Source organism: Streptomyces sp. NPDC087901 (genome assembly GCF_044742205.1).
In the GTDB taxonomy this organism is placed as follows: Bacteria; Actinomycetota; Actinomycetes; order Streptomycetales; family Streptomycetaceae; genus Streptomyces.
This window is the reverse complement of the sequence record NZ_JBIUUC010000003.1, coordinates 619433-673547: the sequence shown is the minus strand read 5'-3', so window position 1 is coordinate 673547 and position 54115 is coordinate 619433. Positions and strand designations below refer to the sequence as shown.

At 71.9% G+C, this 54115-nt stretch carries 59 protein-coding genes and 1 pseudogene (2 of these 60 cut by a window edge); 37 read left to right on the top strand and 23 right to left on the bottom strand.

Annotated elements, in window-relative coordinates; translation table 11 throughout:
- The 13 genes from ACIOEW_RS12745 to ACIOEW_RS12685 all read left to right on the top strand — a co-directional run.
- On the top strand, nucleotides 1–662 hold the 3' end of the coding sequence (locus ACIOEW_RS12745) for a phage tail sheath family protein (RefSeq protein ID WP_362544120.1). The gene continues 865 nt to the left of window position 1, outside the view; the window shows 662 of its 1527 coding nt (coding positions 866–1527); its start codon lies off the left edge, out of view; its stop codon occupies nucleotides 660–662.
- A gap of 93 nt (nucleotides 663–755) precedes the next feature.
- The gene (locus ACIOEW_RS12740; RefSeq protein ID WP_124720830.1) at nucleotides 756–1196 is read left to right on the top strand and encodes a phage tail protein; all 441 of its coding nucleotides are present in this window, start codon (nucleotides 756–758) and stop codon (nucleotides 1194–1196) included.
- Entirely contained in the window at nucleotides 1193–1687 is a 495-nt protein-coding gene (locus ACIOEW_RS12735; protein WP_362544122.1) for a hypothetical protein, read from the top strand. The genes ACIOEW_RS12740 and ACIOEW_RS12735 overlap by 4 nt, the downstream gene beginning before the upstream one ends.
- On the top strand, nucleotides 1684–1842 hold the full coding sequence (locus ACIOEW_RS12730; RefSeq protein WP_326737969.1) for a DUF6760 family protein: 159 nt from the start codon (nucleotides 1684–1686) through the stop codon (nucleotides 1840–1842). Before ACIOEW_RS12735 ends, ACIOEW_RS12730 begins: the two co-directional genes overlap by 4 nt.
- A gap of 4 nt (nucleotides 1843–1846) precedes the next feature.
- Complete coding sequence (locus tag ACIOEW_RS12725; RefSeq protein WP_401963591.1) at nucleotides 1847–4861, top strand: hypothetical protein; 3015 nt, start codon at nucleotides 1847–1849, stop codon at nucleotides 4859–4861.
- Nucleotides 4862–5009: 148 nt separating this feature from the next.
- Complete coding sequence (locus ACIOEW_RS12720) at nucleotides 5010–5435, top strand: phage tail protein (RefSeq protein WP_326737971.1); 426 nt, start codon at nucleotides 5010–5012, stop codon at nucleotides 5433–5435.
- A gap of 109 nt (nucleotides 5436–5544) precedes the next feature.
- Entirely contained in the window at nucleotides 5545–6219 is a 675-nt protein-coding gene (locus ACIOEW_RS12715) for a LysM peptidoglycan-binding domain-containing protein (RefSeq protein WP_401963877.1), read from the top strand.
- Entirely contained in the window at nucleotides 6216–7994 is a 1779-nt protein-coding gene (locus tag ACIOEW_RS12710; RefSeq protein ID WP_362544128.1) for a VgrG-related protein, read from the top strand. Before ACIOEW_RS12715 ends, ACIOEW_RS12710 begins: the two co-directional genes overlap by 4 nt.
- Nucleotides 7995–8063: 69 nt before the next feature.
- Entirely contained in the window at nucleotides 8064–8381 is a 318-nt protein-coding gene (locus tag ACIOEW_RS12705) for a PAAR domain-containing protein (protein WP_401963589.1), read from the top strand.
- The gene (locus ACIOEW_RS12700; RefSeq protein WP_362544134.1) at nucleotides 8378–8803 is read left to right on the top strand and encodes a GPW/gp25 family protein; all 426 of its coding nucleotides are present in this window, start codon (nucleotides 8378–8380) and stop codon (nucleotides 8801–8803) included. The genes ACIOEW_RS12705 and ACIOEW_RS12700 overlap by 4 nt, the downstream gene beginning before the upstream one ends.
- Complete coding sequence (locus ACIOEW_RS12695) at nucleotides 8803–10764, top strand: putative baseplate assembly protein (protein ID WP_362544137.1); 1962 nt, start codon at nucleotides 8803–8805, stop codon at nucleotides 10762–10764. Before ACIOEW_RS12700 ends, ACIOEW_RS12695 begins: the two co-directional genes overlap by 1 nt.
- Nucleotides 10761–11327 (top strand): phage tail protein, encoded by a 567-nt coding sequence (locus tag ACIOEW_RS12690; protein ID WP_401963586.1) that lies wholly within the window; start codon nucleotides 10761–10763, stop codon nucleotides 11325–11327. Before ACIOEW_RS12695 ends, ACIOEW_RS12690 begins: the two co-directional genes overlap by 4 nt.
- 538 nt (nucleotides 11328–11865) lie before the next feature.
- Entirely contained in the window at nucleotides 11866–12618 is a 753-nt protein-coding gene (locus tag ACIOEW_RS12685; protein WP_401963584.1) for an NADase-type glycan-binding domain-containing protein, read from the top strand.
- A gap of 118 nt (nucleotides 12619–12736) precedes the next feature.
- On the opposite strand, the gene ACIOEW_RS12680 is transcribed toward ACIOEW_RS12685, so the two are convergent.
- Nucleotides 12737–13486 carry an SDR family oxidoreductase gene (locus ACIOEW_RS12680; RefSeq protein ID WP_401963582.1) on the bottom strand — a complete coding sequence of 250 codons (750 nt, stop codon included), beginning with the start codon at nucleotides 13484–13486 and terminating at the stop codon, nucleotides 12737–12739.
- Between the two features lie 94 nt (nucleotides 13487–13580).
- Here ACIOEW_RS12680 and ACIOEW_RS12675 point away from each other — a divergent pair, with 94 nt between their 5' ends.
- Nucleotides 13581–14189: a TetR/AcrR family transcriptional regulator gene (locus tag ACIOEW_RS12675; protein ID WP_401963580.1), complete on the top strand. Its 609-nt coding sequence runs from the start codon at nucleotides 13581–13583 to the stop codon at nucleotides 14187–14189.
- 21 nt (nucleotides 14190–14210) lie between these two features.
- Here ACIOEW_RS12675 and ACIOEW_RS12670 read toward each other — a convergent pair whose 3' ends face one another.
- Nucleotides 14211–14615: a hypothetical protein gene (locus ACIOEW_RS12670; protein WP_401963578.1), complete on the bottom strand. Its 405-nt coding sequence runs from the start codon at nucleotides 14613–14615 to the stop codon at nucleotides 14211–14213.
- 78 nt (nucleotides 14616–14693) lie between these two features.
- Between ACIOEW_RS12670 and ACIOEW_RS12665 the strand changes: the two genes are divergently transcribed.
- Both ACIOEW_RS12665 and ACIOEW_RS12660 read left to right on the top strand, forming a co-directional pair.
- Nucleotides 14694–15515, top strand: a complete 822-nt coding sequence (locus ACIOEW_RS12665) for a Scr1 family TA system antitoxin-like transcriptional regulator (RefSeq protein ID WP_401963576.1) — start codon at nucleotides 14694–14696, stop codon at nucleotides 15513–15515.
- Nucleotides 15512–15760, top strand: a complete 249-nt coding sequence (locus ACIOEW_RS12660; protein ID WP_401963574.1) for a DUF397 domain-containing protein — start codon at nucleotides 15512–15514, stop codon at nucleotides 15758–15760. The genes ACIOEW_RS12665 and ACIOEW_RS12660 overlap by 4 nt, the downstream gene beginning before the upstream one ends.
- A 34-nt stretch (nucleotides 15761–15794) precedes the next feature.
- Here the strand turns inward: ACIOEW_RS12660 and ACIOEW_RS12655 are convergent, their stop codons facing one another.
- A complete protein-coding gene (locus ACIOEW_RS12655; protein ID WP_362544161.1) occupies nucleotides 15795–16730 on the bottom strand; it encodes a LysR family transcriptional regulator in 936 nt (311 codons plus the stop codon).
- A 127-nt stretch (nucleotides 16731–16857) separates the two neighbouring features.
- Between ACIOEW_RS12655 and ACIOEW_RS12650 the strand changes: the two genes are divergently transcribed.
- The 3 genes from ACIOEW_RS12650 to ACIOEW_RS12640 all read left to right on the top strand — a co-directional run bounded on the left by ACIOEW_RS12650 (nucleotide 16858) and on the right by ACIOEW_RS12640 (nucleotide 20296).
- Nucleotides 16858–18102 carry an MFS transporter gene (locus tag ACIOEW_RS12650; RefSeq protein ID WP_401963572.1) on the top strand — a complete coding sequence of 415 codons (1245 nt, stop codon included), beginning with the start codon at nucleotides 16858–16860 and terminating at the stop codon, nucleotides 18100–18102.
- 102 nt (nucleotides 18103–18204) lie between these two features.
- Complete coding sequence (locus ACIOEW_RS12645; RefSeq protein WP_401963570.1) at nucleotides 18205–19251, top strand: Gfo/Idh/MocA family protein; 1047 nt, start codon at nucleotides 18205–18207, stop codon at nucleotides 19249–19251.
- A gap of 1 nt (nucleotide 19252) precedes the next feature.
- Nucleotides 19253–20296, top strand: coding sequence for a Gfo/Idh/MocA family oxidoreductase (locus ACIOEW_RS12640; protein WP_401963568.1), 1044 nt, complete (start codon nucleotides 19253–19255; stop codon nucleotides 20294–20296).
- A 27-nt stretch (nucleotides 20297–20323) separates the two neighbouring features.
- Here ACIOEW_RS12640 and ACIOEW_RS12635 read toward each other — a convergent pair whose 3' ends face one another.
- Nucleotides 20324–20908 carry a hypothetical protein gene (locus ACIOEW_RS12635; protein ID WP_401963566.1) on the bottom strand — a complete coding sequence of 195 codons (585 nt, stop codon included), beginning with the start codon at nucleotides 20906–20908 and terminating at the stop codon, nucleotides 20324–20326.
- A 9-nt stretch (nucleotides 20909–20917) separates the two neighbouring features.
- A complete protein-coding gene (htpX, locus tag ACIOEW_RS12630) occupies nucleotides 20918–21829 on the bottom strand; it encodes a zinc metalloprotease HtpX (protein WP_362544176.1) in 912 nt (303 codons plus the stop codon).
- A 170-nt stretch (nucleotides 21830–21999) separates the two neighbouring features.
- Here htpX and ACIOEW_RS12625 point away from each other — a divergent pair, with 170 nt between their 5' ends.
- Together ACIOEW_RS12625 and ACIOEW_RS12620 are read left to right on the top strand one after the other, a co-directional pair.
- On the top strand, nucleotides 22000–23199 hold the full coding sequence (locus ACIOEW_RS12625) for a cytochrome P450 (RefSeq protein WP_401963564.1): 1200 nt from the start codon (nucleotides 22000–22002) through the stop codon (nucleotides 23197–23199).
- Between the two features lie 28 nt (nucleotides 23200–23227).
- Nucleotides 23228–23407, top strand: a complete 180-nt coding sequence (locus ACIOEW_RS12620) for a ferredoxin (protein ID WP_401963563.1) — start codon at nucleotides 23228–23230, stop codon at nucleotides 23405–23407.
- A gap of 8 nt (nucleotides 23408–23415) precedes the next feature.
- Here the strand turns inward: ACIOEW_RS12620 and ACIOEW_RS12615 are convergent, their stop codons facing one another.
- Both ACIOEW_RS12615 and ACIOEW_RS12610 read right to left on the bottom strand, forming a co-directional pair.
- A complete protein-coding gene (locus tag ACIOEW_RS12615) occupies nucleotides 23416–24132 on the bottom strand; it encodes a pyridoxal 5'-phosphate synthase (protein WP_401963562.1) in 717 nt (238 codons plus the stop codon).
- Between the two features lie 55 nt (nucleotides 24133–24187).
- Nucleotides 24188–24289 (bottom strand): annotated as a pseudogene (locus tag ACIOEW_RS12610) (CGNR zinc finger domain-containing protein); the annotation flags it as partial.
- Between the two features lie 52 nt (nucleotides 24290–24341).
- Between ACIOEW_RS12610 and ACIOEW_RS12605 the strand changes: the two are divergent.
- Together ACIOEW_RS12605 and ACIOEW_RS12600 are read left to right on the top strand one after the other, a co-directional pair.
- On the top strand, nucleotides 24342–24620 hold the full coding sequence (locus ACIOEW_RS12605; RefSeq protein WP_362544187.1) for a type II toxin-antitoxin system prevent-host-death family antitoxin: 279 nt from the start codon (nucleotides 24342–24344) through the stop codon (nucleotides 24618–24620).
- Nucleotides 24621–24636: 16 nt separating this feature from the next.
- The gene (locus tag ACIOEW_RS12600) at nucleotides 24637–25017 is read left to right on the top strand and encodes a type II toxin-antitoxin system VapC family toxin (protein WP_401963561.1); all 381 of its coding nucleotides are present in this window, start codon (nucleotides 24637–24639) and stop codon (nucleotides 25015–25017) included.
- Nucleotides 25018–25053: 36 nt separating this feature from the next.
- Here ACIOEW_RS12600 and ACIOEW_RS12595 read toward each other — a convergent pair whose 3' ends face one another.
- Nucleotides 25054–26235 (bottom strand): thiolase C-terminal domain-containing protein, encoded by a 1182-nt coding sequence (locus ACIOEW_RS12595; protein ID WP_401963560.1) that lies wholly within the window; start codon nucleotides 26233–26235, stop codon nucleotides 25054–25056.
- A gap of 165 nt (nucleotides 26236–26400) precedes the next feature.
- Between ACIOEW_RS12595 and ACIOEW_RS12590 the strand changes: the two genes are divergently transcribed.
- Both ACIOEW_RS12590 and ACIOEW_RS12585 read left to right on the top strand, forming a co-directional pair.
- Nucleotides 26401–27621 carry an acyl-CoA dehydrogenase family protein gene (locus tag ACIOEW_RS12590; RefSeq protein WP_401963559.1) on the top strand — a complete coding sequence of 407 codons (1221 nt, stop codon included), beginning with the start codon at nucleotides 26401–26403 and terminating at the stop codon, nucleotides 27619–27621.
- Nucleotides 27621–28109: a nitroreductase/quinone reductase family protein gene (locus ACIOEW_RS12585; protein WP_362544199.1), complete on the top strand. Its 489-nt coding sequence runs from the start codon at nucleotides 27621–27623 to the stop codon at nucleotides 28107–28109. Before ACIOEW_RS12590 ends, ACIOEW_RS12585 begins: the two co-directional genes overlap by 1 nt.
- Before the next feature lie 243 nt (nucleotides 28110–28352).
- Here ACIOEW_RS12585 and ACIOEW_RS12580 read toward each other — a convergent pair whose 3' ends face one another.
- Nucleotides 28353–29000: a TetR family transcriptional regulator gene (locus ACIOEW_RS12580; protein WP_362544202.1), complete on the bottom strand. Its 648-nt coding sequence runs from the start codon at nucleotides 28998–29000 to the stop codon at nucleotides 28353–28355.
- A gap of 338 nt (nucleotides 29001–29338) precedes the next feature.
- Between ACIOEW_RS12580 and ACIOEW_RS12575 the strand changes: the two genes are divergently transcribed.
- Entirely contained in the window at nucleotides 29339–30139 is an 801-nt protein-coding gene (locus ACIOEW_RS12575) for a VOC family protein (RefSeq protein ID WP_401963557.1), read from the top strand.
- Nucleotides 30140–30318: 179 nt separating this feature from the next.
- A complete protein-coding gene (locus ACIOEW_RS12570; protein WP_401963875.1) occupies nucleotides 30319–32709 on the top strand; it encodes a PQQ-binding-like beta-propeller repeat protein in 2391 nt (796 codons plus the stop codon).
- 149 nt (nucleotides 32710–32858) lie between these two features.
- Here ACIOEW_RS12570 and ACIOEW_RS12565 read toward each other — a convergent pair whose 3' ends face one another.
- On the bottom strand, nucleotides 32859–33521 hold the full coding sequence (locus tag ACIOEW_RS12565) for a hypothetical protein (RefSeq protein WP_401963556.1): 663 nt from the start codon (nucleotides 33519–33521) through the stop codon (nucleotides 32859–32861).
- Between the two features lie 253 nt (nucleotides 33522–33774).
- On the opposite strand from ACIOEW_RS12565, the gene ACIOEW_RS12560 reads away from it, so the two are divergent.
- Nucleotides 33775–34320 carry a hypothetical protein gene (locus ACIOEW_RS12560; RefSeq protein ID WP_401963554.1) on the top strand — a complete coding sequence of 182 codons (546 nt, stop codon included), beginning with the start codon at nucleotides 33775–33777 and terminating at the stop codon, nucleotides 34318–34320.
- Nucleotides 34321–34389: 69 nt separating this feature from the next.
- Here the strand turns inward: ACIOEW_RS12560 and ACIOEW_RS12555 are convergent, their stop codons facing one another.
- Genes ACIOEW_RS12555 through ACIOEW_RS12545 form a run of 3 tightly spaced genes read right to left on the bottom strand, consistent with a single transcriptional unit; the run spans nucleotide 34390 to nucleotide 36778 of the window.
- Nucleotides 34390–35166, bottom strand: coding sequence for an enoyl-CoA hydratase/isomerase family protein (locus tag ACIOEW_RS12555; protein WP_401963553.1), 777 nt, complete (start codon nucleotides 35164–35166; stop codon nucleotides 34390–34392).
- A gap of 6 nt (nucleotides 35167–35172) precedes the next feature.
- Complete coding sequence (locus ACIOEW_RS12550; RefSeq protein WP_401963552.1) at nucleotides 35173–35616, bottom strand: Zn-ribbon domain-containing OB-fold protein; 444 nt, start codon at nucleotides 35614–35616, stop codon at nucleotides 35173–35175.
- A gap of 13 nt (nucleotides 35617–35629) precedes the next feature.
- Nucleotides 35630–36778, bottom strand: coding sequence for a lipid-transfer protein (locus ACIOEW_RS12545; RefSeq protein WP_362544220.1), 1149 nt, complete (start codon nucleotides 36776–36778; stop codon nucleotides 35630–35632).
- 116 nt (nucleotides 36779–36894) lie between these two features.
- Between ACIOEW_RS12545 and ACIOEW_RS12540 the strand changes: the two genes are divergently transcribed.
- Nucleotides 36895–38448: a FadD3 family acyl-CoA ligase gene (locus ACIOEW_RS12540; protein ID WP_401963550.1), complete on the top strand. Its 1554-nt coding sequence runs from the start codon at nucleotides 36895–36897 to the stop codon at nucleotides 38446–38448.
- A 12-nt stretch (nucleotides 38449–38460) separates the two neighbouring features.
- Here ACIOEW_RS12540 and ACIOEW_RS12535 read toward each other — a convergent pair whose 3' ends face one another.
- Together ACIOEW_RS12535 and ACIOEW_RS12530 are read right to left on the bottom strand one after the other, a co-directional pair.
- On the bottom strand, nucleotides 38461–38874 hold the full coding sequence (locus tag ACIOEW_RS12535) for a type II toxin-antitoxin system VapC family toxin (RefSeq protein ID WP_362544226.1): 414 nt from the start codon (nucleotides 38872–38874) through the stop codon (nucleotides 38461–38463).
- Complete coding sequence (locus ACIOEW_RS12530) at nucleotides 38874–39209, bottom strand: type II toxin-antitoxin system prevent-host-death family antitoxin (RefSeq protein ID WP_362544229.1); 336 nt, start codon at nucleotides 39207–39209, stop codon at nucleotides 38874–38876. Before ACIOEW_RS12530 ends, ACIOEW_RS12535 begins: the two co-directional genes overlap by 1 nt.
- 123 nt (nucleotides 39210–39332) lie before the next feature.
- Between ACIOEW_RS12530 and ACIOEW_RS12525 the strand changes: the two genes are divergently transcribed.
- Entirely contained in the window at nucleotides 39333–39608 is a 276-nt protein-coding gene (locus ACIOEW_RS12525; protein ID WP_401963549.1) for a hypothetical protein, read from the top strand.
- Nucleotides 39608–40003 (top strand): hypothetical protein, encoded by a 396-nt coding sequence (locus tag ACIOEW_RS12520; protein WP_362544235.1) that lies wholly within the window; start codon nucleotides 39608–39610, stop codon nucleotides 40001–40003. Before ACIOEW_RS12525 ends, ACIOEW_RS12520 begins: the two co-directional genes overlap by 1 nt.
- A 63-nt stretch (nucleotides 40004–40066) precedes the next feature.
- On the opposite strand, the gene ACIOEW_RS12515 is transcribed toward ACIOEW_RS12520, so the two are convergent.
- From ACIOEW_RS12515 to ACIOEW_RS12505, 3 genes are all read right to left on the bottom strand, one after another.
- Nucleotides 40067–40246, bottom strand: a complete 180-nt coding sequence (locus ACIOEW_RS12515) for a hypothetical protein (RefSeq protein WP_362544238.1) — start codon at nucleotides 40244–40246, stop codon at nucleotides 40067–40069.
- 186 nt (nucleotides 40247–40432) lie between these two features.
- Nucleotides 40433–40645, bottom strand: coding sequence for a hypothetical protein (locus ACIOEW_RS12510; protein WP_362544241.1), 213 nt, complete (start codon nucleotides 40643–40645; stop codon nucleotides 40433–40435).
- 212 nt (nucleotides 40646–40857) lie between these two features.
- A complete protein-coding gene (locus ACIOEW_RS12505; protein ID WP_401963548.1) occupies nucleotides 40858–43878 on the bottom strand; it encodes a BTAD domain-containing putative transcriptional regulator in 3021 nt (1006 codons plus the stop codon).
- A gap of 234 nt (nucleotides 43879–44112) precedes the next feature.
- Between ACIOEW_RS12505 and ACIOEW_RS12500 the strand changes: the two genes are divergently transcribed.
- The gene (locus tag ACIOEW_RS12500; protein WP_401963546.1) at nucleotides 44113–45345 is read left to right on the top strand and encodes an amidohydrolase family protein; all 1233 of its coding nucleotides are present in this window, start codon (nucleotides 44113–44115) and stop codon (nucleotides 45343–45345) included.
- 102 nt (nucleotides 45346–45447) lie between these two features.
- Here ACIOEW_RS12500 and ACIOEW_RS12495 read toward each other — a convergent pair whose 3' ends face one another.
- Nucleotides 45448–46275, bottom strand: a complete 828-nt coding sequence (locus tag ACIOEW_RS12495; RefSeq protein WP_362550113.1) for a MerR family transcriptional regulator — start codon at nucleotides 46273–46275, stop codon at nucleotides 45448–45450.
- A 57-nt stretch (nucleotides 46276–46332) separates the two neighbouring features.
- Here ACIOEW_RS12495 and ACIOEW_RS12490 point away from each other — a divergent pair, with 57 nt between their 5' ends.
- Nucleotides 46333–46503: a hypothetical protein gene (locus ACIOEW_RS12490; protein WP_362550110.1), complete on the top strand. Its 171-nt coding sequence runs from the start codon at nucleotides 46333–46335 to the stop codon at nucleotides 46501–46503.
- 150 nt (nucleotides 46504–46653) lie between these two features.
- On the opposite strand, the gene ACIOEW_RS12485 is transcribed toward ACIOEW_RS12490, so the two are convergent.
- Nucleotides 46654–46857: a cold-shock protein gene (locus ACIOEW_RS12485; protein WP_003967102.1), complete on the bottom strand. Its 204-nt coding sequence runs from the start codon at nucleotides 46855–46857 to the stop codon at nucleotides 46654–46656.
- Nucleotides 46858–47209: 352 nt separating this feature from the next.
- Here ACIOEW_RS12485 and ACIOEW_RS12480 point away from each other — a divergent pair, with 352 nt between their 5' ends.
- From ACIOEW_RS12480 to ACIOEW_RS12465, 4 genes are all read left to right on the top strand, one after another.
- Complete coding sequence (locus ACIOEW_RS12480; protein ID WP_362550107.1) at nucleotides 47210–48088, top strand: menaquinone biosynthesis protein; 879 nt, start codon at nucleotides 47210–47212, stop codon at nucleotides 48086–48088.
- 394 nt (nucleotides 48089–48482) lie between these two features.
- Nucleotides 48483–50213, top strand: coding sequence for a serine/threonine-protein kinase (locus tag ACIOEW_RS12475; RefSeq protein ID WP_401963544.1), 1731 nt, complete (start codon nucleotides 48483–48485; stop codon nucleotides 50211–50213).
- 123 nt (nucleotides 50214–50336) lie between these two features.
- Complete coding sequence (mqnC, locus tag ACIOEW_RS12470) at nucleotides 50337–51536, top strand: cyclic dehypoxanthinyl futalosine synthase (RefSeq protein ID WP_362550102.1); 1200 nt, start codon at nucleotides 50337–50339, stop codon at nucleotides 51534–51536.
- A gap of 11 nt (nucleotides 51537–51547) precedes the next feature.
- Nucleotides 51548–52192 (top strand): hypothetical protein, encoded by a 645-nt coding sequence (locus tag ACIOEW_RS12465; protein ID WP_401963543.1) that lies wholly within the window; start codon nucleotides 51548–51550, stop codon nucleotides 52190–52192.
- A gap of 18 nt (nucleotides 52193–52210) precedes the next feature.
- Here ACIOEW_RS12465 and ACIOEW_RS12460 read toward each other — a convergent pair whose 3' ends face one another.
- The 3 genes from ACIOEW_RS12460 to ACIOEW_RS12450 all read right to left on the bottom strand — a co-directional run.
- Nucleotides 52211–52906: a DUF3152 domain-containing protein gene (locus tag ACIOEW_RS12460; RefSeq protein ID WP_401963541.1), complete on the bottom strand. Its 696-nt coding sequence runs from the start codon at nucleotides 52904–52906 to the stop codon at nucleotides 52211–52213.
- 117 nt (nucleotides 52907–53023) lie between these two features.
- The gene (locus tag ACIOEW_RS12455; protein ID WP_401963873.1) at nucleotides 53024–53821 is read right to left on the bottom strand and encodes a DUF3152 domain-containing protein; all 798 of its coding nucleotides are present in this window, start codon (nucleotides 53819–53821) and stop codon (nucleotides 53024–53026) included.
- Between the two features lie 85 nt (nucleotides 53822–53906).
- Nucleotides 53907–54115: the 3' end of a hypothetical protein gene (locus ACIOEW_RS12450; RefSeq protein WP_401963872.1), read on the bottom strand. Its footprint extends 688 nt past the window's final position; the window shows 209 of its 897 coding nt (coding positions 689–897); the start codon falls outside the window, past its right edge; its stop codon occupies nucleotides 53907–53909.

Genomic DNA, 54115 nt, shown 5'->3' with positions numbered 1-54115 from the left:
GCAACGACGACGCCGGATACGACTCGCGCTACGCCACCGTGTACTACCCGTGGCTCAAGGTCCTCGACCCGGCGACCGGTCAGCAGACCCTGATTCCGCCGAGCGGCCACGTCGCCGGCGTCTGGGCGCGCAGCGACGCCGAGCGCGGGGTGCACAAGGCGCCCGCCAACGAGGTGATCCGCGGCGCACTGGACCTGGAACTCCGCCTGAGCAAGGGCGAGCAGGACCTGCTCAACCCGATCGGCGTCAACTGCGTCCGCGCCTTCCCCGGCCGCGGCATCCGCATCTGGGGCGCACGGACGCTCGCGTCCGACCCCGCCTGGCGCTACCTCAACGTACGCCGCCTCTTCAACTACCTGGAGGAGTCCATCCTCCTGGGCACCCAGTGGGTGGTCTTCGAGCCGAACGACGACCGCCTCTGGTCGAGCATCCGGCGCAACGTCACCGCCTTCCTCACCGAGGAATGGCGCAGGGGCGCGCTCTTCGGGCGGACGGCGGAAGAGGCCTTCTACGTCAAGTGCGACCGTGACAACAACCCGCAGGAGTCCATCGACCTCGGTCAGGTGGTGTGCGAGATCGGCGTCTCCCCGGTGAAGCCCGCGGAGTTCGTGATCTTCCGCCTCTCGCAGTTCTCCGACAGCACCAGCCTCGTCGACGAGTGACCCGTCCTCGACGAGTGAACGTCCTCGTCGAGTGAACGTCCTCGTCGAGGACTGACCCCAGCAGGCTACGAACAGAACAGGTGACACACAGTCATGGCAGAGGGCGATGCTCTTTCCACCCACGTCTTCGGCGTGCAGCTCGGCGGCTATCTCGTGGAGTCGATCCAGGAGATCAGCGGTCTGACCGTCGAGGAAGAAGTCGTCGAGGTCCGCCAGGTGACCGCCGAGGGCAAGCAGATCATCCGCAAGCAGCCCGGTGCGCGACAGGCCGGCGAGGTGACGATCACCCGCGGGCTCGACAAGAGCAGCGAGTTCACCAAGTGGATCAAGGAGACGCTGAACAACGGCGCCGTCGACACCGCACGCCAGAACCTCACCATCGAGATCAAGGACTCGAAGGGTGAGACCGTCCGCCGCATCCAGCTGATGCAGGGATGGGCCAGCAAGTGGGAGGGCCCCTCGCTGAAGGCCGGCGAGTCCAGCGCGGCGACGGAGACGGTCACCATCACCTTTGAGGAGATCGTGGTCGAATGAGGCGCAGGACCGTTTCCGGCGGCGGCCTCGACGAGGTCCTCGACACCCTCGCCGCCGCCGCGCCCGCCCCGCGGGAGGAGGCCCCGACGCCTCCTCCGGCCCGGGAGCGGGACCGTCAGGACCTGCGCACGGAGTTCGAGTTCGAGCTCCCGCGCGGCTACGTCGACGACGAGGGCCAGGTACACCGGAGCGGGTCGATGCGGCTCGCCACGGCACGGGACGAGCTGCGTCCGCAGATCGATCTGCGGGTCAAGGAGAACCCGGCGTACCTGAGCGTGGTGCTGCTCAGCCAGGTGATCACCCGGCTCGGCTCCATCACGGATGTGCACGCCGGGGTGGTCGAGCGGATGTACGCCACGGACGTGGCGTTCCTCCAGGACTTCTACCGCCGCATCAACAGCGAGGGTCACACCCACGCCGCGGTGACGTGCCCGCTGTGCCACGGGTCGTTCGAGGTGGACCTCTCGGGTGAACGCCTGGGGGAATCGTGACGTACGCGCCTGCCCGGCTGCGGGAGGAGCTCGCGTACATCGCCTACCACTTCCACTGGCAGCGTGAGGACATTCTCGACCTCACCCATGGTGAGCGGCAGGAGTGGGTGAAGGAGATAGCGCGGATCAACACCCGCGTCAACGAGAGCGGGTGAGGGCGTGGAGTTCAGGGACTGGCTCGGCAGAGGGAGCCGGCGGCAGGCCGCCGGCACGCCCGGCCCGCGGCCCGCGGAGGACGGCACCGGCGACGGTACGGAGCCCGCGGCCGCGCCGGAGGCCGTCCGGCCCGCGCGCCGGGACGCGGACTGGGACGGCGGCTGGCGGCGGGTCGCCCCGCCCGTCGTGACCGTCGCCCGGTCCTCGATCGGGGTGAGCGACGGACTCCGCTTCAGGTCCCGCCTCGCCTCGTGGCAGAACGTCGCGTACGGAGGCGAGCTCGGCCACGCCGTCCTGCCCTCCGCACCGGTGGGCCTCATCCACGGTGTGGCGCGGCCGGGTGTCGCCCGCCCCGCGGACTCCGGAGCGCCGCCCCTTCTCCTGCGCGCCGCATCCGGCGGACAGGAGGAGCCGGTCCAGGCCCCGCCGTCCACCGCCCCGGGGCGTACGCCCGTCGGGCCACGAACCCCCGCCGTCGTCCAGCGGTCGGGCGGTACCCAGGCCCGGAGGGCTGCCGGAAGTGAACCGTCGGGCCGGCAGCCCGGCTTCGACGAGGCGGCCGCCAAGGTAGCGGCCGCCCCCGTGGCCCGCGCGTCCGCGGACACCACACCCGCCGCCGCGCCGCCGCAGACCCGGCCCGCCCCGGTCCGCCCCCGGCGCACCGCGCCGTCCCTGATCGTCGCCCGCCGGCCGGTGACGGCCCTGCGGAACCTCGCCGCCGTCGTGCCGGCCGGAACCTCCGCACCGGCCACCCGGGCCGAGCCGACGGCCGGGCCTGGCCGTGCGGACACCGGGCGTGCGCAGCCCGGGGCGAGCCTGCCCGGGGCCCGGCCGGAGGGTTCCCCGGCCCGGCCCGCCGCACCTCCCGTACGTCCCGCCCTGGGCAAGCCGCTGCGTCAACTGCCGCCAGGCGCTGCCCCCTTCGGCTCGCTCGGCGGGAGCGGTGGCGCATCCCCCGGTTCAGCCGCGCCGCAGGATCCGGCCCTGCCCGTGGTCCAGCGGCAGACGCCGGAGGCGGCCGCTTCCCCCGCTCCGGCGACCTCCTTCCCGGGACCGGGGAGGCCGCAGGTGCAGCGGCAGCAGGAACAGGGCACGGCGGGGCGTCAGCAGAGCCGGCCGCAGACGGAGCGGCGTCCTTCGGCCCCTGGTAGCGCCCCGGCATCCGGGCCCGCCGCCACGCGGGCCGGCACACCTGGTCCTTCGCCGGTCGTGCAGCCCGCACCCGCGACCTCCACCCGCCGCACGGGTGCGTCCGCACCGGACGACGGCTCCGCCCCCGCGCCCCGCGGCCCGGGGTCGCAGGCCCGCACCAGGGGAGGGCTCGGCGCACCGCTCCCCTCCCTTCCGCCGACCGCCGGCACCGCGCACGACGCCCCGCTGCTCGGGGACCCCCGTCGCGCGCGGCCCGGAACCTCGGGCCCGCTGCCGGGCGGCCCGCAGGCGGGGGAGCCGCCGACGTCCGCGCCCTCCGCGCAGGCGCCCACCGGAATGCCCCTGCGCGCTCCGGCCCACCCCGGCGCCGGGTCCGGATCGGCCTCCGGGCAGCCGGCGGCCGTCCAACGCGCCGCGGAAACCGCCCACACGTCCGCGACCACCATCAGACCGTCATCTCCCACGGCCCCGGCTGCGGGTCAGGCTCCGGCCCCGGCCACGCCGCCCTCTCCGGTACGCATCCGGCGGATCGCCCCGCGAGGGCCTCAGGGACAGGCGCCGGGGTCTGCTGCGGGCGGAGGTTCCGCGCCGGTGGCCGTCCAGCGGTCGCGCGCCCTGCTCACCGCACGGACGCTGACCGTGAGTACCGGCGCGGCGGAGGGCTTCTCGGCGCCGGCTTCGGCCGCCACCACGCGGCCGGTCGTGGCGGCGACCTGGCGGCGCGACGTCCGGCGGCCGGACTCCGATGGTCCGCCCCCGGCCGGTGGCGGCGCGCGGACGGAGGAGCGGCAGGACACCCGGACCGCCCCGGGCCCCCGCGCCGCCGTCCAACAGGGCGCCCGCACCGGCGCACCCACTCAGACCCTCCGGGCCCCGGCCGCCGTCACGCCCGCAGGACCGGAGCGGCGGACCCCCGGCGCCACGGTCCAGCGGTCTGTGACAGGAGGCTCGTCGACAGGACACCCGTCGACAGGACACCCGTCGGCAGGAAGCCCGTACGCCGGCAGCCCGTCGGCCGGCGCCCCGAGTCCGGGTGCCCGGGCGCAGGTCGCCCCGCCCTCCTCAGGATCACGCCGTACCGTGCCGCGAGGAGACGCACCGGGCGGAGGCGGGAAGGCCGGGAGCACCGACAGCCCCGCCACGGCCAGGTCCGTCAGGCCCTCCGTGCGCTCCCTCGTACGCATGGTCCAGCGCTCGACGCGTGGCGCCGCCCCTTCCGTGCCGCCCTCGTCCGGCGACCGTTCGCCCGGACGGGAACCATCCGGGCACCCCACGACCACCCGCCGACCCGAACCGCCGTCCCCCGCACCGCGGTCCGCTCCGCCCGCACCGTCCGTGGCACCGCCCGTCCCTGTGGTTCGCCCGCATCCGCCCGGATCCGCCCGGCCCGGGGGCGCCGCCGTGCCGGTGCAGCGCCTCCAGATGCCGGTGGCACCCGAATCCGGCGTACCCGCCACCGGACCTGCGCCGCCGAGCGACGACCCGGCCGGCGCACCGCAGCAGCTCGCCGTACGCGCCTCACGCCCCGCCCCGCCCAGGCCCGGCGGAGCCCCGGGAAGCCCCGTGCCCCGGAGCCCTGCCCCCGGCAGCCGCGCCCCGGACTCCCGGGCTCAGGCGCTCCAGCGCGCGGTGGACGAGGCGGGTCTCGCCGGAGTACCCGTACGGGTGGTCCAGCCCAAGCCCGCCCGTACCCCCGCCGCAGGCGCGCCGGACACCGCCGGAACGCCGCGATCGAACGAGGCCACCGGCGGCGTGGACATCGAGGAACTCGCCCGCCGGCTGCTCGACCCGGTCAGCAGGCTGATCCGGGCGGACCTGCGCAGAGGACGGGAACGCTCCGGACGGCTGCACGACGGCCGCCGCTGAGGCCGGCACCGGCGGAACCCCGCCCGCCCCGCCACCTCACGGACAGCAGTGAAATCCCGCACCTCACGGACAGCAGAGAAGCCGCTCCACCCCACGGACAGCAGCGAAGTCGCTCCCCTCAACGGACAGCAGAGAAGAAGAGAAGCACATGACGGACAACATCTTCGCGACGAGCGTGTTCTTCAAGCTCGCCATCGGGGGAAGCGACCTCGGGGCCTTCCACACCTGTTCGGGCCTGGGCGCCGAGGTGGAGCTGGAGCAGTACGCCGAGGGTGGCAACAACGGCTTCACCTGGCAGCTGCCGGGGCGGATCACCTGGACCAACATCACGCTGACCCGCCCCGTCACCGCCGACACACTGAAGATCGCGCGATGGCTGAACGAGACGACCCAGCGGGTGGAGCGCAAGGACGGCGAGATCGTCGCGCTCCGTCCGGACCTCAGCCGCATCATCAGCTGGCAGGTCCAGGGCATCGTGCCGGTGCGCTGGCAGGGGCCCTCCTTCGACCCGTCCAGTTCCGAGGCCGCGATCGAGACCCTGGAGATCGCGCACGAGGGCCTGGTGCCGTCCTGATGCGCCGTTCGTTCCGCTGTGCCCGAGCCGATGACGCAGACGAGCAGGAAGGAGGGACTCCGTGGCAGCGACTGCCCGCACAAGCCGTGCCCGTGCCCAGCTGACCATCATGGAACCGCCGGCGGACGTGGGCGCCAAACCGGCCGGCACCCTCGCACGGCTCACGCTGCAGTTCAATCCGGCGACGCTCTCCCTGACCAAGAGCACCGAGTGGCGGCGTACCCCTTCCCGGACGGCCGGCGAGTCCGCGCTGCCGGAATTCGTGGGCAGCGGGCCCCGGTCGCTGTCCCTGGACGTGTTCCTGGACGCCACCGCCACCCACGACAACTCGGTGGAGAAGGCGGTGGAGCAGCTGATGACGGCCTGTGTGCCCACCCCGAGCAGCCTCGGCCGCAAGAAGCCGTCGAGCCCTTGGGTGCGCTTCGACTGGGGAACGTCGAAGACGACGTCGTTCGACGGGGTCCTGTCGAGCCTGTCCGTCTCGTACACGCTGTTCGACGTCGACGGGAAGCCGCTGCGCGCCACCTGCTCCCTGTCGATCGAGGAGGCGAGCGTCGACCCGGCCGGTCAGAACCCGACGTCCGGATCACGGGAGGCACGCCGTACCCACCGGGTCGTCGCCGGTGACAGCCTGCCGCTGCTCGCCTGGCGCGAATACGGTGACGCCACCGCGTGGCGCACCATCGCCGAGGCCAACGACATCGACGACCCCATGCAACTGGCTCCGGGCACCGAACTCCTCGTGCCCGGAATGGAAGACCACGCCCCGGAGGGCACCCGGTGACCGCACCTGCCCGTTCCTTCGCCGCCGACCCGATCGTCGAGGCGCCCGCCGAGCTCCCCCAGGCCTGGGCCTCCCAGCTGGTGAGCTGCGCGGTCGACGAGAACGTCGGACTTCCGGACACCGCCGTACTGACGTACCGGGACCCCTACCACACGCTGCTCACCGCCACCGGGATCACGATCGGCACACCGCTGAAGATCTCGGTGGTCACGGTCCAGGAGCAGGCGCGCGAGCGGCTGTTCACCGGTGAGGTCACCGCGCTCGAACTCGACAGCGACACCACCGGCTCCTTCACCGTCGTCCGCGCCTTCTCCAAGGCCCACCGGCTCCAGCGCGGGCGGAAGGTGGTGGCCTTCCGCAACATGAAGGCCGCCGACATCGTCCGCAAGGTCGCCGCCGGTGCCGGACTCACCTGCGGGAAGGTCGAGGCGGCACCCGTCATGTACAAGCAGCTCACGCAGCCCAACGTCTCGGACTGGGACTTCCTCCAGTACCTCGCGGGCGAGAGCGGCGCGCACGTACGGGTGGACGAGAAGGGCCTGTTGCAGTTCGTGAAGCCGAAGCCCGCGGCCTCGGCGCCCTCCCCCTCCACCTCCGCCACCCGGCATCCGATGGTGCTGGAGTACGGGCGCAATCTGCTGGCCCTGCGAGCGGTGCTGACCGGCGCGGACGGGGCGGACAGCGTCGAGGTGCGCGGCTGGGACGTGGAGACCAAGACGCGGCTCGTGGCACGCGAGCCGTCCGTCCGCAGCACCACGGTGGTTCCCGGGATGAGCCCGTCCGTCGCGGCCGGGGCGTTCGGTCCGAAGGCCCGGGTGACGGTCGCCGACACCCCGTACCGGACCCAGGCCGAGGCGGGCGCGGTCGCCGGAGCGGTGGCCGCACGGGTCAGCTCCGGTTTCGGGGAGATCGAGGCGGTCGCCGAAGGCAACCCCCGGCTGCGGGCCGGTGAACCCGTCACCCTCGGCAACGTCGGACCCGCGTTCGCCGGCCGCTACACGGCGACGGCGGCCCACCACGTCCTCGACCCGCACGGCGGCTACCGCACGACCGTACTGGTCAGCGCCGCACCCGACCGCTCCCTGACCGGGCTCACCGGCGGTGGCGAAGCGCCCCCGCGCGGCCCCCGCATACCGGGCCTCGCGATCGGGGTGGTCACCGACATCCGTGAGGGAAAGGGCAAGGGACAGGGCGAACGCGGCTCGGTCCGGCTGAAGTTCCCCTGGCTCGACGACACCTATGTGTCCGACTGGGTCCGTACGGTGCAGTGGGGCGGCCAGGGCGGCGGCGGGGTGTTCAGCCCCGAGGTCAACGACGAGGTGCTGGTCGGCTTCGAACAGGGCCTGCTGGACAGCCCCTATGTGCTGGGCGGCCTCTACAACGGCGTCGACAAGCCGTCGCCCCACGACGTGCCGCTCGTCGACCCGACCAGCGGCAAGGTCAACCGCCGCTCCCTGGTATCCCGTTCGGGCAACCGGATCGAACTGCTCGACGCCCCGCGCGGCCCGTCCGGAGTCCGGCTGGCCACCGGCGACAAGCAGTTGGAGGTCACCCTGGACGAGCGGAAGGGAGAGATCGCGCTGAAGGTGTTCGCCCGCGGCACCTCCCGGGTGCTGAGCTCCCTCTCCCTCGGCCGGTCGGGGATCACGCTCGACGCCGGTACGGGGGCCGTGAACGTGAAGGGGGCCTCGGTGACCATCAACGGCAAGACCGGGGTCACCGTGGACGGCGGTCTGCTCGCCGTCCTCAAGGCCAGGCTCATCCGGATCAACTGACCCCCCGAACCGTCCCCCCGAACCGTCCAGCCGACCCGCGTCCCTCGCCCAGCAAGGAGAACAGCAGCCATGCCCCCCGCAGCCCGCACGGGCGACCCCACCGTCCACGGAGGCGTCATCGGCACCCCGCCACCGGGTGCGGTGGCCGTCGCCACCGTGCTGATCGGCGGCCGGCCGGCCGCGGTCACCGGCAGCCTGCACGTGTGCGCCATCCCCCCGCACGCCCTGCTCGGACCGGGCAACGTCGTCATGCCGAACCCGGCCGCCGCTGTCGGCGGCATGGTCATGATCGGCGGACTGCCGGCCGCTCGCATGGGGGACACCACCAGCTGCGGCGCCAAGATCATCATGGGTGCGCCGAACGTCCTGATCGGAGGCCCGCTGTGAGCGGGGGCGGATTCATCGGCCGCGGCTGGGGCTTCCCGCTGCGGGTCGGCGCCACGGGCGGCATCGGCATGGTCGAGCGGGACCAGGAGATCGAGGAGGCCATCGGTCTGGTGCTCGGCACCGCACCGGGGGAGCGGCCGATGCGGCCCGAGTTCGGCTGCGGCATCCACGACTACGTCTTCGCGCCCGGCGACGGCGCCACTGCCGGGCGCATAGCGCACGAGGTGCGTACATCGCTGGAGCGCTGGGAACCACGCATCGAGGTGACGGACGTGGTGGTCGCCTTCGACACCGTCGACGAAGGAACTCTCTACATCGACGTGCACTACACCGTGCGGTCCACCAACGACCTGCGCAACCTCGTCTTCCCCTTCTACACCATCCCGTCCTCGGGGAGTCCAGAAGAAGCTGGGGCCGCCTGATGTCTCTTCCCTCCCCCAACCTGGACGACCGACGCTTCCAGCAACTCGTCGACGAGGCCAAGCGGTACGTCCAGCAGCGCTCTCCCGAATGGACCGACCACAACGTCTCGGACCCCGGGGTCACGCTCATCGAGACGTTCGCGTACATGGTCGACCAGCTGCTGTACCGGCTGAACAGGGTGCCCGACCGCAACTACTCCGCCTTCCTCGACCTGCTGGGCGTGCAGCTGTTCCCGCCGACGGTCGCCCGAGCCGACGTCGACTTCTGGCTGTCCGCCCCCCAGCCGGACACCGTGCGGCTCCCGGCCGGCACGGAGGTCGCCACCGCCCGCGGCGAGACGGAGGAGGCGGTGGTCTTCTCGACCGCCGACGAGCTGGCGATCGTGCCGAGTTCGCTGATCAGACTGGTCACCGCCCCCGCGTCCGGAGACCAGACCGACCGCACCGCGCCGCTCGGCGCGGGCAAGGACATCCCCTGCTTCCAGCCCCGGCCGGAGCCGGGCGACGCCCTGCTGTTCGGGCTGCCCACCGCCGTACCCCGGTGCATCGTCGCCGTACGCCTCGACAGCCGGGTGGAGGGCGTCGGCGTCGACCCCCGGCAGCCGCCGCTGGTGTGGGAGGCGTGGGACGGCGCCCGCTGGGTGCCCTGCCTGACGGGGACCGACAGCACCGGAGGGCTGAACAAGCCCGGTGAAGTGACCGTGTTCGTCCCCGCCGGGCACACGGCCTCGGTGACGGCCGGAATCCGGGCCGGGTGGCTGCGCTGCCGGGTCACCGCACCCGAACCGGGCCAGCCCTTCTACTCGGAGTCGCCGACGATCCGGGAGGCCGAGGTGTTCACCGTCGGCGGCACCACGGGCGTCGAACACGCGGAGACCGTCCTGGACGTGCCCCTCGGCGTCTCCGAAGGGGTCGCCGGCCAGCGGTTCTCCGTACGCAGGGTGCCGCTCCTGCTGGACGGGGAGCCGCCCGTCGTCCAGGTGTCCTCCGCCGAGGGCTGGCAGGTCTGGACACCGGTGGAGCACTTCGGCGCCTCGTCCCCGGACGACCGGCACGTACGGATCGACGCGGTCAACGGCGAGTTCGCCTTCCCGCCGGAGGTCCGCGAAGCGGACGGCACGATGCGGGTCTACGGGGCGGTGCCCCCCAAGGGCGCCCAGCTCCGCATCCCCCGCTACCGGACGGGCGGCGGCGCAGCGGGGAACGTGGCCCGCGGCGCCATCCGCGTCCTGCGCAGCTCGGTGCCGTACGTCGCCGGCGTCGACAACCGGGAGGCGGCCCGCGGCGGGGTCGACGGCGAGAGCGTCGAGAACGCCAAGGTGCGCGCGCCCCACATCCTCCGGGTCCAGGAACGGGCGGTCACGGCCGAGGACCACGAGGTCATCGCCCGCGAGGCCGCACCCTCGCTGCGCAGGGTCCGCTGCCTGCCCGCCGTCGCGGGCGAGGGCGGTGCGGTGCGCGTCCTGGTGGTCCCCGACGCGGTACCCGACGAAGGCGGCCGGCTGCGGTTCGAGCAGCTGATCCCCCCGGACTCGGTGCTGTCGGCGGTCTCCGGACGGCTCGACGAACGGCGGCTGGTCGGCACCCGGCTGATCGTGGAACCGCCCGCCTACCAGGGCGTCACCGTCGTCGCCGAACTGGTGGCGGCCGACGGCGAAGTGGACCGCGTCCGCGCCGAGGCGCTCGACGCGCTGTTCCGCCACATCGACCCGCTGCGGGGTGGCGCGGACCGGACCGGCTGGCCCTTCGGCAGGCCCGTCCAGTACGGCGAGATCTTCGCCGTACTGCAGAGCGTGCGCGGAGTCCGCCTGGTGGACGAGGTACGGCTGTTCCCCGCGGACCCGCTCACGGGACGACGGGGAGCGGCGGCCGAACGAATCGACGTCGCCGCGAACGCCCTCGTCTTCTCCCACCAGCACCAGGTCGTCGTCACCGCGGCCGGGGCCGGTGAGCGCCCATGACCAGGGCCGCGGTCCCCGGGCTCCCCAGCCGCTACCCGATCGGCGGGCTGCTGCCCGCCCTGTACGCGGACGACGACCTCGCCCAGCGGTTCACGGCGGGCCTGGACACCGTTCTGGCACCCGTCCTGTCCACCCTCGACAACCTTCCGGCCTACTTCGACCCCGCGCTCACCCCGGAAGACTTCCTGTCCTGGCTGTCGTCCTGGGTGGGGGCGGACATCGACGCCGAATGGCCGGTGGAGCTGCGCCGGGCCGTCGTCGCCCGCGCCGTCGAGCTGCACCGGTGGCGCGGAACCCGCCGCGGCCTCACCGAACAGCTGCGGCTCTGCTTCGGTGTGGAGGCCGTCATCCACGACGGCGGCGGCGCCACCTGGTCGTCGGAGCCGGGGGGACAGCTCCCTCCCGCCCCGACCGGGGAACTGCTGGTACGGGTCCGTGCGCCGGCCGGGAGGCCGGTGGACGCTGCCCGCATCCTGGGCGTCGTTCAGGCCTCGTGCCCCGCTCACCTCACCTGCCGGGTGGAGATCCTGCCCGGCGCACCGGACGAGACAACAGGAGACTGACGTGACGCGCTCGTGCCCGGCGTGCGGAGCCGCCAACGAGGAGGACGAGGACTTCTGCGGAAGCTGCGGTACGTACTTGGGGTGGTCGTCGCGGCGTGCCCGAACTGCGGCCCCGGCACCGGAAGCTGACGAGCCGTCGACTCCCGAGACGACCGACCCGCCCGCGCCTGCGTCCCCGCCTGCGCCTGCGTCCCCGCCTGCGCCTGCGGCCTCGACACCGACACCGACCCCGGCTCCGGGCCCGGTCCCGGCCCCGCGCCCCGCACCCGCGCCGGATCGGGCCGAGACCCCCGCTCCGGTCGCCGCACCCGCACCCGCGCCCGCCCCGGCTGCGGAGGAGCCGCCGCGCCCCCCGAAGCCCGAGGTGGCGGCCGAGCCCGAACCCACCCCCGTACCCCCGCCGGCCCCGGCACCGGCCCCGACCCCGCCCGCCCCCGTAAGGCCGGCTTCGCCCGCCCCCGTGCGGCCGGCGCCGCCGGGTCCGGTGCGGCCGGAAGCGCCCACGCGGGACGAGCCCGTGGTGGCGGTGCGGCCCGGCGTGCCGATCGCCCAGCGCCCCGTCGTCAGGCCGGTGTCGGCGGACGACGAGCCGGACGGGTTCCCGTGTCCGTCGTGCGGGGCCTCCAACCGGCCGGGACGCAAGTTCTGCCGCCGCTGCGCGGCGCCGCTGAATCCGGGCGAGCGGGCTGAACCGCTGCCCTGGTGGCGTACCAGGTGGCCGTTCGACCGCAAGGTGCGGGCAGGGTCGGGGCGTCTGCTGCGGGGGAGCGTGCTGGCCCTGCTGATCGTCGGGCTCCTGGTCGCGGGCTTCCTGCTCGTGCCGGCGGGGCGCTACGTCGTCGAGGACGTACGGGACAAGCTCGGCGGAACCGGGGAGATCAGCCCCGCCGAGGTCTCCGCGAGCGCCGCCGCTCCCGGCCACCCGGCGAAGTCGGCCGTGGACGGGGTGACGAACAGCTACTGGGGCGCCCCGAAGCTCGACGCCTCATTGACCGCCGAGTTCGAGAAGCCGTTCCGGCTGGTCGGCGTCACGGTCCACGCCGGTGTGTCGACGAAGCCCGAGGTGTTCCAGCAAGGTGCCAGGCCCACCCGGGCGGAGCTCTTCATCACGACGAAGGACAGAAAGGTCCACGAGAAGGCCTGGACGCTCACTGACAAGCCCGGCGAGCAGACGATACGGACGGGCATCAGCGATGTCGTCTCCATCCGGTTCGTCGTACGGGAAGCGGCAGGTCAGGGCGCCGGGCGGTCGATCGCCCTCGGGGAGATCGAGTACTTCAAGCGCACCTGAGGGCGACGGCACCGGGAGACTGCCCGGCGCCGCCGCCTTCACCGAATGCGCGGCATGGAACCGATAGGCATGGAGCTCATAGGCAGGGAACCCACAGGCAGGGAACCCACAGGCAGGGTCAGATCTGGTTCAGGCCGCCGTCGACGTACAGGCTCGAACCGGTGATGAAGCTGCTCTGCTCGGAGGCGAGGAAGGCCACGGCGGCGGCGATCTCCTCCGGTCGTCCGAGCCGGCCCAGCGGCACGTGCGCAGCCAGTTGCTGCCTGAGGCCGGCGGCCTGCTCCGGGTCGGGAGCGAGCCCCGACAGACCCGGGGTGTCGGTCGGGCCCGGCGTGACGGTGTTGACCCGGATGCCGCGTCCCTTGAGTTCGTTGGCCCAGGTGCGGGCGAACGACCGGGTGGCGGCTTTGGACGCCGCGTACACGCCGAAGGCCTCTGCGCCCACGTCCACGTTGGTGGAGCCGTTCAGGATGACCGAGGCGCCGTCGTTGAGCAGGGGCAGCGCCTTCTGAACGGTGAACATCATGCCCCGGACGTTGATGCCGAAGAGGGCGTCGAAGTGCTCCTCGGTGACCTGCTCCAGCGTGGCGAACGCGGCGATGGAGGCGTTCGCGAACAGCACGTCCAGGCCGTGCCCCCGGCTGCGGATCGTCTCGTAGAGGCGGTCCAGGTCGGCTGGGTTCGAGATGTCACCGATCACCGCGGTGGCGGCTGAACCGATCGTTTCGACGGCCGCGTCGAGTTCGGTCTTCCGCCGGCCGGTGATGAACACGTGCGCGCCCTCGGCCGCCAGGCGTACGGCGCTGGCCAGGCCTATTCCGGTGCCGCCGCCGGTGACGAGAGCGGTCTTTCCCTCGAGCAGTCCCATGTGAACAACCTCCCTCGATTTCCGCATCGATCGATGCAGAAATCGAACCGTAGCACTTCTGCATCGGTCGATGCGGAAGAGGTAGGCTGCGGGGGTGGAGACCAAAAAGAACGCCCCGATCGGCCGGCCGCGAGGATTCGACGTCGAGGAAGCCCTTGAGCGCGCCATGCTGGTCTTCTGGGAGCACGGGTACGAGGGGGCCAGCCTGTCCGGCCTGACCGAGGCGATGGGCATCTCCACCACCAGCATGTACGCGGCCTTCGGCAACAAGGAGGAGCTGTTCCGCAAGGCCCTGGAGCGCTACACCGAAGGGCCGGGTGCCTACCTGACCCGGGCCCTGGAAGAGCCGACCGCCCTCGGCGCGGCCACCGCGATCCTGGCCGGCACCGTCCGGACCACCACCCGCCCCGCCCAGCCCCACGGGTGCCTGGGCGTCCAGGGCGCCCTGGCCGCCAGCGACTCCGGACGCGGGGTCCGTGACCTCCTCGCCGCCTGGCGCAACAACGGCTGCTCCTCCGTCAAGGCGCGGTTCCAGCGGGCCATCGACGAGGGTGAACTGCCGCCGGAGACCGATCCGGGTCTCCTGGCCCGCTACGTCACCACCCTGGCCTTCGGCATCGCCGTGCAGGCCGCGAGTGGTGTCGACCGCGACGAACTCCAGGGGATGGCCGACGCCGCCCTGCGCAACTGGCCGCTCTCCTGAGAGTCGCGGCTTCCCTCCCGGCTATTCCCCGGGCGCGAGTTGGGCCGTCACCACGCCGTGCAGCAGTTCCGCGTCCACGAAGTCCCCGGCGTCCGGCGGCCCGCACCGCCAGCTCAGCGGGTACGTGTTGCCGTGGGCGGCCGGAATTCCGACGTACTGGTCGCGGACCGCCGGGCCGAAGCACTTCGCGCCGGGTGGCCAGTCGAAGTCCTGGCTCGCGCCGGGTTCGAGCAGGAAGTACGTCCACCGTGCCCCCGCGATCTCCCGCACCACCGGCCCCGGATCGCCGTCCGTGAGGGTCGCCAGATGGTGCAGCACCGCCTCACCCCGTACGCCGCGCAGGCGGATGGCGTCGAAGTGGATCCCGGTCGGGTGGAGTTGGAGCCCCGAGGCGGGTACCCATTCGGGGAGTTTCTTCTGCGTCATGGCCATGAGCATTCCGCCGACTGCGTAGCGTGACCAGGAGGACACGATCCACATCGGGGCGATGTGGGGAGGGTGGTGATGACTGTGGGGACGAGTGGCGAGACCACGCACGGGCGGCGGCTGGTGGGGGAGTTGATCCGCATCCACCGGGTGCGGGCGGGGCTCACCCAGAAGGAGGCGGCGGAGCAGCTGCTGATCTCGGAGTCACTGATGGGCGCGGTCGAGCGGGCGGAGCGCATCCCCTCGCATGACCTGCTGATCGACGCGGACCGGGTGTTCGGGGCGGGCGGGGCGCTGAAGGCGTGCTGCGAGCTGGTGGACGAGGAGAAGTACCCGCCGAAGTTCCTGGACTGGGCCAGGCTGGAGCGGACCGCGCGGGTCATCAGCGCGTACGAGACGATGCTGATCCCGGGCCTGCTCCAGGCGGAGGGGTACGCGTACGCGTTGCACAGGGCGCGTGTGCCGGCGTACACCGAACCCGAGATCGTCCGCCTCGTCGAAGCAAGGCTGGAACGGCAGGCGGTGCTCTCGCGTACGCCGCCGCCTCGCATCGGGTACGTCATCGAGGAGTCCGTCCTGGATCGCACGCTCGGCGGACCCGAGGTGCTGAAGGAGCAACTGCGGCACGTGCTCGACTGCATTGAGCGGTTCAACCACCTGACGGTGCAGGTGATGCCATCGGCTCAGCACACGCACGCGGGGTTGAACGGGCCCATGCAGCTGATGTCCACAGCAGAAGGCCGCAATGTTCTGTTCGCGGAGGGGCAGGGCGGCGGTAGGTTCATTCCGAAGCCTGAGCAGGTGAGCGATCTGTTCGATCTCTTCGGCATCCTGCGGGCGCAGGCGCTCAATCCCTGGAAGTCGGCGGAGATCATCGAGACGAAGGTGGGGCAACTGTGAGCCACGGAGCCGGACTGACCTGGTTCAAGTCCAGTTACAGCAACAACGAGGGCGAAGCCTGCATCGAAGTCGCCTACGACTGGCACAAGTCCAGCTACAGCAACAACGAGGGCGCGGCCTGCGTAGAGGTGGCCACCTGCCCCCACACCGTCCACGTCCGCGACTCCAAGGTCACCGACGGCCCCACCTTCGCCGTCGCCCCCGCCGCCTGGACCGCGTTCCTGGGCCACGCCGCGATCAGCTGATCAAGGCCCCGTGGGCACGGGGGCGTCCGGGCGTTCAGCTCGGATTCACCCAGTCCGGTGTCCAGGTCCCGGCGGCGTCGTGGCCGGCCGTCACGGCGGCGAGGTGGGCGCGGAGGGTGGCCAGCGCCGGGTGCGGGTTGTCGCGGTGCCAGAGCAGTGAGTGCGGGTAGACGGGCGCCGGGTCGGTTACCGGGATGCGGCGCAGGCCGTGGCCGGTGGGCCAGATGAGGCGGGTGTGCTCGCCCATGAAGGTGGCCAGGGCCGGGGTGTCGGCGATGGTGTCGAGGAGCGCGTCGGAGCCGAAGTTGGGCCCGGTCGCCTCGATGGTGAGGCCGAACTCGTCGACGAGGTCGGCGTAGTAGGCGCCCCACTCGGTACCGGGCACGATGCCGGGCATCCAGATCCGGTGCCCGGCGAGCTGGGCGACGGTCACCGACCGGGCACCCGCCAGCGCGTGCGCGGGGCCGGTGAGGAGCTGGAGCGGCTCGTCGAGCACTCGTGCGGACTCGATGTCCTCGGGAAGGGGCCGGCCGGGCGCGCCGACGGCGCGGAAGGACGCGTCGATCGCACCGGACCGGATCGCGGTGACGGCCGTCTCGATCTCGAACAGCATCACCACGTCGAGTTCGATCTCGGGGTACGCGCGGTGGAAGCCCCGCATCAGGCCCGACTGCGCGCTGCGTGAAGCGATCACGTCGACGCGCAGCGGACGACGGCCGGGGCGCACGGACGCGACCGAGCGCTCGGCGACGCGCAGCAGGTCGCGGGCGTGGGGCAGGAACGCCTGTCCGTCGATGGTGAGCTCGGCGCCGCGGGGGGCGCGGGTGAACAACCGCACGCCGAGGCTGCGCTCCAGCGCGGCGATGCGTTTGGAGACGGCCTGCTGGGTGATCGACAGGTCCGCGGCGGCCTTCTGGAACTGGCCCGCTTCCGCGACGGTGACGAAGGTACGTACTGCTTCGAGGTCCACGCCGATCCACCTTAGTGAACAACGGATGGTTGTGGATGGCGGGCCGTGCAGTTGTTTGACCTGCAGCTGTGCTGCTCGCTTAGCTCTCACAGGTCAACGTCGGCTTGTTCGGGTGGGAGTGCTGCGCATGGTGGGCAGGAGACCTTTGGGCCGGCGGTTCGGCTGGCTGTGGACGGCGTATGCCGCGAGCGCCTACGGGTCCGGGCTGGGGTTCGGTGCATTGCCACTGATCGCTGTGCTGGCCCTGGACGCCAGTCCCGCCGAGGTGTCCGCGCTGTCGGCGGTGGGGCCCGCGGTGGGCGCGCTGATCGCGCTGCCCCTCGCGCCGTGGGTGGAGTTCCGGCGCAAGCGCTCGGTCATGATCATGATGGACCTGACCCGCTTCGCGGCCATGGCGACGATTCCGGTCGCCTATGCCTTCGGGCTGCTCGGTTTCGTCCAGATGCTGGTGATCTCGGCCGTGGTCGCCGCAGCCAAGATCGCTTTCAACGCGGCCAGTGGCGCCTATCTCAAGGCCCTCGTCCGGCCGGACGACCTGCTCGTGGCCAACGCGCGGTTCGAGTCCACGAACTGGAGCTCCATCGCGGTCGGGCCACCGCTGGGCGGGGCGGCGATCGGCGTGTTCGGGCCGGTCGTCACCGTGGTGGCGGACGCGCTCAGCTACCTGCTGTCCGCGCTGTGCATCACTGCGATCCGCGGCCGGGAGGAAGCGCCGCAGAAACCCGGCGGAGGCCCGGCTCGGGCGGGCGCACTGTTTGACGGCTGGCGACACATCCTGGGGCACCCCGTCCTGCGTGCGCTCTACTTCAACCAGATGCTCGTCGCCGGTCTGATCATGGCCACCGAACCCCTGCTGGCCCTGCTCCTCCTCCGCCAACTCGGGTTCCCGCCCTGGCAGTACGGCCTCGCCTTCGCCGCTCCCTGTGTCGGCGGGCTCATCGGCTCGCGGCTGGCCCGCCGTGTCGTGGCCCGCTACGGCCGGCCCCGGGTCTTCCGGACCGTCGGCACCCTGCGCGCCGTCTGGCTGATCGGCCTGGCCTTCGTCCGCCCCGGCGTTGTCGGCCTCGTCACTGTGATGGCGGTCGAGCTGGCGATCATCATCAACATGAGCCTGTACAGCCCGGTACTTGCCACCTACCGGCTCGAACACACACCCAGGCATCTCGTCGCCCGCACCTTGTCGGCCTGGTCGATCGGCCAGCAGGCGTCCATCGCCGTCCTCACCGCGCTCGCCGGGCTGCTCGCCGACGCCACCGGCCCGCGCACCGCCCTCATGGTCGCGGGGCTGCTCATGCTGACCACCCCGCTCCTGCTTCCCCGGTACGACCGGACCCCGCAGCGCGAGCCGGAACCGGAGCGGAACCCCGCATGACACACGCAGCTCACCGCCGAAGCCTCAGGGTGTTCAGTTTTGGACATCAGACATAAGATGTCTGATGTCCTAGGCAGGTCAGTAAGTGCAGTGAGGAGCCGGATGACCCCCGAGCCAGTGACCGGAGAACAGAGGCCGCGCGGACCCGGACGGCAGGGCGGCGACCACCGCGTGGCCGTCATCGGTGCGGGCGCCATCGCCAGGGATCACGTCGCCGCGTTCGCGGGCGTCCCAGGGCTGCGGCTGGCCCACGTGGTCGACCGGCACCCCGAACGGGCCGCTGCGCTGGCCGCTCTCGCCGAGGGCGCGACCTGGTCCACCGACCCGGCCACCGCCTGGTCCGACGACGTCGACGTCACCGCCGTGTGCACCTCGCCCGAGTCGCACGCCGACCTCTCCGTGGCCGCGCTCCAGGCCGGCCGGGCGGTCCTGCTGGAGAAGCCCGCCGCGCTCGACGTGGCGGACGCCGACCGGATCCTCGCCGCCGCGAAGGCCGCGGACCGGCCTCTGCTCGTCGCCCAGACCGCCCGCTTCCAGCCCGTCCACCTGGAGATCGCCCGCGCGGTCGCCGAAGGTGCGATCGGCACGCCCCGCCTGGCCCACCTCACCTGGTACACCGGGCACGTCTGGTCCGGGGGCTGGCGCGGCTGGCAGCTGGACGCGGCCCGTTCCGGAGGGCACGTCGCCCACAACGGCGTGCACGCCCTCGACCTGCTGACCTGGCTCATGGACGACGAACCGGTCCGTGTGTTCGCCCGCCCCTGCAACACCTGGGCCGCCGGGATGCCGACCCCCGACAGCTTCCAGATCCTCGTACGCTTCGCAGGCGGCGCTCTCGCCACCATCGAGCTCTGCTACGCGCTCGTCCAGCGCGGCACCTTCGTCCGCCGGCTCATGCTCTCCGGCACGGCCGGCACCCTGCACCACAGCAGTGAGGACGAGCCGCGCGTGCACGCCGCTTCCCCCGTCGCCCCCGCTTCGATCGAGGGCGCGATGACCGGGCAGACCCGGCACCTGCGCGACGTACTCGACGGTGCCGCGGCCCCGTTGACCGCGCCCCACCAGGTGCGTGCCGCCCTCGCCGCCGCCCTGGCGGCGCAGCTCAGTGCCGACGAAGGCCGGCCCGTCGACGTCAAGGAGGTCTGCTGAGATGAGAGTCCTCATCGCATCCGGGGTCCGGCACGCCCGCGACTACGTACCGATGCTGAAGTCCATGCCCGGGTTCGAGGTCATCGGCTGCGCCGACACCGCCGACAGCCCCTTCGCCGAGGACAGCGCCGCCCTCGCGCGCGCGACGGGCATCCCGCTGCTCGACCTGGACGAGGCTCTCGCCGCCTGCGGCATCGCCCTCGTGTGCAGCGAGCCCACGCGCCACGTCGACCTCGCGGTGCGAGCGCTCGAAGCCGGCTGTCACGTCATCGTCGACAAGCCCGCGGCCACCGGCTCGCGTGACGCACAGCGGCTCCGGGACGCCGCCGGGCGCTCGCGCGGGCTGCTCACCGCCGTGCACCGCCTCTACTCCCCGCAGATCGTCCGGGCCCGGCGCCTCGTGGACTCGGGCGCGATCGGTCTGCCTCTGGCCGTGGACGTGGAGTGGCTGGCGGCCGGCGGACTCGAAGGAGCCACCGTCGAGCGCCCCGAACTCGTCTGCGACCCCGCCCTGTCCGGCGGTGGCGAGCTGATGAACTTCGGCTGGTACCCGGCCCTGGCGATCCGCCACCTCACCGGCCTCGACGTCGAGGAGGTCGTCGCCTTCAGCAGCGCCGCACCCCACGCGCCGCTCTTCGACGGCCCGCACGCCGCCTACGGCGTCGAGGACGCGGCGGTCCTCTCGCTGCGGCTGCGCAACGGGGTGGTGGCCACCGTCACCGTGGCCCGTACGCCCGCCGGTGTCGGCCCCGCTCCCGTCTCGTCCAGCCTGCGCGTGCTCGGTTCGCACGGTCACGTCCTCGCCGACGAGGACGCCCCGTCGTTCGCGGTGCGCGGGGCGGACGGGGGCAGTGTGCCCCGGCGGGTCGGCGGGCCCGCCGGGACGACGGCGCTGCGGCGGCTGTTCGAGGAGTTCCGCGACGACATCCGTTACGGGCGCACCCCGCTGGTGACGGCGGACGACATCCACGCGGCGGCCGCGGTGGTCGAGGCCGCACTGTCCTCCGCACGCGAGGACGGTGCCCCGGTCGCCCCCGTGGCCTGACGATCCAGCGGTGGGCGGCGTCGGGCCTCACAGCCCCGGCGCCCCCCACACCGGAAACCACCGCCCCAGGTCCTTCTCCACCCGCAGGTCGTCCCCGAGGGCGGCCCGGACCTGCAACTCCAGCTGGTTGTCGCGCTTCTCGCCGCCGCCCGGCACCGGGGCGAACGGGTAGAACGTGCCGCGCTTGTAGAGGTAGACCAGCGCCAGGGACCGGCCGTCCGCATCGCGGAAGGCGATCAGCGAGCAGAGCAGCTGCGGGCCGAAGCCGCCCTCCTGGAGCAGGGTGTTGACCGCGTGCAGGTCGTTGACGAGGGCCGCGACGTCCTCGGCCGGCTGCCGGGCGAGCAGCCAGGTGTAGCCGTACGCGTCCCGGCTGAACTCCACCGGGATGCCGCCGCGCCCCGTGTCCGCGTCGAGCAGCTCCCGTACGTCCTCCTGGATACGGGCGAACGTGGCGCCCTCCACGCCCGCGAAGCACACCGATCCCAGGCCCGTCGGCACGAACCCCGTGGCTGCCTGGAGGGTGAGGGCGGCGGACGGGACGGCGAAGAGCTGGTCGAGGTCGGGGCGGGCCGGCTTGCTGCGGCCCAGGATGGTGTCGAGCAGACCCACGGGGACTCCTTACGGGCGGGACAGGTCGGCGGAGATGCGGGCCAGCTGGTCCAGGCGCTGTTCCAGCGTCGGGTGCGAGGAGAGCAGCCGGCTGAGGCTCTCCTTGGAGGAGAAGGCGGGGACGAAGTAGAAGGCGTTGTAAGGCTCCGCCTTCCGCAGGTCCTCCGTCGGGATGCGGGCCATCTGCCCGCTGACCTTGGTGAGGGCGGAGGCCAGGGCCGAGGGCTTGCCGGTGAGCAGCGCGGCCGTGCGGTCGGCGGAGAGCTCGCGGTAGCGCGAGAGCAGCCGGGTGAGCAGGAAGCTCAGGGCGTAGACGACCGCGCTGATCAGCGGGATCAGCATGATCGCGATGCCCATGGGGTCGTTGCTGCGGCTGTTCCGGGAGAAGCCGCCCCAGAGCGCGACGCGGGTGATGATGCCGGCGAGTACGCCGAGGAACGAGGCGATCGTCATGACGGCGACATCGCGGTGCGCGACGTGCGACATCTCGTGGGCGAGCACGCCCTCCAGCTCCTCCGGCTCCAGTCTTCGCAGGAGCCCCGTCGTGGCGCAGACGAGTGCGGTCTTCTCGCTGCGGCCGGTGGCGAAGGCGTTCGGCACGTCGCTCTCGGAGATGGCGACCCGGGGCTTCGGCATGTCGGCCAGCGCGCAGATCCGGTCGATCGCTCCGTGCAGCTCCGGCGCCTGTTCGGGAGTGACCTCGCGGGCGCCCATGCTGAACGCCGCGATGCGGTCGCTGAACCAGAACTGGGCGACGAACATGCCCCCGGTGATGATCAGGATGATCGGCCAGGCGCCGCGGAGCACGGCCAGCAGGACGCCGACCAGGACCACGTACAGCAGCCCGATCAGGAACATGGTGGTGACCATGCGTGTGGTCAGACCGCGGTCGGGGGCGTACCGGCTACGGGTTTTGGTCATCGGTGACCTCCAGTCCTCGCCTGCCTCCCATAGTGCCCCCAGGGCGTTGAAAGCGGATAAGGGTGTCGGGAGCGGTGGATCTGGCCGAACATCACCTAGCCATTTAGGTGCCTCAGGCATCTAGTGGTGGGTGATCGGTACGCCACCCCCCTCTCCTTGTGAGGTCCGCCGTGACAGAGACCGAGACCGTCGCCTTCCCCCAGAACCGCACCTGCCCCTACCACCCGCCGACCGGCTATCCGAGTGCGAGCCGCGGTCAGCAGTCGGTGTCCCGCGTCCGGCTCTTCGACGGCCGCACCGTGTGGCTGGTGACCGGGCACGCCGAGGCCCGGGCGCTCCTCGTGGACCCGAGGCTCTCGTCCGACCGGGAGAATCCCGCGTTCCCGCTCTTCGCCCGGAGGCTGGCCGCCACCACCCAGCGGCGCGTCGAACTGCTCGGCCTCGACGACCCGGAGCACAACGTGCAGCGCCGGATGCTGATCCCGAGCTTCACGGTCAGGAGGACGGCGGCGCTGCGGCCGAGCATCCAGGAGATCGTCGACCGGCTGCTCGACGCGATGGCCGAGCAGGGACCTCCGGCGGAGCTGGTCGACGCCTTCGCACTCCCCGTGCCCTCCATGGTCATCTGCGCGCTGCTCGGTGTGCCCTACGCGGACCACGAGTTCTTCGAGGCGCAGTCCCGCAAGCTGCTGCGGGGCCCCGCGGGGTCCGACGTCGATGAGGCGCGGGACGCGCTCAGTGAGTACTTCCGCGTGCTGATCGAGCGGAAGCGGCGCGACCCGGGCGAGGGGCTGCTCGACGAGCTCATCGCCAAACAGCTGGAGACGGGGGCGGTGGACCTGGAAGAGCTGGTGCGGCTGGCCCAGATCCTGCTCGTGGCCGGCCATGAGACGACCGCGAACATGATCTCGCTCGGCACACTCACCCTCCTCCAGCACCCGGACCAGCTGGCCCTGATGCGTGCGGGCGGCCCCGACGGGATGACCTCCGCGGTGGAGGAACTGCTCCGCTTCCTGTCCATCGCCGATGGGCTCTCACGGGTGGCGGTCGAGGACATCGAGGTGGGCGGGGTGACCTTCCGGGCGGGCGACGGTGTCCTGCTCTCCACCGCGGTGATCAACCGGGACGAGGCCGCGTTCGCGTCGCCGGACGAGCTGGACCTCGGGCGCGGGGCGCGCAACCACGTCGCGTTCGGGTTCGGCATCCACCAGTGCCTGGGCCAGAACCTCGCGCGGGCCGAACTGGAGATCGCGCTCCCCGCGCTCTTCGACCGGCTGCCCGGCCTGCGGCTGGCGGTCCCCGCCGACGAGATCCCGTTCAAGCCGGGGGACACGGTGCAGGGGCTCCTCGAACTGCCCGTGACGTGGTGACCGTGAACCGAGCAGCAGGAGGGCGGACATGATGATCGATATCGACAGGGACGTGTGCATCGGGGCCGGGCAGTGCGCGCTCGCCGCGCCGAAGGTGTTCACCCAGGACGACGACGGGCTCAGCGAACTCCTGCCGGAGGCCGAGCCCGGGCCCATGGCCGGCGAAGCGGCCCGCGCCTGTCCCGTACAGGCGATCACGGTGACCTGAGGCAGGGCTCAGGGCCAGAGCAACTCCCGCTCCCAGGCCTCAGTCCGGGCCCCGGCCCCGATCGCGGCCCCGGTCCCGGCCTCCCGGCGGTAGCGCAGCCGTACGTGCCGCCGCCGGGCGTCGCCCTGGAAGAACTCGACCTCGCGCGGCTCGACCACGTACCGCGTCCAGCTCGCCACCTCCGCCTCCGGCTCCTCCTGCGCCCGCCGCCACGCGGCGTCCGAGGCCCGGTCGAGCTCCTCCGCCGACCCCAGCACCTCGCTCTGCCGCCCCACCAGCGCCGAGGCCAGGGCCCCGGTCGAGCGGGCGTGCAGATCGGCGCCGCTCTCGGCGGGGGAGCAGACGGTGACGGGGCCCCGGACGCGTACCTGCCGGCCCTGCGCGGGCCAGTAGAAGCCGAGCGCGGCATACGGACGGGCGGCGAGCTCGCGGCCCTTCGCGCTGGTGGCGTGCGTGGCGAAGTGCCAGCCGCGCTCGTCGGCGTCGTGCACCATCAGCGTGCGTACGTCGGGCAGGCCCTCCGCGTCGACCGTGGCCAGCGTCATCGTGTGCGGCTCGGCCTGCCCGGCCGCCACCGCCTCGGCGAACCAGGCGTGGAAGAGGGGGAGGGGCGCGCGGGGTGCTGCGGCCGGGTCGAAGGCGGGGAGCTCGATGTCCCAGACGCGCTGGGTGTGGAGCAGGTCCAGGAAGGCGCGGTGTGCGGCGGAGGCCGATGGGTCGGTCATGTGCCCATTTCACCTGGCGCGGCGGAGTCCGGGCGATGCCGGGCCGGATCCCGCGCTACCTGATCTCGCCCGGCTGCTCGGCGGACCGGGCGTGGCGATGGGCTGCGACGCGCTCGCGGGTCGCGCAGCGGCGGGAACAGTAGCGGCGTTCCGGGCCGTCGGGAACGATTGCCGTAGCACGCTGAGACACGGGGCGCTACGCTGGTCGTATGAAGACCATTACGCAACGGGAATTCCGGAATCGGTCTGCGGACGTCATGAATGCCGTGGAGGAGGGCGAGATTTTCCACATCACGCGTAACGGGATAGAGGTCGCAGAGCTACGGCCGCTCACGCGCAAGCGGAGCCTGAGCGCGGAGGAGCTGGTGGCCCGGCACAGGCGGCTTCCCCGAGTGGACGGCGCGTTGATGCGTCGCGAAGCAGACGAGCTCTTCGGCGACGATGACCAGGCCGGCGACGACGACCCCTGGGAGCGCGGGCGTGGCTGAGCGCTACCGTGCGGGAGTGCTCGACACCTGCACCTACATCGACCTCGACTTGTTGAGAGCCGAGGATCTTCCCGCCTTTCCGGCACTCACCGCCGTGACCATGGCCGAACTTCAGCAGGGTGTGGTGATGGCCAGGGACCCGGCCGGGCGGGCCGCCCGAATGGAGAAGCTGGGAGCTGCCGTGGCCGACTTCGAGCCGCTTCCCTTTGACGGGGACGCAGCCGCCCGGTACGGAAGCATGGTGGCCCTTGTCGTCGCTGCCGGACGCAATCCTCGTCCCCGGCGTATGGATCTGATGATCGCTTCCATCGCTTCGGTGAGAGACATGCCGCTCTTCACCCGTAACGCGGACGATTTCAAGGGGCTGGAAGGCGTGCTCACTGTTGTCGCGGTGTGAGCCCCCGGATCCGCCCCCTCACCCCCCTCACCCCCCTCACCCCCGCCCCAGCACCACCGTCCCCGACGAGCAGAACCAGCCGCCCGTCCCCGACGCCACCGCCAGTTCCGGCAGCCGGCCCCCCGTCTTGCGCACCTGCCGGGCCCCCGCCTCGCCGCGGAGCTGGCGTACCGCCTCCACCAGCAGGAACAGTCCGCGCATCCCGGGGTGGCAGGCGGACAGGCCGCCGCCGTCCGTGTTGACCGGGAGCTCCCCGGTGAGGCCCGTGCGGCCCTTCTCCACGAACGGCCCGCCCTCGCCCTTCGCGCAGAAACCCAGGTCCTCCAGCGTCACCAGCGTCATATAGGTGAACGCGTCGTAGATCTCCGCCAGATCGATGTCCGCCGGACGCACCCCCGCCCGCTCGAAGGCGAGGCGGCCGGACACGGCGGCGGGGGAGACCGTGAAGTCGTCCCACTCCGACATGGTGGAGTGCGAGACGTGCTCGCCGGTGCCGAGGATCCAGACGGGCGCCTTCGCCGTGTCCGGTACGTACTCCTCGGCCGCCAGCAGCACCGCGCAGCCGCCGTCGCTGCGGATGCAGCAGTGCAGCTTGGTGAAGGGGTCGGCGATCATCGGGCCCGACAGCACCTCGTCGACCGTGACCGGGGTGCGGAACATCGCGTCCGGGTTGGCGGCCGCGTTCGCCCGGGTCTGCACCGCCACCTCGGCGAGCTGCTCCAGCGTGGTGCCGTACTCGTGCATGTGGCGGCGGGCGGCCATCGCGTACTTGGCGATCAGCGAGTGGCCGTACGGCACCTCGAACTGGAGCGGTCCCCGGGCCCCGAAGGAGAGGTTGGACGTGCGGCGGCCCGCCTTGATGTCCGCCCGGGCCGTCGACCCGTACACCAGCAGTACGGCGTTGGCGCGGCCCGCCGCGATGGCGTCCGCCGCATGGGCCGCCATGACCTCCCAGGTCGATCCGCCGACCGAGGTGGAGTCCACCCAGGTGGGTTTCAGGCCCAGGTACTCGGCGACCTCGACCGGGGCGAGCGTGCCGAGGCCGGCGGAGGCGAAGCCGTCGACGACCGACCGGTCCAGGCCGGAGTCGGCGAGTGCCCGGCGGGCGGCCTGGGCGTGCAGGGCGTACGGGGTGGCCGTGTCGACGCGTCCGCAGTCGGCGAGGGATATGCCGACGACAGCGACCTTGCGGCGGGAAGAGGACGTAGCAGGCAGCATGAATCTGACGGTACATCAGATACCGGGATGGTGAACCTCGGTGAATCGGGGGGATCTTGTGGTGCGTGTCGCCCTGCGCGACTCTGGGAATCTCGCCGCTTCACCCCTAGCATGACGGCCCGTCAGATCAGAGGCCGTCGGCCTCTGAGGGGAAGGAGCCCGACGATGGATGCCGCCTTCACCGCGGAACAGGACGAGATCCGCCGCACCCTGCGCGAACTGCTCGCCGCACGCGGCGCACCCGACGACGTCAGGAGCGCCGCGGCGCCGCCGGACGGATACGACGCGGCGCTGTGGCGCCGGCTCTCCCGGGACCTCGGGCTGCCCGGACTCGCCCTCCCGAAGGAGTACGGAGGCGGGGGCCGCGGGCCGGCCGAGCTCGCCGTCGTCCTGGAGGAGGCCGGCCGGGCCCTGCTGCCGTCCCCGCTGCTCGCCACCGCCGTGCTCGCCGCCCCCCTGATCCTCGCCCTCGGCACCGGAGACCAGCGCGCCGCCCTGTTGCCGTCCATCGCGACGGGCGAGCTCACCGCCGCCCTGGCCGTTCCCGGCGGCGCGCTCTCCACCGCCCTCGGTCTCACCGGCGATCCCACCGGAGGCGCCTGGGCCGGCGGCGGCCGGGCGGGCGGCGTCCAGGCCCGGCCGGCCGGCGGTGACGGCGGGTGGCGGCTGTACGGGGAGGCGCCCCAGGTGCTGGACGGGCACAGCGCCGGACTGCTCCTGGTCGCCGCCCACACGGGCGGCTTCCCGCGCAGCCGCACTCTGTTGTTCCTGGTCAGGACCGACGGGCCGGAGCCGCCCTCCGGGCTCGTCCGTACCCGGCAGGCCTCGCTCGACGAGACCAGGCCGCTCGCCCGGATCCAGCTGCGCGACACCGAGGCCGAACTCCTCGGTGCCGACGACGCCGTGGACGCGACGGCCGCGCTCGCGGCCGCCGGGCGCACGGCGGCCGTCGCACTCGCCGCGGAGGCGGCCGGCGCGGCCACGAGCGTGCTGGAGCGGGCGGCTGCCCAGCTGGAGGCGCGCGAGACGTCCGGCCGTGCGACCGGTTCCCTCCAGGCCGTGAAACTCCGCCTGGCCGATCTGTACGTACGGGTGCAGTCGGCCCGGTCCGCCGCCCACTACGCGGTCCTGGAACCCGACTCCGGCGGGCTCGCGCTCGCCCAGGCGCTGGAGGCGCTGCGGATCACCACCGCCGAGGCCGTGCAGCTGCACGGGGGCGTCGGCTTCGCCCGGGAGCAGGAGGCCCAGCTCTACTTCAAGCGGGCCGCATCCGACGAACTGCTCCTCGGTCCCGTCCACCGGCTCCGCGACCACGCGGCGCAGCGGGCCGGGCTGTTCGGCCAGGAGCCGCACGGCGGGCGCGCGTCAGGGCAGGTGGCGGTCTGATGCCGCCCGGCGTCCGGTTCGTCCAGAAGGTGTCCTCGACCCGCCTCTTCGCGCGGATCGCCCCGCACGTCGTGCCCGCCATGGACCGCACGGTGCACCGGCTCACCCGCGGCCGGGTGCTGCTCAGCGCACAGATGCTGCCGGGAGTGGTGCTGACGGTGCCGGGGGCGCGCAGCGGGCAGCTCAGGACCACCCCGCTGGCCTGCATGCCGCAGCCGGGTGACGGTGAGGCGGGCAGCTGGATTCTGGTCGGCAGCAACTTCGGCCGACCGGGTCATCCGGCCTGGACGGCGAATCTGCTGGCGCATCCGGAGGCGGCCGTCATCAACTGGAAGGGCCGCGACATTTCAGTACGGGCAAGGCTGCTGGCAGGGGAGGAGCGGGCCCGGGTGTGGGAGACCGCGCTGAAGTTCTGGCCGCCCTATGCCGCGTACCAGGCCCGTATCGACCGGGAGATCCGGCTGTTCCGGCTGGAGCGCTCGGAGTAACCGCCGGAGCGATGTGCGGCGAGTCGGCGTGAGTCGGAGTGAGCCGGAACGGTGGGGGCGGCTGGAGCGGCGGTGACGGTCCTGCGTGATGGTCCCGGGTGGCGGGAGGGTCCCCGCCGAGGGGGTGTGCCCCGTCCGGGTACACCGACGGCGGACCACATGCGTGGTCCGCCGTCGGCGAGACAGGACCTGGGGCACCCGGGATCACCGCGCGTCACCCAGTACGGGGTTCCGGCGCGGGCGCTACTTCGTAGGCTTCTTGCCGGTGATGCCCAGATGCACCAGCAACGCGAGGTTCGGCCTGAGTTCGGCCTGCTTGACGCCCCAGGTGGTGAAGCCCTTCTGGTGCGAGGCGACGGCTGCCAGCATCGCGACCAGGGAGCCGGCCATGGCCGCGGGACTGATGTCCTTGTCGACCTTGCCCTTGGCCTGGAGCTCCTTCACCGAATCCGTAAGGGAGTTGGTGACAGAATTCAGGATCTTCATGCGGATCTTGTAGAACCGCTTGTCGCCCTCGGCGGCACCGAGGTCGACCACGCGCAGGATGGCGTCGTTGCGCCGCCAGAAGTCGAGGAATCCCTCGACGAGTTCTTCGGCTGTCTGCCATCCGGCCTTGCCGACCCAGGAGCGTCCGGCGACCAATTCGGTCAGTCCGGCACCCTCCTTGGCCATTTCCTCGGCGATTTCGAGGACTGCGCCCTCGACGTCGGGGAAGTACTGGTAGAAGGTTGCGGGTGAAGTCCCCGCCTTCCGGGCGACGTCGATGACTTTGACGTCCCGGTACGGCGAGGAGCTGAGCATCTCGCTGAGGCAGTCGAGCAGCTTCTGCCGCGTCGCCTGTCCGCGTCGACCGGCCACGCGGCCGTCGACGGTGCGTACTTGTCCTGTCATGCCGTCAGCTTACCGACGGGTGATCGGAGCGCGATTCGGCCGACTGCAAATGGGGAGTGCGGCAGGCGCGGTGGGGGGAGTGGAGGGATTTCGGGGGATGCGCCCCACGACCTCCCGCCCGGGGTACACACAGTCTGACTAGTGTTATCAACAGCCTGTGGACAACTTCCGTGGATAACTTTCCGTGAGGGTGGCGCGACGGCGGCACTCGAGGGTCTTGTATCGAAAATATGTTCGCTTCGGTGAGGTCGGAGCGCGGGGCACCCGGTGCCCGGCTACGTTGGGTGTGACGAGCGTCACCACGGATGAGCGTCATCGCGACGGAAGGATCCGGGCCCATGGCCGCATTCGCGCAGTCCGCGCCGTGCTGGGTGGATGTGCAGCTCCCGGACCTGGAAGCGGGCAAGCGCTTCTACGGTGAGCTCTTCGGCTGGACCTTCCGGGCGGGTGACGGCCCCTTCGCCGACGCCCTCAGCGACGGAAAGCTCGTCGCCGCCCTCGCCGCCAAGCAGGACGGCCGGATGCCGACGGCCTGGGGCGTCTACTTCGCCACCGACGACATCGTGGCCACCGTCGCCCGGATCCGTGAGTCCGGTGGTCAGGTGATCACCGACCCCGTCCGGGCCGGCCGGTCAGGGGTGCTCGCCCAGGCCGCCGACCCCGGCGGCGCGGTGTTCGGCCTCTGGCAGGCCGGTGAGCGCAAGGGTTTCCAGAAGCAGAACGAGCCCGGCTCCTTCTGCTGGACCGAGGTCTACACCCGGCAGAAGGACGCGGTCGACGCCTTCTACGAGGAGGTCTTCGGCTTCCGCTCCGCGGACCTCGACGAGTCCGGCACGGGTGATCCGGGCACCGCGGAGTCCGGCGTCGACTACCGGATGTGGTCCCCGGCCGGCACCGAACCGGGCCCCGACACCGCGGTCGGCGGGCGCAGCGTCATCACGGACGCGTTCCCCGCCGTGATGCCCAGCTACTTCCTCAGCTACTTCGCCGTGGCGGACTGCGACGCGTCGGTCCGCACCGCCGTCCGGCTCGGCGGCAGGGTCTCCGCACCGCCCTTCGACATCCCGTACGGGCGGATGGCGGTCCTCCAGGACGACCAGAGCGCCGTCTTCGCCGTACTTCAACCGCCGCTGTCCTGATACGGCACGGAGTGCCACAGGACACCCCGATCCGCCCCCGGGTTCGCAACCCGGGCCTCGGCCAGGAAGAATCGGGGTGCGCACCGCCGGGTGGTGCCCACTGATGAGACGCTGCACACGGCGGGTTTTTCGCGGACCTCTCCTCACGGAGGTCCGTACGGGGAGGTGGCAGGCAAGTGGTGGAGCAGCTGACGCAGCACGACCCGAGGCGGATCGGCCCGTTCGAGGTGCTGGGACGGCTCGGGGCCGGCGGCATGGGGCTGGTCTATCTCGCCCGCTCGGCGTCCGGCCGGCGGGTGGCGATCAAGACGGTCCGTACGGAACTGGCCGAGGACCAGCTGTTCCGGGTCCGCTTCACGCGTGAGGTGGAGGCCGCCCGCGCAGTCAGCGGCTTCTACACGGCCGCCGTGGTCGACGCCGACCCGCGCGCCGCGGTGCCGTGGCTCGCCACCGCCTATGTGCCGGCGCCCTCGCTCGAAGAGATAGTGAATGAGTGCGGGCCCATGCCGACCCAGGCCGTGCGCTGGCTGGCGGCGGGCATCGCGGAGGCCCTGCAGTCCATCCACGGGGCGAAGCTCGTCCACCGCGACATGAAGCCGTCCAACGTGCTCGTCGTCGAGGACGGTCCCCGGGTGATCGACTTCGGGATCGCGTCCGGTGTCTCCAACACCCGGCTCACCATGACGAACGTCGCCGTGGGCACGCCCGCGTACATGTCGCCCGAGCAGGCGCGGGACTCGCGCAGTGTCACCGGCGCCAGCGACATCTTCTCGCTCGGCTCGACGCTCGTCTTCGCCGCGACCGGCCACGCCCCGTTCCACGGGGCCAACCCGGTCGAGACGGTCTTCATGCTGCTGCGCGAGGGCCCCGACGTCAGCGGTCTGCCCGACGATCTGAGGCCGCTGATCGAGTCGTGCATGCACATGGACGCCTCGCTGCGGCCCACCCCCGCCGAGCTGCAGGCCCAGCTCTCCCCGCACCTCTTCGCCTCCGGCAGCGACGACAGCGGTACGGCGTCGGCATGGCTGCCGGAGGACGCCACCGCGATGATCGAACAGCGCCGCGGCGGTGGACGCGCGGTCGCCGTCGCGCCGCCCGTTCCGCCCGTACCGGTGGCGCCGCCCCCGCAGCCGCCGGCCTCCGACTGGGACAACGCCTGGCGCGGCGGCGCCGAAGGGAGCCCGCCGGCCGCTCCGCCGGTGCAGGCACCCGACGCAGGCGGTCCGGTGCGGCTGCCCGGCGCTCATGTGCCGATCGGTCCCGGTCCGCGAGCCCAGGACGTACGCGCTTCGGCGGCCGCCGCCGAAGCCGGTCCGGCGACCGGCTGGGTGCGCCCGCCCGCCGGGGTGAACGGGGTGGTCACCGCCCCGACCGCCCCGACCGCCGCCGTGCCCGCCCCGGCGCACGCGCCCGACAGCGCGCCCGCCGGCCAGGGGCGCTGGCGGCCCTGGCGGTTCCGGATGTCGAACGACGTGTGGGGGACCCCCGTCGTCGTCGGCGACCTGCTCTACGTGACCTCCTTCGAGGTGCACGCGCTGGACACCGGAAACGGGCGGCGCCAGTTCAAGACCCGTGACGTGGCCTGGGCGATGGCCGTGGACGGCGGCAGCATCCTCGCCTCCGACGGGCCGTCGCTCTACGCCCTGGACGCGACGAGCGGCAGTGAGCGGTGGCGGTTGCAGACCGACGCGTGGGTGTACTCCCTGAAGGCCGAACGCGGCACGGTCGTCACCGGTACCCGGGGCGGCGGCGTCCAGGCGTGGGAGGCGTCCACGGGCGAGAAGCTCTGGGAGACCACCGGCGCGCAGACGGACTTCGAGAACGCGGAGGCCGGACCGGCCCTCCACGACGGCACGGTCTACCTCTGGCAGGACGCCCGGCTCCGGGCCGTCGACGCCCGTACCGGCACCGAGCGCTGGTCCTACCCGGTCGGCGACGCCGCCTCCTGCGGCGGGGTTCCGGTCCGGGTGACGCCGGCACCCGACGGCTATGTCTACGTCTCCGCGGGGACCCGGGTCCTCGCCGTGGACATCGGCTCCGGCCGTGTGCGCTGGCACTTCGAGTCACCGGCGGTCTTCCTCTCGCCGCCGGCATTCGCCCCCGGCCCGGCCGTCACCGGCGGCGGGGTGTACCTGGCGGACTACCTCGGCACGGTGTACGCGCTGGACGCCTCGACCGGCAAGGACCGCTGGCGCATCGCCACGGAGTCCCGCCAGTCGATAGAGCCGGTGCTGGTGGTGGCGGGCAACGTGCACGTCGGCAGCGGCAGCGCGCTGTACACGCTGGACGCGGTCACGGGCACCCCGAAGTGGCGGTTCGCCGCGGGCGGTGAGGTCGTCGGCGCGCCGGTCGTCGCCGACGGCCGGGTCCACTTCGGCTCCGCCGACCACGTCCTGTACACGCTGGACGCGGCGGGCGGCCAGCTCCGCTGGAAGCTCGCCACGGGCGGCGAGATCACGGGTTCGCCGGTGGCGCAGGGCGGCGTGGTCTACGCGTGCAGCAAGGACCGCTGCGTGTACGCGCTGGACGCGCTGAAGGGCACGGGTACGGGGAACAGGGCCCGCGCGTAGACCTCCCGGGCCGCAGCCCCGCGTGCCGACGAACTCAGCCTGTCCGGGGCACGGCCGACCACCCCAGCCTGTCCGGCGTTCGAGGACGGAACCGGTGATGTGGTGGGCGGTGCAGATGGGTCCGGGGACGTCTGGTGGCCGCTTCGTCCTCAATCGCCGGACGGGCTTGATTTGTCCGGGCGGTCGTCGCGCTGGACGGGGTACGAGACCGTCGGTTCGGAGCCCCGGTCGAGCGGCGGCTCCGACGGCGAACCCGGCGGCGGCCCCACGTACGGATCCACCTCCGGCTCCGGCCAGGGGCTCGTCTGCACCGAAGGCCCCGGTTCGCGCGTGGGCGGCCACGTATCGGGATCGGCGGACCCCGGCGGCTCGTACGGCTTATCGAGCCGGTGGCGCCGGGCGCCCCGCCCCGACATCAGCGCCGCGCCCAGCAGAAGCAGCACGCCACCGCCGGCCGCGCCCGCCACTCCCTGCTCCAGTCCGGAACCGTCGCCCGCGACCGTCAGGCTTCCCTCCGCCTGCCCCTGGCGCACCATCCACAACACCGTGAAACCGAGCACCAGCACGCCCGCCAGGGCGACCATCGGCCGGAAACGGAGCACCACGCCCACGATCGCCAGGACCGCGGCGAAGAGGAAGGGCAGCAGGATCGAACCGAGCACGGCGGGGTGCGCCCCGGTGACGCCGGTGAACAGGTCGTCGACCTCGTAGTACCGCCCGAGGCGGCCGTCGTACCAGTCACGGAAGGGGCTCAGCACGGCGGCCGCCGCTCCTAGGAGAGCGACGATCGAGCCGAGGACGTTGCGGATCATCTCCGGACCTCCCGCAGGCGTGAGAGGCGCCGCCGGCCGGCGGCGCGGATCACCACCGCTCTCGACTCGACGCTACGCCGGGGCCATGACCCTCGCCACCAGACAGATGATGACGAGACCGTGACAGGGTCATGACCGGGCTGCCGGGTCGGGCTCGCCATGCTGTGCGCTACGGTGTCGCGCGGCCGTCGGCAGTCGGAACGGCCCGCAGCACACACGAGGCACGAGACATACACAACGGGGGGCGGCATCCATGATGCGGCAGCACATGAAACTCACGGTGGTTCTGGTAGCGGTGGTACTCGCGCTCACCGGCTTCTCCACGTCCAGCCACGGCGGAAAGAGCGGCAAGAGCCGGAAGTCCGGCGGCAGCAGCAGCGGCGGCGGGTGCTCCAACTCCAAGAAGAGCAACGGCACGTACCACGACACCGACTACGACGACGATGACGACTACAGCTCGTCGAGCAGCTCCTCCGGCTCCACGTACGGCACCCCGACCCCCACCGCCACCGCGACGGACGCCCCGCAGGCGTACGTCTTCCGCTGCGCGACACCCCGCAAGGGCAAGCGCAAGGCCGTCACCAGCTCCACCGTGCGGCTCACCGCGAACGCGCTCGGCAGCCACACGTACGAGGTCGACGTGACGTTCCTCGACGCGGTCGGCAACACCGTCGACACGGGTGAGGCGACCGTGGAGGCGGACAGCGGAGAGACGAAGACCGTCTCCGTCCGCATGGTCCACCCGGGCAAGGTCTCCCGGGTGAAGAAGTGCTCGGTCACCGCTGAGCTGAGCTACTGACCGGCACCGACACCCATACCGGCACCCACACCCACACCCACACCGGTACCGGCACCGGCCGCACCACCTTCACCGCAACCGGAATTCACCGCCCCCCGCCCCGCCTCTGAACAGCTCCGCCTGCTGCTCCGGTGCCAGGTTCCCGAGCGTGATCAGGTGCGGGGCGTGGGCGAAGGCCTGCGCCCTCGCCGCCTCCTTCGCGGACCAGAGCGCCCTCACCGTCCCCTGGACTCCACTCGTCGGGTAGGAGGCGATGACCGCCGCCGCCCGCAGCGCCGCCGCCACCGCGCCGCCGGCCGGAGTCACCTCGCTGACCAGCCCGGTCTCGTACGCGCGCCGGGCCGTGACCCGTTCCGCCGTCCCCATCAGGGACATCCGGGCCACCTCGCCGAACGGCATCCGCTGCGCCATGGCGATCGCCTCGTACGCGCTGACCATGCCGTACGTGGTGTGCGGGTCGAAGAATGTCGCCTCCTCGGACGCGATGACGAACTCCGCCTCGCCCAGCAGGTAGAACGCCCCGCCGCAGGCCATCCCCTCCACGGCCGCGATCACCGGCTTCCACAGGTCGTTGGCCTTCGGCCCGACCGTGAGCAGCGGATCGTCGATCGTGTACGGGGACGAGGGCTGCGGGACGTCCACACCCCGGTCGATCCCGGTGCAGAACGCCCGCCCTCCCGCCCCAGTGATCACGACGGCCCGCACCTCGTCGTCGTACCGGAACGCCCGCCAGGCGGCGGTGAGTTCGGCGGCGGTCGCGAGATCGATCGCGTTGTGCTTCTCCGGCCGGTCCAGGGTGAGCAGGGCCACCCCGGTCTCCTTGTCCGTCTCCGTGCGCAGCGCCATCTCAGGTCACCGTTCCAGCGTCCAGCGGACCAGGGGCGGCGCGTCGGGGGAGACGGCGCAGAAGACCGCCCTCACCGCCGCCCCGATCCGCAGCCGCGCCGGATCGACGGAGTTCAGCGGGGCGTCGGGCCCGCTGACCACGTTCCCGACCAGCCGGATCTCCGGGGCGTCGGCCAGTTCGACGATCACGGCGTTGTACGGAGCCTGGGCGGCGTACGCGGGCAGCAGTGGCGGATGCGGCAGCACGTACGACCAGATGCGGCCGCGTCCGCTCATCACCCGCCACTCGCTCTCGAACGACTGGCAGTGCGGGCAGCACGGCCGGGGCGGGAAGCGGAGCCGTCCGCAGTCCGGGGCGGCGCACGCCTGGACGCGCAGCTCGCCGCGGGCCGCGTACTCCCAGAAGGGGGCGCCGTCCTCGTCGACGACGGGAAGCAGCAGTCCATCCATGTCGGTCAGCTCCTCAGTTCCTCAGCAGTACGGCGGACGTGGGGACGCCCTCACCGGCGGTGACCAGGCAGGTCGAGGCGTCCGGGACCTGGGCGGTGGAGATGCCGCGCAGCTGCTTCACGCCCTCGTTGATGAGGTTGAAGCCGTGCACGTACCCCTCGCTGAGCCCGCCGCCGCCCGTGTTGATCGGCAGCCGTCCGCCGCTCTCCAGCGCCCCGCCCTCGGTGAACGCGGCACCCTCGCCGCGCCCGCAGAATCCGTACCCCTCAAGCGAGAGCGGGATGAGCGGGGTGAACGCGTCGTAGATCTGGGCGACATCGACGTCCTCGGGCCCGAAGTCGGCCTGCTTCCACAGCTGTCGGGCCGCCGTCCAGGCGGGGCCGGTGAGCGGGTCGTCGTTCCAGTAGTTGACCATCCCGTGGTGCTGGGCGGGCAGTCCCTGGGCGACGGAGTGCAGGTAGACGGGCTTCTGCCGGCAGTCGCGGGCACGTTCTGCGGAGACGATCACGCAGGCCAGTGCCCCGTCCGTCTCCAGGCAGTTGTCGAAGAGGCAGAGCGGCTCGCTGATCCAGCGCGAGGTCATATACATGTCGCGAGTCAGCGGGCGCTCGAACATCACCGCGGCGGGGTTCTGGTTGGCGCGGTTGCGGCAGGCGAGCGCGACGTTGAAGAGGTGGTCGCGGGTCGCTCCGTACTCGTGCATGTACCGCCGGGCGAGCATCCCGATCTCGTCGGCGGGCCGCAGCAGCCCGTACGGCCGGGTCCACTGGGCGGGGGTGGGCAGCTGCACGGCGGTGTTCTTCCAGGGCCGCGGCCCCGACCCGCGCTTCCGTGACCGCCAGGCGACCCCGACGCTCGCCTGCCCGGTGGCGACGGCGGAAGCCAGATGCGCGAGGGTCGCGCAGGAACCGCCGCCGCCGTACCCCACCTTGCTGAAGAAGGTGACGTCACCGGCCCCGATCGCCTTGGCGACCTCGACCTCGTCGGTCTCCTCCATCGTGTACGAGGCGAACGCGTCCACCTCCGACGCGGCGATACCCGCGTCGTCGAGCGCCGCGATGATCGCCCGGCACGCCAGGGTCTTCTCGGACTCGGGCAGGTGTTTCGCGAACTCCGTCTGCCCGATCCCGGCTATCGCTGCCTTGTCCTTGAGCGTCGCCACCCGCCACCTCCGAGGCCGTCATGACTGCTGACAGCGGAGGAGGCTACAGCTAATCTGACGGATAGTCAGCTACGGGGCGGCTACGGCGTTCCGGTCCGACGGCGGGAGGGCACGAGATGCGCGGCGACGAGGAATGGTCCACCGTCCCGAACCTGGTACGGGCGGCGGCGAAACGGTACGGGGAGCGGGAGGCGGTCGTCGAGGGCCGTACCCGGATCACGTACGCGGAACTGGGTGACCGCGTGGAGCGGGCCGCCGCCGCGTGCATGGCCTCGGGTGTGGAGCCGGGGGACCGGGTCGCGGTCTGGGCGCCGAACACGCTGGACTGGATCGTCTCCGCGCTGGGCGCGGTGACCGCAGGCGCGGTCCTGGTCCCGCTCAACACCCGCTTCAAGGGCACGGAGGCGGCGTACGTCCTGGAGCGGAGCCGCGCGAAGCTGCTCTTCGTCACGGGTACCTTCCTCGGTACGTCGTACGTGGCGTCCCTGCGCCGGTCCGAGATCGAACTCCCGCACCTGGAGCGGGTGGTGGTACTCGCCGACTCCGCCCCCGACGATTACATGACCTGGAAGGACTTCCTGGCGTCGGGGGAGGGGATATCCGCCGAGCAGGTACGCGCACGGGCCGACGCGATCCCCGCGTCCGCGCCCTCCGACATCATCTACACCTCGGGCACCACGGGCCGCCCCAAGGGCGCGGTCATCAGCCACGCCCAGACCCTGCGCTGCTACGCGATCTGGAGCGAACTGGCAGGTCTGCGCGAGGGCGACCGCTATCTGATCGTGAACCCGTTCTTCCACACCTTCGGCTACAAGGCGGGCATCATCGCGTGCCTGATGCGGGGCGCGACGATGATTCCGCAGCCGGTCTTCAACGTGGACACGGTCCTCGCCAACATCGCAGCCGAACGCATCTCGGTCCTGCCCGGCCCGCCCACGCTCCACCAGTCCCTCCTGGACCACCCGGCCCGCTCCTCCCACGACCTCTCGGCCCTGCGTCTGGTGGTGACGGGAGCCGCGGTGGTCCCTCTCCAACTGGTCAACCGCCTGCGCACGGAACTGCGCATCGCCACGGTCCTGACCGCCTACGGCCTCTCCGAGGCGAGCGGCATCGTCACGATGTGCCGCCGCGGAGACCCGGCGGAGGTGATCGCCTCGACGTCGGGCCGGGCGATCCCCGACACGGAACTCCGCGTCCTGGCCGCCCCCGGCACTCCGGGCGAGATCCTGGTCCGCGGCTTCCACGTCATGAGCGGCTACTTCGAGGACCCGGAGACCACGGCCGCCACGATCACCTCGGACGGCTGGCTGCACACGGGCGACGTGGGCGTCCTGGACGAGGCAGGCAACTTGCGCATCACGGACCGGATCAAGGACATGTTCATCGTCGGCGGCTTCAACGCCTACCCCGCGGAGATCGAACAGCTCCTGGGCCTCCACCCGGACGTCGCCGACGTCGCGGTGATCGGTGTCCCCGACCCGCGCCTGGGTGAGGTCGGCAAGGCGTACGCGGTGCGCCGGCCGGGCGCGACGGTGACGGCGGACGACCTGATCGCGTGGTCGCGGCGGGAGATGGCGAACTACAAGGTGCCGAGGGCGGTGGAGTTCGTCAGCGAGCTCCCGCGCAACGCGAGCGGCAAGGTGGTGAAGGGGGAGCTGCGGGGGCTTTGACGTACTGCGTACTCAGCCCGCTCCAGGGCACGCGACGGGCAGGCCCAGTTCCCGCGCGGACTCGACCAGCCGCTTGTCGTAGACGACGAACGAGAGGAGAGCCCTGCCCAGCCCCTGTGCGGCGGCCAGGTGCAGGGCGTCCAGGGAGCGGAGCCGGTTGCCGGGCGACAGCTGTCCCGCGCGGTCGAAGAGAAGCGGCGGCATCCGGACGAGCGCGCTCTCGTCGAGCCATTCCTCGGCTTCGGAGGCGACATCGGGCCCGGCATGCGCGGCGTGCAGGGCACGCCGGACCTCTGTCCGCGTGAGGTCGCAGGTCAGGACGGTGGCAGACCCCTGGGTGGAGAGCCACGCTTTGAGAGCGGCGGATTCGGACTCCTCCTTGAACAGCTTGAGCGCCGCGGAGGTGTCCAGATAGATGAAACGCATCAGCGCCCTTCCCCGCCGTCCTGGGCCTCGCGCAGCTCTTCCAGGGCCTGGGTGAGCGGCACGTCGGCGGCGGTCGAGGGAGCGGTCCGGATGCGCGCGGTCTGGGCGGCGGTGCGGGCGCGGCTGAGCTCCGTGAGATCGATCAGCCCGTCCGCAACGGCCTGGTTGACCGCTTCCTCGGCAGGATCCGGCGGCACTATCCGCGCCACGGTCCGCCCGTGCCGGGTGACGGTGAACGTCTCCCCGTGCTCCAGCCGCACGAGGACGGCCGCGGCGTTCCGCTGAAGATCGCGGACGGTGATCCGGGTGTCGTGGCTGTGCGGCTCGCTGTCCATGTCGTACAGGGTAGGGGAGTGTGCGGCGGGCGGCGAGGTTGTGCGTCAACGGCGCTGGAGCCCTGTCACTCCATGGGGTGGAGTCGGTGGTGGGCGCCAGTCGGTCTCAGTACGGTGACGCGTATGGCAACAAAGAAGTACACGGTCACCCTGCCGGAGGCGCTGGCAGAGGAGATCCGGAGTGAGGTGGGGGCCGGGGCGTTCTGCGCGTATGTCACCCGCGCCATTGAGCGTCAGCGCGAGCGCGACCGGCTGGGGGAGCTGGTGGAGCGGCTGGAGGGCGAGTACGGCCCGGTGACGGATGCTGATCTGGCGGCGGCCGAGGCAGAGCGGCGTGAGATCGAGCGGTGGTTCCAGGAGCACGAGGCGAGCGTGGCATCGCACCGGAAGGCAGCCTGATGTCCGACCTCTCGTACGCCCTGGACGGCGAAGGTCTCGCCCGCGTCGCACTCGGAGACCCGGGGATGAAGGCCCTCCTGAAGGACGCCCACCGTTCGGGCATTCGCGTGGTGACGAGCGCGATGACCTTGGTCGAGGCCTGCCACGGCAAGATCGGACAGCCCGTCCGGGACTGGGCCGTGTCGGGCGTCGTGGTCGAGCCCGTCACCCAGAGCGTCGCCGAGGAGGCGATTCGCCTGCTCCGGTCCACCGGACTGCACGGCGACCAGTACGCCATTGCTGCGGCTCTCGCGGCGATCGCGGGGCGGCAGCGGGGGCGGGCGGTGGTGTTCACCTCGGATGCGGATGGCATGGGGAAACTGTGCGGGGCGGGGGTGCGGGTCCGGGGGTTGTAGGGATACGCCAGTGGGGCCCGAGCCGGGTGGCTCGGGCCCCACTGGCGTTTGTCCGGCGGTGGCTCAGCCGGCGTGCGCGTCCAAAGGGGTGGCCACGCTGGCGTGGGCGTCCTGTGTGGTGACGGGAGTGTCTCCGCTTGCATGCGCGTCGGCCAGGGCCGGCGACGCGCCGCCGAGGGCGAGGGCGAGGCCGAGGGCGACGACGAACCCGGCGGCGACCAGCGTCTTCTTCGAACGGGTCATTCCAACTCCCGTGATGGGAGCGAGCTTCCGGATGTGAAGTGACGCTAGTGACAGGGGGCGATGGCGGTAGTCCTACGTCGGAAAGCAGTCGAACGTTGACGCGATCGCGTTGACCGGTCCCAGACATGCAGCGGCCGCGACGGCTCCCCCTCCGCGCCGCCGCGGCCGTTCCCCGTGCAGGTTGGACTAGTTGGGCCGCGGCACCGAGGCGTGGCTGTCGAGGGTGGTGATCTCCTCGCCCGAGGCGTGGCTGTCCTGGACGGTGAGCTCTTCGCCGGAGGCGTGGCTGTCCAGCGGCTTGATGGCGCCGCCCGAGGCGTGGCTGTCCTGGACCGTGAGCTCTTCGCCGGAGGCGTGGCTGTCCAGCGGCTTGACGACGGGCTTCTTGGCGTCGCTCATTGTGGTCAACTCCCGTGACTCATGTGGTGTTACAGGTAGGCAATGCCCGTCCGGCGGTTCCCCCGTGGATCGCCGGACGGGCATTACTGGGCCGTTCACCATAATGGGGCGGCCTCTTCGTCGATCCGTCTGCCCCCCGACGCGACGGTTCGATGGACGTAAGAGTGCAGCCCGCCGATAAACGAACGATGAACGCCGTGAAGGCGGATCTCTCACGCAGCGGTGGCCGGGGGTAGGAGCTCGCGGACCTCATTGGCCTCTATTGATCCCAGTTGCTCGTAAATGGCCAGGGCCTCGGCCCAGCACGCCCTGGCCCGGTCCGGCTGTTCCAACTGGACCAGAGCCTTGCCCAGCACCGTGAGGACGGTGCCGCGGCGCCATTCGCCTCCGATGCCGCGCAATGCGATTGCCTGTTCCGCGTGAGCGGCCGACATGGTGTAGCGCCCTGCCGTGAGATGTACCTCCGCCAGTCGAAAGTGGGTGACGCCCTCCCACAGAGGTTGGCGATTCTCGTGAAAGATCCCGAGCGCTTGCGTCAACTGCTCCAGCGCCTCGGCGAGGCGATGGCCCTTGGCAAGTGCGAGCCCAAGGGCGTAGCGGCCGTTTGCCAGCCTCAGGGCAAGGCCCAGGCGGTCGTAGATCTCGATGCCCTGCTCGGCGAGATCAACCGCGCTGTCCGTCCTGAAGAGCGCCAGGTGGATCCTGGAGAGGTTGCACAGAGCGCTTGCTTCTCCAGGCTTATTGCCATCGGCGCGGAATGCCTCGATGGCCTTCTGGAGGTACGCCTCCCCCTCCGCATGCTGGTTGCGGTAGATCGCGAGAATGCCTCGTTCGTTGGGAGCATTGCCGCTTGTCCAGGGGTCGTTCGCGGCAATGCCGAGCTCCATGGCCCGATGCGCCTCGCTGTCGGCCTGCTCGAACCGGCCGGCCGTGCTGTACACCTGGGTGAGCGTCGTGCGGGCCCGTCCCTCTGCGCGGGCGTCCCCAGCGGACATAGCCGCATCGCGCAGCGCAAGAGCTGCGGTCTCGTACCGACGAGCGTTCGCCCCCGACTCTGCGAGGTCCTTGACGGCCATGAGCAGGTCTACCGCTCGGCGCAGTGCTCGTGGCCCCAGGCTCTGCAACACGCAAGCAAGCAGGCAATCCGCCTCGGCATAAAGCCAGTCGAGTGCGCGTGGCCGATCTGTGAACGTGAGACCCGGGTACCGGCTGGGTTCCAGGTGATCGACTGTGCGATCCCCCGGCCGCTCCAACGCATACACCCCCGCCGCAGTAGCCAGATAGAAGTCCAGCAGCCGCGACAACGCGGACTCCCGCTCCTCCGGCGCCTCCTCGTCCCGCTCAGCGCACGAACGCGCGTAGAGGCGCACCAGGTCGTGGTACCGGTAGCGGCCCGGGGCCGCCGACTCCACGAGGGACGTGTCGACCAGGGCCTCCAGGAGGTCCTCCGCCGTGTGCACCTCCAGGTTCAGCAGGGCCGCCGCCGCAGCCAGGGAGATGTCCGGGCCGTCCGCGAGGCCCAGGAGGCGGAAGGCGCGGGCCTGGGCCGGTTCCAGCTGGCCGTAGCCGAGTTCGAACGTGGCCTTCACCGCGAGGTCGCCCGCCTGGAGCTCGTCCAGCCGGCGGCGTTCGTCCGCGAGCTTCGCGGCCAGGACCGAGACCGTCCAGGTGCGGCGGGCCGCCAGTCGGGAGGCCGCGATGCGGATGGCGAGGGGGAGGAAGCCGCAGGCGGCGACCACGTCGAGGGCGGCCTCGCGCTCGGAGTTGACGCGCTCCTCGCCCGCGATGCGGGTGAAGAGCTGGAGCGCCTCCTCGGGCGACATCACGTCCAGGTCGACCAGATGCGCGCCAGCCAGGTCGACCATGCGGACCCGGCTGGTGACCAGGGCCGCGCAGCCCTCCGTGCCGGGGAGCAGGGGGCGGATCTGTGCCGCGTCGTGGGCGTTGTCCAGGAGGACCAGGATGCGGCGGCCGTCGAGCGTCGAGCGGTAGAGCGCGGCGCGTTCGTCGAGGGAGTCGGGGATCGCCGAGTCCGCCGTGCCCAGGGCGCGCAGGAACGCGCCGAGCACCGTCTCGGGCTCGGCGGCGCGGGCGCCTGCGCCCTGGAGGTCGACGTACAGCTGGCCGTCCGGGAAGTGCCGGCGGGCCTGGTGGGCGACGTGCACGGCGAGGGTCGTCTTGCCGACGCCTCCGATGCCGGCGAGCGCGGAGACGGCCATGACCGAGGCCTCCGCGGTGGCGAGGCGGTCGCCCAGTTCGCGGACGAAGGAGGTGCGGCCAGTGAAGTCCGGGACCGTGGCGGGGAGCTGGGCCGGGCGGACCGGGGCGGCGGCCTGGGTCGGTTCGTCGGCGGGGCGGGCCAGTTCCTCGTCGGCCCGCAGGATGCGCTGCTGGAGCGTGGCGAGTTCGGGGCGCGGGTCGACGCCCAGCTCCTCCGCGAGCAGCCGCCGGGTGTCGGCGTAGACGGCGAGGGCCTCGGCCTGGCGGCCGCTGCGGTACAGGGCCACCATCAGGAGTTCGCGCAGCCGTTCGCGCAGCGGGTGCGCGGCGGTGAGCGCGGTCAGTTCGGAGACCGCCTCCGCGTGGCAGCCGACCTCCAGGTCCAGATCGAGGCGGGTCTCGGTGAGCTGGAGCCGCCACTCCTCCAGCCGGGTCCGCTGGTTCTCCGCGTACGGTCCCGGCACGGAGGCCAGCGTCTCGCCGTCCCAGAGGGCCAGGGCCTCGTTCAGCAGGATCCGGGCCAGGCAGCGGTCGCCCGAGGCCCGGGCCTTCTCGGCGTCGGCCGCCCGCTCCTGGGCCACGGTCACATCGAGTGCCTCCGGCCCGATCCGCATGGCGTACCCGCCGGAGTCGCTCGCCAGGGTGAGCGGGCCCAGGGTCTTGCGGAGCCGGGAGGCGTACGTGCGTACCGCGGCAAGGGCCTGGGACGGCGGGTCCTCGCCCCAGATGGCGTCGATGAGTTCGGCCGCCGTGGCGGTGCGCCCGCTCCTGAGCAGCAGAGCCGTCAGCAGGGCGCGCTGCATCGGTGAGCCGGACGGCAGTGTCTCGTCGCCCCGCCGGGCTCGTACCGGACCGAGCACGGAGAAGCGCAGACCGGTGTCCTGCGTCGGCTGCTCCTGCTGCTCTGTCAGCTGTTCCGTCGGCCGTTGTTCCGCCGACCGCTGTTCCGCCGACCGCTGTTCCGGGGCGCGTTGCTCCGGAACACGTACCCGTGGCCCGTCGTCACGGCCCATTGCTGTCTCCTTGTCCCGCTCTGTGCGCTGCCCGGCACGGTCACACATGTCCGGATCCCGTCGGGGCTATCCGGATTGCTCCATACCGTTGGTATCGCCGTCAACAGTCTGCCTTGTGAATGGGGGCCGCGTCAGCAGCGGGTGACTCTCTGCACAAGCCCTCGACAACGATTGTGGAACGGGGCCCCGTCGAGATAGCTGACGGTTCGTCAGATCAACGCTACCTTGGTACGCATGGAGACCTTCCCGAAGATCATCTCGGTGGACGACCACACGGTGGAGCCCCCTCATGTCTGGCGGGACCGGCTCCCGTCCAAGTACGCGGACTCCGGACCGCGCATCGTCCGCGCGCCACTCAAGGAAATGACCTTCATGGGTGGCAAGTTCGCGCCTGTGATGGGTGCCAAGGGGGACGACGGGCCGATCGGTGACTGGTGGGTGTACGAGGATCTGCACCGCCCGCTCACCCGGCTCGACACCGCAGTCGGCTACGACCGGGACGAGATCAAGCTCGAAGTCATCACTTACGAGCAGATGCGTCCCGGTTCGTTCTCGGTGCCCGAGCGGCTCGCCGACATGGACGTCAACCACGTCCAGTCCGCCCTCTGCTTCCCGACCTTCCCCCGCTTCTGCGGTCAGACCTTCACCGAGGCGAAGGACCGCGAACTCGGGCTGCTGGGGGTGCGCGCGTACAACGACTGGATGGTCGAGGAGTGGTGCGGGCCCGACGCGCACGGCCGGCTCATCCCGCTCACCCTGGTCCCGCTCTGGGACGCGCGGCTGGCCGCCGACGAGGTCCGGCGCAACGCCGCCCGCGGGGTGCGTGCCGTGGCGTTCTCCGAGATACCTCCGCATCTCGGCCTGCCTTCCATTCATACGGACGACTGGGATCCGTTCCTCCGGGCCTGCGACGAGACGGGGACGGTGATCGCCATGCACATCGGCTCGTCCTCGAAGATGCCGTCGACCTCGGCCGACGCCCCGCCGGCGGTCGGATCGACCATCACCTTCGCCAACTGCTGCTTCTCGATGGTCGACTGGCTGATGAGTGGCAAGTTCGAACGCTTCCCGAACCTGCGGATCATGTACGCGGAGGGCCAGATCGGCTGGATTCCGTACATCCTGGAACGCGCCGACGTGGTCTGGGAGGAGAACCGCGGCTGGGGCGGAGTAGCCGACAAGGTTCACCGGCCGCCGTCGGAGCTGTTCACCGAGCACGTCTACGGCTGCTTCTTCGACGACGCCTTCGGGCTGAAGAACCTGGACTCGATCGGAGTGGGGAACGTCCTGTACGAGACGGACTACCCGCACTCCGACTCGACCTGGCCCAAGTCGCGCGAGGTCGGTGAGTCGCAGATGGGACACCTGGACGCCGATGTCGTGGACCGCATCGTGCGCCGCAATGCGATCGACCTGCTCGGGCTGACCGCCGACGGGCTGTGGGCGGGACCCGGTACGGGGGCGTGAACGGGGGAGGGGCGGGGACGGTCCGCGCAAGGACCGCCCCCGCCCCTCCTGCTCAGTTCCGGCGGCGGTCCTTGCGCGAACCGCCCCCGGCTGCCCTCCTGATCAGGCCCGGGTCACCGGCTCCTGGAGCTCAGTCACCCACTTCTCCTCGTCCGCGGGGCACTCCAGATTGACCTCGCGCGCATATCCCGCCGAGCGGAAGCCGCCCGCCTCGATTCCCAGGGCCAGGTCCTGGGCCGTCGGCAGGATCCCGGCCATCGAGCCCCGGTGGACGATGGTCGCCGCCTCGAACGGCGGCAGCTCGACCACCGTGACCCCGGTGTCACCCAGCGGCCCCACCGGGGCCGAGACCGTCACCCCGGCGTGGACGACGATCGCGCCGCCGCCTTCCGGGGCGTCCTCGTAGCGGGCGATCCCGGGGCCCGTCGGGGAGACCCCGGCCTCGCCCAGCAGCGGGAACAGCCGCTCGTACAGCGGGCCGATCACCGGCGTGATGTCCTCCGGCTCGTACCCCGCGGCCACGCCGGTCAGTTCCGCGACCCGTACCGCCGGAACGCTCTTGATCACAACATCTTCCCTGGGCATGCGACCCTCGCTCTCGATCGACCGGAGCCTCGCCTCGACCTGGGCCAGCCGGGCGGCCGCCGCCGCCATCGCCGCCTCCAGCTCCACCCGCCGCAGCCGCAGCATCCCGCGCAGCTCATCCGGGCCCACCTCTTCGTCGAGGACGGCCCGCACCTGCTGGAGCGTGAAGCCGAGGTCCTTGAGCGCGATGATCCGGTTGAGCCGGGCGAGCTGGGCGGCGCCGTAGTAGCGGTAGCCGGTTGCCGGGTCGGTGCGGTCGGGGTGCAGCAGCCCTACCGCGTCGTAGTGACGCAGCATCCGGGCCGACACCCGCCCGTACCGGGCGAAGTCTCCGATGGTGAACATGATGTCTCCCAGTGCAAGGCCTCACACGGCGTCAAGGTCAAGGATCGCAGGGGCCGGATGCGCCGACAGCTACGACTGCCCGGGGCTGCGCGCCTGGTCCAGGACGCCGGGCCGGGCAGGAAGGACGCCGTCACCGAGCTCCAGGCCGTGCTCGACCGCGGCCTCGTGGACAGCCGCGACGGGCGCCCGAGAGGTGGCGCCCGAGAGGTGACGCCCAAGAAGAAGTGACGCCCGAGAAGGTACGTCCAGAAGGGGCGTCCAATAAGTAAGTGGGGAGCGCCTGTCGTATACAGGCAGGAGCCCCGTTCCTCCGCCGAAGCGGGGGAACGGGGCTCCTTGGGTACTGCGTTACCGGCCGCGATCGGCCGACCCGGGCAACTAGGCCGGGGTGACGTTCTCAGCCTGCGGACCCTTGGGTCCCTGAGTGACGTCGAAGTTCACGACCTGGTTCTCCTCGAGGGAGCGGAACCCGGACGCGTTGATCGCGGAATAGTGGACGAAGACATCCGGGCCGCCGCCGTCCTGGGCGATGAAGCCGAAGCCCTTTTCAGCGTTGAACCACTTGACGGTTCCGGTAGCCATAAGCCCTCCTTGGGCCAAAGGGTTGCCCTGCTCCAGAACCTGCAAAGAAGTCTGAAAACTACAAAAGCCTGCGGGTTACATGCTCCGCAGGCTCTGTACTGCAAGGGAAACCAAACTGCAACTTGGCGTTGAGCCTAGCACGCAGCATGTACGGAAGGGTAGAGGGAAAGATCACTGCACCCGGAAGTTTGATTGCCGTGCGGATGAGCCCCGGGGAGGTCCTTCCGGGTGGCTTCCGGAGCCTTCCCGAGAGGCCTTCGGTATCCATTCCGGCACCCCCGGAAGAGGGGCCGCCGCGACGCCGCGCGCCCCCGGTGAGGCCGGCGGCCGGTCACGGGTCTAGCCTCGCGATGTGGACAATTCAACCGTCTCAACCGTCGCAGGCGACGACCGTCGCAGCAGGCCGCGCGTCGGCCACATCCAGTTCCTGAACTGCCTTCCCCTCTACTGGGGGCTCGCACGGACCGGAACCCTGCTCGACCTGGAGCTCTCGAAGGACACCCCGGAGAAGCTCAGCGAGCAGCTGATCAGGGGCGATCTGGACATCGGCCCCGTCACTCTCGTGGAGTTCCTCCGCAACGCCGATGACCTGGTCGCCTTCCCCGACATCGCGGTCGGCTGCGACGGGCCCGTCATGTCGTGCGTGATCGTGTCGCAGCGGCCCCTGGAGGACCTCGACCGGGCCCGGGTGGCGCTCGGTTCGACCTCCCGCACCTCCGTACGGCTGGCGCAGCTGCTGCTCTCCGAACGGTTCGGGGTCACCCCCGACTACTACACCTGCCCGCCCGACCTCGGCCTGATGATGCAGGAGGCGGACGCCGCCGTCCTCATCGGTGACGCCGCGCTGCGCGCCAACCTGCACGACGCCCCCCGGCTCGGGCTGCAGGTCCACGACCTGGGTGCGATGTGGAAGGAGTGGACGGGGCTGCCGTTCGTCTTCGCCGTCTGGGCCGCGCGCAAGGACTACCTGGCGGCCCGGCCCACCGCGGTGAAGAAGGTGCACGAGGCGTTCCTGGCCTCGCGGGACGTGTCCCTCGAGGAGGTCACCAAGGTCGCGGAGCAGGCCGCGCGCTGGGAGGCCTTCGACGCGGAGGTCCTGGAGCGCTACTTCACGACGCTCGACTTCCGCTTCGGGTCCGCGCAGCTTGCGGGCGTCAAGGAGTTCGCGCGCCGGACCGGTCCGACGACGGGCTTCCCCGCGGATGTGAACGTCGAGCTTCTCGGCGGCTGAGAGCGCGGCTGAGAGGGCGACTGCGAGACAGGCCCGGCTCTCCCGTCGCGTGCCACTCGCACCGGCCCCGGCGGGAATGCCCGGCCATTCCCGCCGGGACGTCCCGCCGTTCCCTTGCGCGGAACCTCACGGGGATGCTGTACGGATATCGATTCGGGTGAATTCGCGCTGAATTGGCCGATTGGCGGAAGGCGTCCGGAGTGCCTCCCGTCCGATCCCCCGATCCCTGCCGCAATCGACCCGTGGAACGGCACATTCACGCCTTTTGTTGTGGTGAATGGCGTCGTTCGTTCCCTTGGGGGTGAAATCGGCGGATGGTTTCCCCTGTGACCGGATGACCTTCGCCCCTAGGCTTCGGTCGGAGGTCCGGCCGGTCCACAGGGGGAGTCCGTATATGCAGCCGCTCGAAGCCGGCGAACCGCTGAGCATCGGTGCCTACCGGCTGCTCGGCCGACTCGGCGCCGGCGGCATGGGCCGCGTCTATCTGGGGCGCAGCGCGGGCGGCCGGACCGTCGCGGTCAAGGTCGTCCACCCGCACTTCGCGCTCGACGAGCAGTTCCGTGCCCGGTTCCGGCGCGAGGTGGACGCGGCGCGGCGGATCGGTGCGCAGTGGACCGCACCCGTCCTGGACGCCGACCCGGACGCCCCCGTGCCGTGGGTGGCCACCGGCTACGTGGCCGGGCCGCCGCTCTCGGAGGCCGTCACCGAACACGGACCGCTGCCCGAGCCGGCGGTACGCACCCTGGGTGCCGGGCTCGCCGAGGCGCTGGCCGCGGTCCACGGGCAGGGCCTGATCCACCGGGACGTGAAGCCGTCCAACGTCCTGCTCGCCCTCGACGGCCCCCGGCTGATCGACTTCGGCATCGCGCGGGCCATCGACGCCACCGTCTCCCTCACCTCCACCGGCGTCTCCGTCGGCTCACCCGGCTACATGGCGCCGGAGCAGATCCGCGGCCTGGACATCTCGGGCGCGGCCGACATCTTCTCGCTGGGCGCGGTGCTGGCGTACGCGGCGACCGGCGCCGCCCCCTTCCTCGGCGACTCATCCGCCGTGCTCCTCTACAAGGTGGTGCACGAGGAACCCGAGCTGGGCGACCTGGAGGGCGGGCTGCGCGACGCCATCGCCGCCTGCCTGGCGAAGGACCCGGCCGGGCGGCCGACCCCGGTGGAGCTCGCCCGGCAGCTGGCGCCCGGCGGTGCGGCGTCCTCGGTGGCCGCTGGCTGGCTGCCCGGTCCGCTGGTGCGTCAGGTCAGCCGCGCGGCGGTCGCCCTGCTGGACCTGGAACCGCAGGAGGCGCCGCTGCAGTCGGGGCCGGTGCCGTTCACCAACGCCTCGTTCGGCATGGGCGGGGTGACCGGGACGGGCGGCGCCCTCGGCGTCTTCGGCCCGCCGGTCGAGCCGTCGCCGACGGCCGGCCCGACCGTGCCGCCGCTCCCGCCGCCCGCCACCGGGACGGACGGGGTGCCCGGACAGCGCACCACCGATCCCCGGTTCGCCGTCACCATGAGCGCCGACTCCCGGCCGGGCGAGCACCGGGGGCGCAGGCTCAGCTGCACCGTCGCCCTCGCGGTGGCCGGTGCGCTCGCCGCGGTGACCGTGGGCAGCGCGTTCCTCTTCGACCTGATGCCGGGCGGGCGCACCGGCGACAGCGCCGAGCACGGCAACACCCCGTCGGCCACCTCCCCGGGCGGCACCGCCTCCGCCGAGCCGTCCGCGCCCGCGGACTCCGCCACCGGCACCCCGGACCAGGTCACCGAGGTCCCGGACGTCTTCATCGGCACCTGGCGGGGGCCGCTCACCGAGAAGACGACCGGGGCGCCGCACGGCACTCTCACCGCGGTGTTCGAGAAGGGGAAGAAGGGCGCCGAGGTCGTCCGCATGACGACCACGATCACCGGCCTCGGCGTGGACGTCAGCTGTCACAGCATCGCCACCCTCACCTCAGGAACGGACAAGGAGCTGACGCTCCGGGAACGCGCCGATCCCGAGCGCCCCGGCACGGTGGGGCTGTGCACCACCACGCCCGCCGACCTCCACTTCACGCGTACCGACGAAGGCACCCTGCGGTTCCGCTCCGACGAGCGCGGCGCCGGATTCCCGTACGGCACGCTGTCCCGGCGCTGATCCGGACCGGCCTGGGACTCCGTACGGCACGCCGCCCGGTCCGGCCGCTGACCCGAACCGGCCCTGGCGTACGCTGAACCGGTCCGTAGATCCGTTGAAAAACCGCCGAAAGGTGACAGCCCGGTGACCGAGAAGGCCGACCTCCAGCCCATCCTCGACCGAGCCGCCGAAGGCGGCCGGATCACTCCGGCGGAGGCCCTCGACCTCTACCGGTCGGCGCCCCTGCACGCCCTGGGCGCGGCCGCCGACGCCGTGCGCCGGCGCCGCTACGCGGGTACGGAGCACATCGCGACGTACATCATCGAGCGCAACATCAACTACACGAACGTCTGTGTCACGGCCTGCAAGTTCTGCGCCTTCTACGCCGCGCCCAAGGACACCGCCAAGGGCTGGTCCCGCGACCTCGACGACATCCTGCGCCGCTGCGCGGAGACCGTCGAGCTCGGCGGCACGCAGATCATGTTCCAGGGCGGGCACCACCCGGACTACGGCGTGGAGTACTACGAGGAGCACTTCTCCGCGATCAAGAAGGCGTTCCCGCAGCTGGTCATCCACTCGCTGGGCGCCTCCGAGATCGAGCACATGGCCCGGATCTCCAAGGTCTCCGCCGAGGAGGCCATCCAGCGGATCCACGCCGCCGGTCTCGACTCCTTCGCCGGCGCCGGCGCCGAGCTGCTCCCGGCCCGGCCGCGCACCGCGATCGCCCCGCTCAAGGAGTCCGGCGAGCGCTGGCTGGAGATCATGGAGATCGCCCACGGCCTGGGTGTCGAGTCCACCTCCACCATGCTGATGGGCACCGGCGAGACGAACGCCGAGCGCATCGAGCACCTGAGCATGATCCGTGACGTGCAGGACCGCACCGGAGGCTTCCGCGCCTTCATCCCGTACACGTACCAGCCGGAGAACAACAAGCTGAAGGGCCAGACGCAGGCCACGCTCTTCGAGTACCTGCGGATGATCGCCATCGCCCGGCTCTTCCTGGACAACGTCGCCCACATCCAGGGCTCCTGGCTCACCACCGGCAAGGAGGTCGGACAGCTGTCGCTGCACTACGGCGCGGACGACCTCGGCTCGATCATGCTGGAGGAGAACGTCGTCTCCTCCGCCGGCGCCAAGCACCGCTCCAACCGCCTGGAGATCATCGACCTGATCCGCAAGGCGGACCGGGTGCCGGCCCAGCGCGCCACCACGTACGAGCACCTCGTCGTGCACGACGACCCGGCGAACGACCCGGTCGACGAGCGCGTCGTCTCGCACATCTCGTCCACCGCGATCGAGGGCGGCACGGCCCACCCGGAGCTCAAGCTCCTCAGCGCCAACTAGGCACGTACGCCTTGCTGACGATCCACGCCGCCGCCCTGCTCCTGCCGGGCGGCGGCCGTGCTCCCGTGCCCGGCGGGGCGGTGGCCGTGCAGGACGCGGTGACCGTCGCCTTCGGCCCGTACGGGGAACTGGCCGCGGCCCACCCCGCCGCCCGGGTCCGGCGCTGGCCGGGCGTCCTGACCCCGGGGCTCCTGCAGCGGGACGCGGTCCGGCTGCTGGAGGAGTCGTACTTCCCCGATCCGCGGGAGGCGGACGCCCTGGGCACGGAGCCGCTGACCGGCGAGGCGCTCGACGCGCTCGGGCCGGACGACACCCGGCGGGCCGGCAGTGTGCGGCGCGGGCTGCACCGGATGCTCCGCCACGGGACGACCGCGGCGACGGCCGCCCCCACCGCACCACCCGCCCTGATCACGGCCATGCGCCGGTCCGGGCTGCTGGTCATCGGCGCTTCGGCGCACCCCGGTGGCGCGTCGCGGCTCGATCCGCTGGCCGGGGCCGTGGCGGTGGCCGACGCGACCGCGGCGCCGCTCACCGTCGGCGGGCGGGGCGATCTCGCCGCCTTCGACGTGCCGGACGAGGACGCGCTGCTCGCGGCCGGCGGGGCGAGCTGCGTGGCGACGGTCGCGGCGGGGCGACTGGTGTACCGGGCCCGGTAGACGGCACCCGTCAGGGTGTCACGGCACCGACGGGCCGCCGAGGTACTGCCCCTTGGCGTCGTAGGGCCAGGCGTTGGAGACGCATCCCCCGAGGCCGTATATCTGCTGCATCATGGCGGGGGCGGGGCGGCCCTTGCCGGGGCAGGTCTCGTGGCCGTGGCCCAGCCAGTGGCCGACCTCGTGGTTGACGATCAGGGCGCGGTAGTCGGCCAGCGGGCCGCTGAACTCCGGCGAACCCTGCTCCCAGCGCTTCAGGTTGACCATGACGTCGGTGCCGACCCGGCAGTTGACCTCGCCATGGGTATCGAGCCCGCCCTTCCCGCAGATGCGGTCGGTGGTCGCGGGAGTGGCGATCCGGATGACCAGTCCCGCAGGGCCCTCGGCGACCTGGCGGAACGACCGCTCACCGTGGTGCGACCAGCCCCGCGGCGCGGCCAGGACACGGGCGACCTCGGCGGCCGCCTTGTCCGCGTCCAGGCCGGACCCCTTCTCCACCTCGACCCGGTAGGCGTTGCCCCTGCCGGTCTCCGAGACGCCTGCGCGGGCGACGGTGAAGGTGGCGGACGCGGAGGACGTACGCGGATCATGCCCACCGTTCCACCGGATGCCCACGACGGCCGCCGCGACCAGCACGACCGGCACCACGGCCTTGACGAACAGCCGGTTCCGGCCGCGTTCACGCTGCCCGCTCCGGCGAGTACTCCCTGCTGGCATCCGCGCCCCTCCCCAGTCCTCGGTGGCTTCCACTCCCGCCTTAAGGACCGATGTCGGGGCCAATTGGTTCAGTCCACTTGCAAACGGGGTGCGGTCCGGGGGCGAGCCCCGGGAGCGTCACCGTACCGACGGGCCGCCGAGGTACTGCCCCTTGGCGTTGAAGGGCCAGGCGTTGGAGACGCATCCCCTGAGGCCGTATATCTGCTGCATCATGGCGGGGGCGGGGCGGCCTTTGCCGGGGCAGGTCTCGTGGCCGTGGCCCAGCCAGTGGCCGACCTCGTGGTTGACGATCAGGGCGCGGTAGTCGGCCAGCGGGCCGCTGAACTCCGGCGAACCGGTCTGCCAGCGCTTCAGGTTCACCATCACCGTCTCGCCCACGCGGCAGTTGACCTCGCCATGGGTGTTGAGGCCCTCCGCTCCGCAGACGCGGTCGGTGGTCGCCGCGGTGGCGATACGGATCACCATCCCGGCGGGCCCCGTAGCCACCTGGTGGAACGAGTGCGCCCCGCCGTGCGCCCAGCCGCGCGGCGCGGCCAGGACGTCGGCGATCAGGGCGGCCGCCGCGTCCGGGTCCACGCCGGAACCGTCCTCGACCTCGACCCGGTACGCGCTCCCGCCCCCGGACGAGGCGCCCGCCCGGGCGACCGTGAACGTGCCCGGCCCGGACGCCGGGACACGGGGAGACCGGGCGGCATCCGAGGCAGAGGGGGACGGGGAACGGGTGGGAGGCGCGGTGGTCGTCCTCGGCTTCGCTGCGGGGGAGGACGACGTGCTCTCCGGGTGCGGGGCCCGGCCGGAGTCCGAAGGCTCCGGCGCGGCCGCCGCGGCCGACACGTCGTCCCCGCCTGCCCATCGGGGAGCGGCGACCACGGCGACGCAGATCAGCGTCGCCGGGACGAGTATCGCGACCAGCACACGTATCCGGCTGCGGCGCCGGCGCTTCTGCCGGGCGAGCCGACGGCCTCCCCGGCCCCGCCGCTGTCCTTGGTGCCGTCCGCTCTCAGCCGCCACGAACGGAGTGCTCCTTGTCCTCCATCGGATGCTCGTCCGCGTACTTCACAAGCTTCAGGAACCTGGAGTCACCGACGGCGTCGACCAGTTGGGTCACGGTGACCGGCGCCGACACCATCGAGGAGTCGTCACCGTCGACCGAGAGACTGACGCTGCTCCTGCCGTACGTGAACTTGAGGGCGACGCCGGTGATGGCCT

Bases quoted from the DNA above. Each gene is read 5' to 3' on its own strand.
- ACIOEW_RS12740 (WP_124720830.1), top strand. From the start codon at position 756: ATGGCAGAGGGCGATGCTCTTTCCACCCACGTCTTCGGCGTGCAGCTC.
- ACIOEW_RS12735 (WP_362544122.1), top strand. From the start codon at position 1,193: ATGAGGCGCAGGACCGTTTCCGGCGGCGGCCTCGACGAGGTCCTCGAC.
- ACIOEW_RS12720 (WP_326737971.1), top strand. From the start codon at position 5,010: ATGACGGACAACATCTTCGCGACGAGCGTGTTCTTCAAGCTCGCCATC.
- ACIOEW_RS12715 (WP_401963877.1), top strand. From the start codon at position 5,545: ATGGAACCGCCGGCGGACGTGGGCGCCAAACCGGCCGGCACCCTCGCA.
- ACIOEW_RS12705 (WP_401963589.1), top strand. From the start codon at position 8,064: ATGCCCCCCGCAGCCCGCACGGGCGACCCCACCGTCCACGGAGGCGTC.
- ACIOEW_RS12695 (WP_362544137.1), top strand. From the start codon at position 8,803: ATGTCTCTTCCCTCCCCCAACCTGGACGACCGACGCTTCCAGCAACTC.
- ACIOEW_RS12690 (WP_401963586.1), top strand. From the start codon at position 10,761: ATGACCAGGGCCGCGGTCCCCGGGCTCCCCAGCCGCTACCCGATCGGC.
- ACIOEW_RS12680 (WP_401963582.1), bottom strand. From the start codon at position 13,486: ATGGGACTGCTCGAGGGAAAGACCGCTCTCGTCACCGGCGGCGGCACC.
- ACIOEW_RS12670 (WP_401963578.1), bottom strand. From the start codon at position 14,615: ATGACGCAGAAGAAACTCCCCGAATGGGTACCCGCCTCGGGGCTCCAA.
- ACIOEW_RS12665 (WP_401963576.1), top strand. From the start codon at position 14,694: ATGACTGTGGGGACGAGTGGCGAGACCACGCACGGGCGGCGGCTGGTG.
- ACIOEW_RS12650 (WP_401963572.1), top strand. From the start codon at position 16,858: ATGGTGGGCAGGAGACCTTTGGGCCGGCGGTTCGGCTGGCTGTGGACG.
- ACIOEW_RS12645 (WP_401963570.1), top strand. From the start codon at position 18,205: ATGACCCCCGAGCCAGTGACCGGAGAACAGAGGCCGCGCGGACCCGGA.
- ACIOEW_RS12640 (WP_401963568.1), top strand. From the start codon at position 19,253: ATGAGAGTCCTCATCGCATCCGGGGTCCGGCACGCCCGCGACTACGTA.
- htpX (WP_362544176.1), bottom strand. From the start codon at position 21,829: ATGACCAAAACCCGTAGCCGGTACGCCCCCGACCGCGGTCTGACCACA.
- ACIOEW_RS12620 (WP_401963563.1), top strand. From the start codon at position 23,228: ATGATGATCGATATCGACAGGGACGTGTGCATCGGGGCCGGGCAGTGC.
- ACIOEW_RS12615 (WP_401963562.1), bottom strand. From the start codon at position 24,132: ATGACCGACCCATCGGCCTCCGCCGCACACCGCGCCTTCCTGGACCTG.
- ACIOEW_RS12605 (WP_362544187.1), top strand. From the start codon at position 24,342: ATGAAGACCATTACGCAACGGGAATTCCGGAATCGGTCTGCGGACGTC.
- ACIOEW_RS12595 (WP_401963560.1), bottom strand. From the start codon at position 26,235: ATGCTGCCTGCTACGTCCTCTTCCCGCCGCAAGGTCGCTGTCGTCGGC.
- ACIOEW_RS12590 (WP_401963559.1), top strand. From the start codon at position 26,401: ATGGATGCCGCCTTCACCGCGGAACAGGACGAGATCCGCCGCACCCTG.
- ACIOEW_RS12585 (WP_362544199.1), top strand. From the start codon at position 27,621: ATGCCGCCCGGCGTCCGGTTCGTCCAGAAGGTGTCCTCGACCCGCCTC.
- ACIOEW_RS12580 (WP_362544202.1), bottom strand. From the start codon at position 29,000: ATGACAGGACAAGTACGCACCGTCGACGGCCGCGTGGCCGGTCGACGC.
- ACIOEW_RS12575 (WP_401963557.1), top strand. From the start codon at position 29,339: ATGGCCGCATTCGCGCAGTCCGCGCCGTGCTGGGTGGATGTGCAGCTC.
- ACIOEW_RS12565 (WP_401963556.1), bottom strand. From the start codon at position 33,521: ATGATCCGCAACGTCCTCGGCTCGATCGTCGCTCTCCTAGGAGCGGCG.
- ACIOEW_RS12560 (WP_401963554.1), top strand. From the start codon at position 33,775: ATGATGCGGCAGCACATGAAACTCACGGTGGTTCTGGTAGCGGTGGTA.
- ACIOEW_RS12555 (WP_401963553.1), bottom strand. From the start codon at position 35,166: ATGGCGCTGCGCACGGAGACGGACAAGGAGACCGGGGTGGCCCTGCTC.
- ACIOEW_RS12550 (WP_401963552.1), bottom strand. From the start codon at position 35,616: ATGGATGGACTGCTGCTTCCCGTCGTCGACGAGGACGGCGCCCCCTTC.
- ACIOEW_RS12540 (WP_401963550.1), top strand. From the start codon at position 36,895: ATGCGCGGCGACGAGGAATGGTCCACCGTCCCGAACCTGGTACGGGCG.
- ACIOEW_RS12535 (WP_362544226.1), bottom strand. From the start codon at position 38,874: ATGCGTTTCATCTATCTGGACACCTCCGCGGCGCTCAAGCTGTTCAAG.
- ACIOEW_RS12530 (WP_362544229.1), bottom strand. From the start codon at position 39,209: ATGGACAGCGAGCCGCACAGCCACGACACCCGGATCACCGTCCGCGAT.
- ACIOEW_RS12525 (WP_401963549.1), top strand. From the start codon at position 39,333: ATGGCAACAAAGAAGTACACGGTCACCCTGCCGGAGGCGCTGGCAGAG.
- ACIOEW_RS12520 (WP_362544235.1), top strand. From the start codon at position 39,608: ATGTCCGACCTCTCGTACGCCCTGGACGGCGAAGGTCTCGCCCGCGTC.
- ACIOEW_RS12515 (WP_362544238.1), bottom strand. From the start codon at position 40,246: ATGACCCGTTCGAAGAAGACGCTGGTCGCCGCCGGGTTCGTCGTCGCC.
- ACIOEW_RS12510 (WP_362544241.1), bottom strand. From the start codon at position 40,645: ATGAGCGACGCCAAGAAGCCCGTCGTCAAGCCGCTGGACAGCCACGCC.
- ACIOEW_RS12505 (WP_401963548.1), bottom strand. From the start codon at position 43,878: ATGGGCCGTGACGACGGGCCACGGGTACGTGTTCCGGAGCAACGCGCC.
- ACIOEW_RS12500 (WP_401963546.1), top strand. From the start codon at position 44,113: ATGGAGACCTTCCCGAAGATCATCTCGGTGGACGACCACACGGTGGAG.
- ACIOEW_RS12495 (WP_362550113.1), bottom strand. From the start codon at position 46,275: ATGTTCACCATCGGAGACTTCGCCCGGTACGGGCGGGTGTCGGCCCGG.
- ACIOEW_RS12490 (WP_362550110.1), top strand. From the start codon at position 46,333: ATGCGCCGACAGCTACGACTGCCCGGGGCTGCGCGCCTGGTCCAGGAC.
- ACIOEW_RS12485 (WP_003967102.1), bottom strand. From the start codon at position 46,857: ATGGCTACCGGAACCGTCAAGTGGTTCAACGCTGAAAAGGGCTTCGGC.
- ACIOEW_RS12475 (WP_401963544.1), top strand. From the start codon at position 48,483: ATGCAGCCGCTCGAAGCCGGCGAACCGCTGAGCATCGGTGCCTACCGG.
- ACIOEW_RS12460 (WP_401963541.1), bottom strand. From the start codon at position 52,906: ATGCCAGCAGGGAGTACTCGCCGGAGCGGGCAGCGTGAACGCGGCCGG.